A 57,671-nucleotide genomic window follows, 5' to 3' on the forward strand; every position below is an offset into this window, starting at 1 on the left:
ACTTGTGAAGTTGAGATTGTGATACCACGCTCGCGCTCTTCTGGAGCGTTATCGATTGCTGCGAAGTCTTTAGCTACACCACCGTATACTTTTGCAAGTACGTTAGTGATTGCTGCAGTTAGGGTAGTTTTACCGTGGTCAACGTGGCCGATTGTACCAACGTTTACGTGCGGTTTTACGCGTTCAAACTTTTCTTTTGCCATCTTAAAAAATTCCTATAAAGAAATTAAAGGTCGAGCTCGTTATTGAGCCAAACCAAGCTAAAAATTACTTAAGTGCGAGCTGCAATTATTTTATCTGCAACATTTTTAGCGGCTTCAGCGTACTTCAAAAACTCCATGGAGTATGAAGCACGGCCTTGTGTTGCAGATCGCAGATCAGTTGCATAACCAAACATTTCAGAGAGCGGAACTAAAGCGTTAACTTGTTTAAGTCCACCTAGCGCTTCTTCCATGCCTTCGATCATGCCTCGACGACGGTTTAAGTCGCCAACTACATCACCCATGTTTGCTTCAGGAGTGAGTACTTCAACCTTCATCATTGGCTCTAAAAGTACAGGGTTTGCATCAAGTGCACCCTGCTTCATTGCCAAAGAACCTGCTATTTTAAATGCCATTTCATTCGAATCTACATCATGGAATGAACCATCATATAAAGTCGCTTTCACGCCAAGTAACGGGTAGCCTGCCAGCACACCTTGAGCCATTTGCTCTTGGATGCCTTTATCTACCGCAGGGATGTATTCTTTTGGAACTGAGCCACCTACGGTTTCGTTAACAAACTCGTAAATTGGTGCTTCATCATCCGAAATATCCATCGGTTCAAGTTTAAGCCAGACGTGACCATATTGACCACGACCACCTGATTGACGTACGAACTTCCCTTCTACCTTAACGGTATCACGGATAGCTTCACGGTAAGAAACCTGCGGCTTACCAACGTTACATTCAACACTGAATTCACGTTTCATACGGTCGACAATGATATCGAGGTGAAGTTCACCCATGCCAGAAATTATAGTCTGACCTGACTCATCATCAGTTTGTACGCGGAAAGATGGATCTTCAGCCGCTAGTTTACCTAGTGCGATAGCCATCTTGTCCTGGTCAGCGATTGTGCGAGGCTCAACCGCAACAGAGATTACTGGTTCTGGGAATTCCATACGCTCAAGCGTAATTTTAGAATTCGGATCACACAGTGTTTCACCTGTTGTTACGTCTTTAAGACCAATAGCCGCCGCGATATCGCCTGCGTGGACTTCTTTGATCTCTTCACGTGAGTTTGAATGCATCTGAACGATACGACCAAGGCGCTCACGCTTACTTTTTACTGGGTTGTAAACCGCATCACCCTGTTTAACAGTACCAGAGTAAACACGGAAAAAGGTTAAAGTACCAACGAACGGGTCTGTTGCAATCTTAAAAGCAAGTGCAGCAAACGGTGCGTTGTCATCAGCAGGACGCTCTTCCTCAGTGCCATCTTCAAGAATACCTTGAATTTGTTTCACTTGTGTTGGTGCAGGCATATATTCAATAACGCCATCAAGCACAGCTTGAACGCCTTTATTTTTAAATGCGCTACCACACGTCATCGGGACGATTTCGTTAGCTAATGTACGCTGACGCAAAGCTGCTTTAATTTCAGCTTCGCTCAGGTCTTCACCTTCCAAATACTTATCCATTAGTTCTTCAGAAGCTTCTGCAGCACTTTCAACTAAGTGAGAGTGCCATTCTTCAGCGAGCTCTTGAAGTTCTGCCGGTATTGCCTCATAAGAGAAAGTCATGCCCTGGTCTTCAGAATTCCAGTTAATCACTTTCATTTTTATAAGGTCAATTACACCTTTAAAGTCGTCTTCAGCGCCAACTGGCAGCTGAATTGGAACAGGCGTTGCTCCAAGACGAGATTTCACCTGGCTAACAACCGTTAAGAAGTCAGCGCCCGTGCGATCCATTTTGTTTACGAAGATCATTCTCGGAACTTCATATTTGTTCGCTTGACGCCAAACTGTCTCAGTTTGCGGCTGTACACCTGATGAAGCACAAAGAACAACTACCGCACCATCAAGTACACGTAAAGAACGTTCTACTTCGATAGTGAAATCTACGTGTCCTGGAGTATCAATAATATTGATACGATGGTCGTCAAATTGCGCGTCCATCCCTTTCCAGAAACACGTTGTTGCAGCAGAAGTGATTGTGATACCACGCTCTTGTTCCTGCTCCATCCAATCCATAGTTGCGGCGCCATCATGCACTTCACCGATCTTATGTGAAAGACCTGTGTAAAACAGAACACGTTCTGTTGTGGTGGTTTTGCCTGCATCTACGTGAGCAACAATACCGATATTGCGGTAGCGCTCAAGTGGAGTTGTACGTGCCATATGATCCTCTTAAAGGTTAAGGGCAGATTACCAACGGTAATGAGCGAATGCTTTATTCGCTTCAGCCATACGGTGAACGTCTTCACGTTTCTTAACCGCAGTGCCTTTATTATCAGCAGCGTCAACGATTTCTTGAGCTAAACGTAAGCCCATAGATTTTTCGCCACGCTTACGTGCAGCGTCTACTAACCAACGCATACCTAATGCGTTACGACGAACTGGACGTACTTCAACTGGTACTTGATAAGTTGAACCACCAACACGGCGAGATTTAACCTCTACCTGTGGACGGATGTTATCAAGTGCAGACTCAAAGATTTCAAGGTGCGATTTGCCTGATTTCTCAGCAGCCACATCTAGCGCACCGTAAACGATTTTTTCAGCAGTAGATTTCTTGCCGTCTAACATTACGATGTTAACGAATTTTGCAAGAAGTTCCGATCCGAACTTAGGATCTGGAAGAATTTTACGTTGACCTATTACGCGTCTTCTAGGCATTTTGTATCTCCGGTTTATTCAGGTTTGTCCTTTTGGAACAATAACCCAAAACAATAATTAATAATATTTAGTGCTTGGCCTTACTAACGGAATACAATTAGCCCTTAGGGCGTTTTGCACCGTATTTAGAACGAGCTTGACGACGGTCGCTTACGCCTGCACAGTCAAGTGCACCACGTACAGTGTGGAAACGCACACCTGGTAAATCTTTAACACGACCACCACGGATTAGGATTACACTGTGCTCTTGAAGGTTATGACCTTCACCACCGATGTATGAAGTTACTTCGAAACCGTTAGTTAAACGTACACGAGCTACTTTACGTAACGCCGAGTTTGGTTTCTTAGGTGTAGTTGTATATACGCGAGTACATACACCACGCTTTTGCGGACACGCTTTAAGCGCAGCTGAGTTACTTTTAGTAACCTTGCTACGACGTGGCTTACGCACTAGCTGGTTAATAGTTGCCATTTAAATAGCTCCTGAAATTAAAATTACTACTGAAAAAATAAAAAAATCCGCCCTTTTTACAAGCTCGTAACAAACGCGCAGGTAAATGGGTGGCGGAATTTTAATGAGCAAAGTTTAACCTGTCAACATAAACCGTTAGCAAGGCAGAAGATAACTGCCTTGCTAAAATCTAATCTATTGATTAGATTAAGTTTATTGATTTCCAGATAAATCAGCGTTTAAAGCATCTGTTAGTGCTTGAGTCGCCTCTTCTGCACTTACTGTTTGCTCTTCAACAACTAAACTTTGCTTACGACGTGCCATACGATCTTGGTGATACGCAAAACCGGTACCGGCTGGGATCAAACGACCCACGATTACGTTTTCTTTCAGACCGCGAAGTTCATCGCTCTTACCATTTACAGCGGCTTCTGTTAGGACACGAGTTGTCTCCTGGAACGAGGCTGCTGAGATGAAAGATTCTGTGGCTAGTGACGCTTTAGTGATACCCATTAACTGGATTTCAAATTTAGCTGGTAACTTGCCTTGAGCTTCAAGGTCGCGGTTTGCGATATTAACGCGTGCCACTTCAATTTGCTCACCGGCTAAGAATTCACTATGACCGCCGTCAAGGATGGTACATTTACGTAGCATCTGACGAATAATTGTTTCAATGTGCTTATCATTGATCTTAACGCCCTGCAAACGGTAAACCTCTTGCACTTCGTTAACGATGTAGTTAGCAACATGAGTCACACCACGTAGGCGTAAGATGTCGTGTGGTGATTCAGGACCATCGGCGATAACTTCACCTTTAGACACTTGCTCACCTTCAAACACGTTAAGTTGACGCCACTTAGGGATCATTTCTTCGTAATGATCGCCTTCAGGTGGAGTGATAACTAAACGCTTCTTACCTTTAGTCTCTTTACCGAAGCTAATAGTACCTGTGATCTCAGCTAAGATAGCTGGCTCTTTTGGCTTACGCGCTTCAAATAAGTCGGCTACGCGTGGTAGACCACCCGTGATATCACGAGTTTTCGAACCTTCTTGCGGGATACGTGCTAACACGTCACCCGGGTTTGCAGTCGCACCATCTGTAACTTCAATCGTAGTGAATGAAGGAAGACGTGTTTCTTGCAAGCCGCGCTCTTCACTTTCAATGATAAGCTTAGGCTCTTTCGCATTCGCTTTAGCAAGATCTTTAACAACGATACGAGTTAAACCGGTTAATTCATCAGTTTGTGTCTCTGTATTCGAGTCATCGATATCGCTGAACGATACTTTTGATTTATGTTCAAGAACGATTGGGTGACTATGCGGGTCCCAAGTAGCAACAATGTCGTTACCTTGAACTTCTGCATTGTCTTGCACTGTTAATACCGCACCGTAAGGTACTTTATAACGTTCTTTTTCACGACCATAGCTATCAATGATAGTGATCTCAGTAGAACGTGAGGTAATAACAATCTTACCGTCTGTATTTAATACATATTTTGCGTTATGAAGCTTTAATGTACCGTTAGTTTTAACTTGTACATTATTTTCAGCAGACGCTCTTGATGCCGCACCACCGATGTGGAAGGTACGCATCGTAAGCTGAGTACCTGGCTCACCGATTGATTGAGCTGCGATAACACCAACTGATTCACCTGCGTTGATGATATGACCACGAGCAAGGTCACGACCATAACACTTAGCACATACACCAAAGTCGTTATCACAGGTGATAACTGAGCGAACGCGAACTTCATCCACTGAGTGTTCTTCTAAAAGATCACACAGTTTTTCATCAAGCATGATGTTACGCTCAACCAGAACAGTATTAGTGCCTGGGATCACAACATCTTCAGCAACAACACGACCTAAAACACGTTCGCGAAGTGCTTCTACAACGTCACCACCTTCGATAAGCGGTTTCATTGTTAAGCCATCTTCTGTGCCACAATCGTCTTCGTTGATTACCAAATCTTGTGCAACGTCTACTAGACGACGCGTTAGGTAACCCGAGTTCGCTGTTTTCAGTGCTGTATCGGCAAGACCTTTACGCGCACCGTGCGTTGAGATGAAGTACTGAAGTACGTTTAGACCTTCACGGAAGTTAGCCGTGATTGGTGTCTCGATGATTGAACCATCTGGACGTGCCATTAGACCACGCATACCTGCTAGCTGACGGATCTGAGCGGCACTACCACGAGCACCTGAGTCGGCCATCATAAACACTGAGTTAAATGACGGTTGCTCTTCTTCTTCACCTTTAGCATTGATAACCGTGTCTTTTGACAAGTTGGCCATCATTTCACGTGATAAGTTTTCATTTACACGTGACCAGATATCGATAACTTTATTGTACTTTTCACCAGCCGTTACAAGACCTGATTGGAATTGTTGGTTGATTTCAGTCACTTCAGCTTCTGCTGCTTCAATGATTGATGCTTTAACTGGTGGGATAACTAAGTCATCGATACCAATTGAAACACCTGACTTCATTGCGTAGTGGAAACCGGTGTACATAACTTGGTCAGCAAACACAACCGTGTCTTTTAGACCTAAACGACGGTAACACTCGTTTAATAAGCTAGAAATCTGCTTTTTACCTAATGCTTGGTTGATTGACTCAAACGGCATACCTTTAGGTAAAATTAGAGACAAAATTGCACGACCAACAGTGGTATCGATGATAGTGATAGTATCTTCTACTACACCATTTTCGTTCTTCACTGATTGGCTAATACGAACTTTTACGCGAGCGTGAAGTTCAGCATTGCCACTGCGGTATGCTTTTTCTGCTTCTTTTGGATCTTTAAATACAGTGCCTTCGCCTTTCGCATTAATGCGATCACGCGTCATGTAGTAAAGACCTAATACAACGTCCTGTGAAGGAACGATGATTGGCTCACCGTTAGCAGGCGATAAGATGTTGTTTGTTGACATCATTAACGCACGTGCTTCAAGCTGTGCTTCAATCGTTAACGGTACGTGTACCGCCATTTGGTCACCATCGAAGTCGGCGTTGTATGCCGCACATACTAATGGATGCAAGTGGATTGCTTTACCTTCGATAAGCACAGGCTCAAACGCTTGGATACCCAAACGGTGAAGTGTTGGTGCACGGTTAAGTAATACTGGATGTTCACGAATTACTTCGTCTAAAACATCCCATACTTCCGGAACTTCACGCTCTACCATTTTCTTAGCAGCTTTAATTGTCGTAGCCATGCCGCGACGCTCTAATTTGCCATAGATGAATGGTTTGAATAGCTCAAGTGCCATCTTCTTAGGAAGACCACATTGGTGAAGCTTAAGCGTAGGACCAACCGTGATTACAGAACGGCCAGAGTAATCTACACGCTTACCAAGTAAGTTCTGACGGAAACGACCTTGCTTACCCTTGATCATATCAGCAAGAGATTTAAGCGGACGCTTGTTAGAACCTGTAATTGCACGACCACGACGACCGTTATCAAGTAGCGCATCTACCGCTTCTTGTAACATACGTTTTTCGTTGCGTACGATAATGTCTGGTGCTGCTAAATCTAGTAGACGCTTAAGACGGTTATTACGGTTAATAACACGACGGTAAAGGTCATTTAGATCTGAAGTCGCAAAACGGCCACCATCTAGTGGTACTAATGGACGTAAGTCAGGTGGCAATACTGGAAGTACTGTCATGATCATCCACTCAGGGTTATTACCTGATTGGTGGAACGATTCCATTAATTTAAGACGTTTAGTGATCTTCTTACGCTTAGTTTCAGAGTTAATTGTTGGTAACTCTTCACGCATTTCAGCAATTAATTGGCCAAGATCAAGTTCACGAAGCAAGTCTAATACTGCTTCAGCACCCATCTTCGCTTCAAATTCGTCACCGTGCTCTTCAAGTGCATCTAAGTATTCTTCTTCACCTAGTAACTGACTACGCTCAAGCGTTGTCATACCTGGTTCAGTTACAACGAATGACTCGAAGTAAAGAACACGTTCAATATCACGAAGTGTCATATCAAGCATTAAACCGATACGTGACGGTAATGATTTTAAGAACCAAATATGCGCAACTGGGCTTGCCAAGTCGATGTGACCCATTCTGTCACGACGCACTTTAGTTAGTGTTACTTCAACGCCACACTTTTCACAGATCACACCACGGTGTTTAAGGCGTTTATATTTACCACATAAACACTCATAATCTTTCACTGGACCGAAAATACGGGCACAGAATAAGCCATCGCGCTCAGGCTTGAAAGTACGGTAGTTAATAGTCTCAGGTTTCTTTACTTCACCGTATGACCATGAACGAACCATGTCTGGTGAAGCAAGACCAATGCGAATTGCATCGAATTCTTCGGTCTTATTTTGTTGCTTCAGAAACTTAAGTAAGTCTTTCACCTTAGCTCTCCTGTCGGAGTTAATCTTGAGGGCGGATAATCTCGCCCCTACATTCTATTCGGCCGTAACAGGTGCTGTAGCTAGCTACAGCACCTAATTGGCTAATTTTCTTCCAACTCGATGTTGATACCCAGTGAGCGGATTTCTTTCAACAATACGTTGAACGATTCTGGCATACCTGGTTCCATCTTATGGTTACCATCAACGATGTTTTTATACATCTTAGTACGACCGTTCACGTCATCCGATTTCACTGTTAGCATTTCTTGTAGAGTGTAAGCGGCACCGTATGCTTCAAGTGCCCATACTTCCATCTCACCGAAACGCTGGCCACCGAACTGTGCTTTACCACCCAGCGGTTGCTGAGTAACAAGGCTGTAAGAACCCGTTGAACGCGCATGCATCTTATCATCAACTAAGTGATTCAGTTTCAGCATGTACATGTAACCTACAGTTACTTGACGTTCAAACTCGTCACCAGTACGGCCATCATAAAGTGTAACCTGACCACTTCTTGGGTAGCCACCTAACTCAAGCATGTCTTTGATTTCGTCTTCTTTAGCGCCATCAAATGCAGGAGTAGCGATTGGTAAACCACCTTTTAAGTTTACAGCTAAGCGACGAACTTCATCATCAGAGAAGCTAGCAATGTCTACTTTTTGACGGCAATCACCGATCTCGTAGGCTTGCTTGATGAATTCACGTAACTCATGCAGCTCACGTTGTTCTTTCATCATTTCTTCTAGACGTTCACCGATACCACGTGCAGCTAGACCCATATGTGTTTCAAGGATCTGACCGATGTTCATACGTGATGGTACACCTAGTGGATTCAATACGATGTCTACCGTACGACCTTTTTCATCGTATGGCATATCTTCTACTGGTACGATAGTCGAGATAACACCTTTGTTACCGTGACGACCCGCCATTTTATCACCCGGTTGGATGCGACGTTTAACAGCAAGGTATACTTTAACAATCTTAAGTACGCCTGGTGCTAAATCATCACCTTGAGTGATCTTACGACGTTTGTTTTCAAACTTCTTATCGTATTCAGCTTTAAGCTCATCGTACTGTGCAGCTAGTTGCTCAAGCTCAGCTTGCTTATCTTCTTCAGCAAGGCTTTGAGTGAGTAGCTTCTCAGCATTCAGTGTCGCTAATTGTTCTTCGTTTTGACCAGCAGCCACAAGTAACTTGCGAGCACGGTCTAACACGCCTGCTTCAAGAATACGGAATTCTTCGTTAAAGTCTTTTTTCGCATCACGAAGTTGCATTTCTTCAACTTCTAGCGCGCGCTTGTCTTTTTCAACACCATCACGGGTGAAGACTTGCACGTCAATTACAGTACCAGTTACAGAGTTTGGTACACGTAATGAGCTGTCTTTAACGTCAGACGCTTTCTCACCGAAGATAGCACGCAGTAGCTTCTCTTCAGGTGTTAATTGCGTTTCGCCTTTCGGAGTCACTTTACCTACTAGGATATCGCCGCCTTTAACTTCAGCACCGATATAAACAACGCCTGATTCATCAAGCTTGCCTAGTGCAGACTCACCCACATTCGGGATATCTGCTGTGATCTCTTCAGGACCTAACTTAGTATCACGGGCAATACACTGTAGTTCTTGAATGTGGATAGTCGTTAGACGATCTTCTTCAACTACGCGCTCTGATAGTAGGATTGAATCCTCGAAGTTATAACCGTTCCATGGCATGAATGCCACGCGAAGGTTTTGACCAAGGGCTAAGTCACCTAAGTCAGTCGAAGGACCATCTGCTAACACATCGCCACGAGTAACCGGTTCACCAACCATACACGTTGGTTTTTGGTTAATACATGTATTTTGGTTAGAACGTGTGTACTTGGTCAAGTTGTAGATGTCGATACCCGCTTCACCAGGGATGCGTTCTTCTTCATGTACATTAACAACGATGCGACTTGCGTCAGCATACATTACTTCACCGCCACGTTTTGCAACAATTGTTACACCAGAGTCTTTCGCTAGTGTTAACTCAATACCAGTACCTACTAACGGCTTATCCGCTTTCAATGTTGGTACTGCTTGACGTTGCATGTTTGAACCCATCAATGCGCGGTTAGCATCATCGTGTTCTAGGAACGGGATAAGTGCGGCCGCTACAGAGATCACCTGTTGTGGTGATACATCCATATATTGTTGGTCCATGCGACCCATAAAGGTTGATTCACCTTTGTGACGACATGGAATAAGTTCATCTACAAACTCATTGGTTTCAGTTAAGTTTGAGTTCGCCTGTGCGATAACAAACTGACCTTCTTCAATGGCTGATAGGTAATCTACTTCATCAGTTACAACACCATCTACCACTTTGCGGTAAGGTGTTTCTAAGAAACCATAGTCATTTGTACGTGCGTACGTAGACAATGAGTTAATTAGACCGATGTTTGGACCCTCAGGAGTCTCGATTGGACATACGCGACCATAGTGAGTTACGTGAACGTCACGTACTTCAAAGCCAGCGCGTTCACGTGTAAGACCGCCCGGGCCTAATGCAGAAATACGACGCTTGTGCGTTACTTCTGATAGCGGGTTATTTTGGTCCATGAACTGTGATAACTGAGACGAGCCGAAGAACTCTTTAACCGCTGCCGAAATAGGCTTAGCGTTAATAAGATCTTGTGGCATGATCGCATCTAGGTCACCTAAGCTTAAGCGCTCACGTACAGCACGTTCTACACGTACTAAACCTACACGGAATTGGTTCTCAGCCATTTCGCCAACACTACGAATACGACGGTTGCCTAAGTGGTCGATATCATCAACATCGCCTTGACCGTTACGAATAGCAATTAATACTTTCATAACAGACACGATGTCTTCTTTGCTTAATGTGCCAGGGCCTGTGTCAGTGTCATAACCAACACGGCTATTGAACTTCATACGACCTACAGTTGATAAGTCATAGCGTTCTTCTGAGAAGAATAAGTTCTCAAATAAGGCTTCAGCCGCGTCTTTCGTCGGTGGCTCGCCTGGGCGCATCATGCGATAAATTTCTACAAGTGCTTCTAAACGGTTAGTGCTTGAATCGATACGTAAGGTATCTGAAATGTATGCACCGCTGTCAACTTCGTTGATATATAAAGTATCAATCTTAGTGTGACCCGCTTTTACAAGCTCAGCCATTACTTCAAGTGTTAGTTCGTCATTAGCGGTTGCAATGATTTCACCCGTTGACTCGTCAACGTAGTTCTTTGCAATAACACGGCCAATGATGTACTCATGTGGTACTTCTAACTGAGTAATGCCTTTTTTCTCAATGCTCTTGATATGACGCGCAGTAATACGACGGCCACTTTCAACCAGCACATCACCGTCTTCACCTTTAATATCAAAGGCAGCGGTTTCACCACGTAAACGTGAAGGCACAAGTTCCATAAGAACTTTACCGTCAGTTACTTCAAATGCAGTGGTTTCGAAGAACATCTCTAAGATTTCTTCAGTCGTGTACTCAAGTGCACGTAAAATGATAGACGCCGGTAATTTACGACGACGGTCAATACGTACATATAAGTTATCTTTTGCATCAAACTCAAAGTCTAACCACGAACCACGGTAAGGAATTACACGTGCGTTATATAGTACTTTACCCGATGAGTGAGTTTTACCGCGGTCGTTATCAAAGAATACACCAGGGCTACGGTGTAGCTGAGAAACGATAACACGCTCTGTACCATTGATTACAAAGGTACCGGTATCGGTCATGAGCGGAATTTCGCCCATGTAAACTTCTTGCTCTTTAATGTCTTTAACTGTGCCTGGAGCTTCTTTGTCCATTACTACAAGACGCAATTTTACGCGAAGTGGAGCAGAAAAAGTCACACCGCGAATTTGACATTCTTTTACATCGAATACTGGCTCACCAATACGATAACTTACGTATTGAAGCTCAGAATTTCCCGAGTAGCTTTTGATTGGAAACACTGATTGGAAGGCTGCTTCCAAACCGTGATCGCCATCAGCGTCCGGGACTAAGAATTTTTTAAACGATTCTAACTGCGTCGACAGTAAGAAAGGTATATCCAATACTTGTGGACGTTTACCAAAATCCTTACGGATACGTTTCTTTTCAGAATAAGAGTAAGCCATGGGGTTCCTCAGCTTGCTGATCTTTGACCCGACCTGTTCTTGTAAGAACAGACTTAACTGGCATCTATGCCAAGATGTACAACATTTAATTGTTGTTCCGAAAGACTCCCACTTCAACACTAGCAAACTATAAAGCGTTGAAATTAAAGAGAAATCCAGATTTTATTTGAGCTATAGGAATACATAACTCTATAGCGCAAAAAGGCCGGTGATTAAATAATCACCAGCCCTTGCCTGATTTCTCAGGCAGCGAACCTAGCGTGAGCTAGATTACTTAACCTCAACTTCAGCACCAGCTTCAGTAAGGTCTTTAGCAAGCGCTTCAGCTTCTTCTTTAGAGATACCTTCTTTAACTGGAGTTGGAGCAGCTTCAACAAGCGCTTTCGCTTCTTTAAGGCCTAGGCCAGTTGCGCTACGTACAGCTTTGATTGCCGCAACCTTGTTAGCGCCAGCGCCAGTAAGGATTACGTCAAATTCAGTTTTCTCTTCAGCAGCTTCAGCAGCAGGACCTGCTACCATAGCAGCTGCAGCAGTTACGCCGAATTTTTCTTCCATTGCTTCAACAAGAGCAACAACGTCCATTACTGACATTTCAGCAATTGCGTCAAGGATTTGGTCTTTAGTTACAGACATTACAAATTTCCTAATAATTAACGGACTCAAAGGTCCAAAAAAATTTTACACCGAAAGTAAGTTTAAACAGCTTAAAATTAAGCAGCTTGCTCTTCTTTCTGTACACGTACTGCTTCAATTGTTTTACACAATTTGCCAGCAGACGCTTCTTTCATAGCGCTCATTAAGCGTGCAACAGCTTCGTCGTATGTAGGTAGAGTTGCAAGCATGCCTGCATCTACTACATTGCCTTCAAAAGCGGCCGTTTTAAGCTCAAATTTCTCATTCTTTTTCGCGAAATCTGAAAAGATACGCGCAGCAGCACCAGGGTGCTCTGATGAGAAAGCGATTAAGCTTGGACCAACGAATGAATCAGAAAGGCACTCAAAATCTGTTCCTTCAAGAGCACGTTTTGCTAAAGTGTTACGGACAACTTTCATCCAAACACCCGCTTCGCGAGCTTCTTTACGAAGGGCAGTAATTGCACCAACTGTTACACCACGAGAATCTGCAACAACTGCAGATAGAGCACCAGTGGCTGCTTCGTTGACTTCAGCAACAATTGCTTTTTTGCCTTGAAGATTTAAAGCCATGGGTGTTACTCCTGGTTTAATGGGTTACCGTTTATCGGCTTCCCTGTTTTACTCTTCCCCATCAATAAAGATGGAGATGCTTTTTACGGCGAGAGCCAGAAGGATTAGGAAAAATCTATCTGGGGATTCACACCGTCTACGTAGGATATTAAGGCCTAAGCCCCCTACGGTCTTGGACGGAAGCCCAATTTATCGCTTTGCCAAAGGCGCACCGAAATTATGGACTTCAACCCGAATTCTTTACATTGTTGAACAATCAAATTATTCAACAAAATGGCGCGAAATTATAGTACAAATTTCACGCCATGTAAACACTTATTAAGCTACAGTTGTGCTTAATGTGTTTTGGTCAACAGCAACACCTGCGCCCATTGTTGTAGAGATGGTTACTTTCTTAACGTAAACACCTTTAGCTTGTGAAGGTTTAGCCTTCTTAAGCGCAACAATTAGAGCTTCAAGGTTTTGTTGAAGTTGCTCAGCTGTGAAATCAACCTTACCAATAGTAGTGTGGATGATACCATTTTTGTCATTGCGGTAACGCACTTGACCAGCTTTAGCATTTTTAACTGCTTCTGCAACGTTAGGTGTTACAGTACCAGTTTTAGGGTTTGGCATTAGACCACGTGGGCCTAAGATTTGACCTAGTTGACCAACAACACGCATAGCGTCTGGTGATGCAACAACAACGTCAAAGTTCATCTCGCCTTTCTTAACTTGATCAGCAAGATCTTCCATACCTACAAGTTCAGCACCGGCTTCTTTCGCAGCTTCTGCGTTAGCGCCTTGTGTGAATACTGCAACGCGAACGTCACGACCAGTACCGTTAGGTAGTACAGTTGCACCACGAACGTTTTGGTCAGATTTACGAGCATCGATACCAAGGTTAACGGCAACGTCAACACTTTCTACGAATTTAGCTGTCGCTAACTCTTTTAAAAGAGCAACTGCTTCGTTGATTTCGTAATCTTTAGTTACTTCCACTTTCTCGCGGATAGTACGCATACGTTTAGTTAATTTAGCCATTATCTTAGTCCTCTACGTTCAAGCCCATCGCACGCGCAGAACCTGCGATAGTGCGAACCGCAGCGTCCATATCAGCCGCTGTAAGATCAGGTCGTTTAGTCTCAACGATTTCTTCAAGTTGAGCACGAGTTACTGTGCCTACTTTTTCAGTGTTAGGACGGCCTGAGCCTGATTTGATGCCTGCAGCTTTCTTAAGTAAGTAAGCAGCCGGTGGCGTTTTCATGTCGAACGTAAATGAACGGTCGCCGTAAACAGAGATCACTACAGGAACTGGAGCGCCTTTTTCGATAGACTCTGTACGTGCGTTGAACGCTTTACAGAATTCCATGATGTTTACACCGTGTTGACCTAGTGCTGGACCTACTGGAGGACTAGGATTAGCCATACCAGCAGCAACTTGTAGCTTGATTAGAGCTTCAACTTTCTTAGCCATTATAAATACCTCATTAGGTGGGTCTTAGCCTTGTGCGCGCGAGGACGCGTACTCTAGCGGCTTCCCAGTTTAAAAATTGGTTTCGTACTTTTTGTAATCAATTCAAGAAACTCTATCCCTGAATACAAAAAGGCCGCTGATTATAAGTTAATCAGCGGCCTTTTTCAAGTACTATGCAAAGTAATAAATCACTTCGCATAAACTATCTAAACTTTGTTACTTATCTTGTTCAACTTGACCGAATTCAAGATCAACTGGCGTAGAACGACCAAAGATAAGTACAGATACTTTTACGCGGCTCTTTTCGTAGTCAACAGCTTCAACCACACCACTGAAGTCAGCGAATGGACCATCAACAACACGAACCACTTCACCTGGTTCAAACAATGTAGCAGGTTTAGGTGCTTCAGCGTTCTCTTGTAAGCGATTAAGAATACGATCAGCTTCTTTAGAGCTGATTGGCGCTGGGCGGTCAGATGTACCACCGATAAAGCCCATCACACGTGCTGTGCTGTTCACTAAGTGCCAGCTTGCATCGTTCATATCCATTTGGACTAGTACATAACCTGGAAAGAATTTACGCTCAGATTTACGCTTTTGACCAGCGCGCATCTCAACAACTTCTTCTGTAGGTACTAATATTTCACCAAAACTGTCTTCTAAACCTTCAATCTTGATATGCTCAAGAAGAGTTTGTGCAACACGCTTCTCATAACCTGAGAAAGCCTGTACTACGTACCAACGTAGTTTCTTTTCGTTGTTCTCATCCGACATGGGATCAGATCTCCAATCCAGTTAAAAAGCCTACTGCGCGGAATAAAATGCCATCTAATCCCCAAAGGATAAGTGCCATAATCACAGTTGCTACCATTACAATAAATGTCGTATGGGTAGTTTCTTGGCGCGTAGGCCACACTACTTTACGTACTTCAATACGCGCTTCTTTTGCAAAAGCAAGGAAGGTACGTCCTTTTTCTGTTACTGCTGCAATGCCTAAACCAGCAGCAACTGCAATAACAACACCAATAGCACGTAATAACACAGACTGATCTGCGTACATATAATTACCAACTACTGCGCCTGCAAGTAGCGCAATTGCCACAAGCCACTTTACTGAGTCCATCCCACTTGATGGCGTTTCTACATTCGTGCTCATAATATTATTACCTTAACTACAGACACAACAACCCTACACTACGGCAGGGTTAATCCATTAAAATCTAAACTTAAAAACAGACTTATTTAAACCGATTTTTAACCTAAGACTTTACCCACTCACAAGATAAAATTGGCAGGGGCGGAGAGATTCGAACTCCCAACCGTCGGTTTTGGAGACCGCTGTTCTACCAATTGGAACTACGCCCCTGCAAAGTGGATGCCTATTATACTTACGCAATTCATTAACACAAGAGTAAAAGATACCCATTAACTAAAATCTCACCTCATATTAAGTAAAACAATCTTAACTTTAATTAAAAATCAGTTTATGCTTGTTTCAATTAAGGGAATAATGAAAGCGTAAGGGAATCTGTGTTGATAGGTAAAATCATCATTTATACTGTGGTTATAAGCTTTAATATTTTATTTTCAGCCCTATCTAATGCTCGGTCTCTTCATTTAGACACTTACTCTACCGAGCAAGGTTTAACACAAAACTCAATCACCTGCGCTATCAACGACAAACGTGGATTTCATTGGTTTTCTACTCAAGGAGGCCTTAACCGTTTTGACGGCTATGACATAAAGCGCTTTAAATCCTATCCGATGGACCCGTTAAGCCTTTCTGGGAATTGGATCACGGCATGTGGGCATACTGAAAATGGCACCCTGTGGGTTACAACAGCGACAAAGGGGCTGAACCTTTTAGACACAGAAACTGGGCAGTTTAGCCATATTAATCAAACCACTGAGCTCGCAATTAAAGATGACCGCATTTGGTCAGCAACCATGGATAGTAAAAACACTCTGTGGATGGGTCATGAGGATGGCAATTTAACGCAACTTAATATTAAACATAAAACTGCCAAATTTTTTAGCTATACCCATCCCGATGCAAGCAACGTTATTTTTCGAGATGTAATCACTGATAATAATAATATTTGGATTGCGAGTAATGTTGGCTTAATCAAATTTGATAAACAAACAACACAATTTGTCCATTACCCTAAGAGCATGCAATCCCTATGGCGCTTAAAAACCATGCCCAACGAAGCGCTATTAATTGCCAGTAAAAATGGCTTGAGCACATTTAATCCAAAGACTGAAGAGTTTAAAGACCTAGCACAACTCAAGGGTATCTGGGTAACTGACATCATGTTTGATAATGAGCAAAACCTATGGCTCTCAAGCTATGGAAAAGGACTTTTTTATCAACCTTATTCAAATAATGTGGGCAATCACTTTGAGCAATATAGGCATACCGCAAAACAACAAAATGGCTTAGCGAGTGATTATCTACTTACCTTATACCAAGACCCACAAAATATTATTTGGATCGGCACGGATGGTTACGGCATTCAACGCTACGATGCATCTCAAAAACAGTTTAATCACCAACAACACCAAGAATCTGTAAACTCATCTATAAGTCATAACTTTGTGCGTGCTTTATTAAAGGATTCACAAGGTCGTCTATGGGTTGGTACTCGCTCTGGCCTTAATAAGCAAACAAAGCGCGGGTTTATACGCTATACAAAAGATGACAACGAACCTACTAGCTTAACCAACAATAATATTTTTAGTCTTTTTGAGGATGCTAATCAACGCGTGTGGATTGGCACTTATGGCGGTGGATTACTGCGATATGACCCACAAACTGACTCTTTTGCAGCATTTACCAAACAAAGCCATCAATTAAGTAGCAATAACATTTACGCTATTACGGGTGATGCTGAGGGTAATTTGTGGCTAGGTGGCAACCAAGGGCTTACCCGCTTTAACCCAGATACCCTAGCCGTTAAACATTTTCAGCATGACAAATCGGCCAATAGCTTATCCAACAATACGATTTTTACCCTGCTGTATGACAAGTATGCCAACGCAATATGGGCAGGCACCCGCGTTGGCTTAAATAAATTGCAATTAACAAATGAGCAATTTACTCATTATAAAGCCAATAGTAATAATGCTACGAGCCTGAGTCATAACATGGTCACGTCTATGCACCTTGAGAATGAACAAACACTTTGGGTAGGCACCATGGGAGGGCTAAACCGCCTTAATAAGAAGACGGGCGTGTCAAGCAGCATCTCGGAGCAAAATGGCTTGCTCAACGATAATATTTTCGCTGTTAAACAGGACAAGCAAAAACGCCTGTGGTTATCAAGTAATCAAGGATTAACGCGATACGACCCTAAAACAGAACAAATGCAACACTATTTACCAAGAGACGGTATTCAGCATAACTCTTTTATTCTTGGTGCTGCATACCAAAGCGATGATGGCGAGCTACTCTTTGGCGGAATTAACGGCTTTAATCAATTTTATCCTCACGAGTTAGCACACACCAAAGCAACGCCTGAGCCAGTCCTGACAGAGCTACTCATTAATAACCAAGCCTCACACATAAAAAGCTATGCTAGCGAAGATAAAACTAAACTAATTAGCTATGCCAGCAACCTTACTTTTGATAAGGCTGTTGGTGTAATAGGCTTCACATTTTCAGCGCTAAACAGTAATTCCTCCCCCGCTCTTTATCAATACGCGTATAAACTTGTGGGATTAGACAAGCAGTTTTTATTTGCCGACGCAAAGCAGCGATACATCAACTATTCCCAACTCCCTGCTGGCAGTTACCAATTGCAATTAAAAGTAAAAGACCAGCATGGAAAATGGAGTAAACCAAGCGAGTTAATCAACCTCACTATTGTGCCTCCATGGTGGCAAACAACATTTGCTTATATTATTTATATAAGCTTGAGCATTTTAATTATCTGGTTAATCACTTACTCAATGTATCGGGCTAAAATTGCTGAACAAAAAAACAAGCAGGCACAAGAGCTAAATAAATTAAAAAGTGAATTTTTAGACAACATAAGCCACGAATTAAAAACTCCGTTGAGTTTAATTATTGCCCCGTTAGAGTATTTGCAAGCACATTTTAAAGAAGCTGCCGCCCAAGTTCATTTATCGACTATTAAACGCAATAGCCAGTACTTACTTACGTTAATAAATCAATTATTGCAGCTTAGTCAGCGTCCAAGTGCAGCGTTAAACACAGTTTCACCCTACTCAATCTCAACCATCTTTGAGCAGCTGGTTGAAGACTTCAATATGCTCTTTGTTAAAAAGCAGATTTCCTTTTCTATAAAAAAACAAACACCTAATGATTTATACATTAATGTAGAACCACAGCATACCTTATCTATTATTAGCAATTTACTTAGTAACGCACTCAAGTACACACCTTCTCACGGTAGCGTGACGATTACGTTGTCTGAAAATGATAAAATGGCACAAATTAGCGTACAAGACACAGGTATAGGCATTGAAAAACATCAACAAGAGGCAATTTTTGAACGCTTTAACCGCGTTAATTCAGATAATAATGGTTGTGGTATTGGCTTAGCGCTCGTTAAACAACTCACCCAGCAATACAATGGTTCTGTATCGCTAGAGAGCGAAAAAGGAAAAGGAAGTTGTTTTAGGGTGTGTTTACCATTGGTACAAGCCATGTCACCCATTTCACTGCCTACGGAAGAACAGGCAGGTGTTATTAACTCATCACAACATAAAAAGATCCTCATCGTTGAAGATAATGAAGATATGCGGCAACTACTGGTGTCACTGTTTTCACCCAATTACATCTGTATAAGCGCACAAAACGGCGAGCAAGGTGTACTGATGTGTAAAAGCGAGATGCCCGATTTAGTCATTAGCGATGTGATGATGCCTATCATGGATGGCTATGAATTGCTCAATACGCTTAGAACCAATATAGCAACAAGCCATATACCTGTATTGTTGCTTTCAGCCAAAGCAGACACTCAAAGCCGATTAAAGGGCCTTGATTTACTCGCGGATGATTTTCTCAGTAAACCCTTTGAACCAAAACTACTCCTGGGTAGAGTACAAGGGTTATTAAATATTAGAGAAGTGCTAAATCGTCATTTGTCGTTACAACTGTCGAGCCATGAAGTCGCTGGAACGAGTGATTCATCGTTTATACAAAACAAAGACTATTCGTTTACTGAACGATTAAAAAACATTGTTCATAAACATTACCAGCAAGAAAGCTTTACGGTTGAGCAGCTGGCTGAACATATGCACATTAGCTCGCGTGCCTTACAGTTAAAGATGAAAGCTATTTTTAATTTAACCCCCACAGATTACATCCGCAATATTCGTTTGGTTCAGGCTGAAAAACTGCTTTTAGAAACAGATCTTGCCGTTGGATTAATTGCAGATAAAGTCGGTTTTAGTTCGCAAAGCTATTTCGCACGATGCTTTAAAACTAAACACCAGCTAACACCAAAGCAGTTTCGCGATAACAATAAAAAATTAGCAAAAATTTCGCCTATGTGATTAAATCGTTCGCTTATGTACTATTTTTAACTAGCTGATTTAACTAAATTAACCTTAATTAAAACGTGCACACTTCTACGCACTATATTAAGGAAAATAGCATGCTAAAAACCACAAAAACGATACTGTTGAGTTCTTTATTAATAACTGGGCTAGCAGGCTGCCAAAGCACCTCAACTAAAGTAACCTCAGAGCAAAACTCACCAGATATAAACGAGGTATCAAAGCAGCAATACAATGGTCCAAAAGCTCGAATCGCTGTTGCACGCTTTACTGATAAATCAAATGACTCACGATGGTGGCGTAAAGAGTTAGGTGAAGGAATGGCAGATCAACTTACCACCGCACTTGTCAGTACTAACCGTTTTATTGTATTGGAGCGCCAAGCATTAGATGCTGTACTTTCAGAGCAAGATTTAGCAGTCTCTGGCAGAGTGAGCGCACAATCCGGTGCAGCTTATGGGCAGATTGAAGGCGCTGAAATTGTAGTCGTTGCAGCGGTTACCGAGTTCGATGATGACAACTCGGGTGCACGAGTGGGATCAGGCGGTTTTATTGGTGATGTGTTTAGTTCTGTTTCAGCTGGTTTTTCTGGATCGCATATGGCCATTGATCTACGTTTAATTGATACGCGCACTTCACGTATTCTTGCTGCAACCAGCGTTGAAGGTGGCAGTAAAGATTTCGATTTTACCAGCGCAGCAACTAATTTTGGTGGCGCACTAGTTGGTGGCAGCCTTAGTGGTTGGTCAGACACACCGAAAGAAAAAGCGCTGCGAGAAGTAATAATCAAAGCGGTGGAGTTTTTAGAAACTAAAGTCCCAGATACCTACTATCGCTATAACCAAAATAACACGCTTGCAGCAGGTTATACCGCACCACCACCGCCAAAAGCAATCAGCAAAAAAGCACCAGCTGCGGTGGTTGTTGATGTACCGAATCATAGAATGCCACATTATGAAAAAATGGATTTAGCGATGTCTCGCATGAATCTTGTTTGTTTAGGTTATTTGAGAAATCAGCCACATTATGAAGAGTTTGAAACGCAAGATGTTGTATACGACCGTCAAACAGTTATTGCCTTGCGTGAATATCAACAAGAAAAGCAATTAGCAGTGACAGGGCTTGCCGATGAAGCCACTAAAAAGCACCTTGATGATTCAAAGTGCATTGCTAAAACGCAAAAATCAGGACTTGAAAGCTTAGGTAGCATATTTCAAATTGACTAAATTTAAATAAAAAAAGCGGCTATCCCCTAGCCGCTTTTAATCTACTCGTAATAACTCACCGCGGTAAAAATCACACAGTAACCATATTTGTTCAAATTGATGGTTTTTTGGAAAAGCTATTTTTTTGATTGTTGCTTCAAAGTCACTTCTATTCCAGATGGGGCTGGCGTTACGAATTAGCAACCAGGTGCGTTTTGAGTAATAGCGCTTAGTGGCTTTTTGTTTGAGCAATCGTCCTAGTGCTGATTGCAGTCGGTGTTCACTGGGCTGTTGTGCCATATCAGCTAAGTCACATTGCATTTGTATCGACAATGGCCGGCCTAACACGGCCATTGCTTCGGTTTCGCTGGCGTATAAATGCGCTACTTCTATATCGAGCTGCTCATTTGCTTGATAGCAACTTACATCAGGTCTATTCGGTTCATTATGCCAAATGTGGCGCATATGAATACCGGTTTGCTGTTCGTAACAGCGTAAAAATAACTTAGCAGCCCCATGCTCAAGGGCTACTTTTTCGCGTTCACTGTCACGCTTCATTTAGTACGTTATACACTTGGCTTAATAAACTCGAAGCGCCGAATCTGAATGTTTGCGGGTTTAAGTAATCAGCCCCCATAATATCACTCGCTAAGTGTAAATAATCACTGGCCTCACTCACCGTTTTAACGCCGCCAGCGGCCTTAAACCCAACCACTTTATTTGAGGCTTTAATTGCCTCTAGCATTATTTTTGTTGCATCAAGTGTCGCGTTAATAGTCACTTTACCAGTGCTGGTTTTTACAAAGTCAGCCCCGCCGGCAATCGCAATTTCTGTTGCTAACTTAATTAACGTTGGAGTTTTAAGCTCACCTGATTCAATGATAACTTTTAATTGAACATGCTCAGGGCATACCGCTTTGCTAGCTGTTACATACTCAAGCGCTTTCGCATCATCACCCGCTGCTAACGCTTTATAGGGCAGCACCAAGTCAATTTCATCAGCGCCACGCTCAATAGCAACTAAGGTTTCGTTAATCACATCACTTAATGCAGCATCACCAGCTGGAAAGTTGGTTACCGTGGCCACTTTAATGTGGTTTAACTCACGTTGTGCCAGAAACACTTTTGCATCGTCAACAAACTCGCTATACACGCACACTGCCGCTGGCGTCCCCAATAAAGGCTGGATGCTTGCCACTAATTGCTCGATCGTGTCAGTTGTATCGGTTTCATTAAGCGTTGTTAAATCCATAACGGCGACAGTGCGCACTGCATTTTTATGTTTTTCATTCATGAATTAACCACCCTACTCGTATCATAATTAGTGTTCTATATTAGCAAATTATCATAATCTAGCTATATCTCATAACTAATCACAATAAGCAGATTAATCTACTTGAAAGTAGCCGCAATCCCTTGTTAACTAAGCCTTAGGCCAAATTAACACACCCTATATAACTTTTGGTTATATGAACTGGGTTTTAATTATTTTTTACTTCGCTGTGCGCGCTATACTCTGCGTTTCTATTAAGCATATATGCTACGACAGTTGTTAAGAGGTGTTACTACAATGCAATATTTACCTATCTTCACCAAGCTAGATAATAAACCTGTACTGGTTGTGGGTGGTGGAGAAGTTGCATTACGCAAATGCCGTGCATTTTTAAAAGCACGCGCCAGTGTTACCTTAGTTGCACCTTGGTTTTGTGATGAGTTAAAAGAACATGCACAAAATAATGAAGTAACGCTTATTGACGCCTACTTCGAGGAATCACACCTTGAAGGCAAAATGCTGGTTATTGCAGCCACAGATAATGACGCCGTCAACAACACCGTATTTGAACTTGCCAATGCAAAAAATGTATTTGTAAATGTGGTAGATGATCAACCTAAATGCACGTTTATCTTTCCTTCTATTGTTGACCGTGATCCCATTACTATTGCGATTTCAAGCGCTGGCACAGCGCCTGTTTTAGCAAGGCGACTGCGCGAAAAACTCGAAACACTGATCCCACAGCATATTGGCCCGCTTGCAACGTTAGTGGGAAGCTTTAGAGACAAAGTTAAGCAGCGCTTTAAACATTTTGCCGATCGCCGTCAATTTTGGGAAGGCGTGTTTGATTCCTCTGTGGTCAGCAAAGTTCAAAGTGGTGATACACAATCAGCTATGGCGCAATTAGAGCAACTTCTTGATGCCAAGCCAGAGCCTGAAGGCGAAGTGTATGTGATCGGTGCAGGCCCAGGCGACCCAGAATTATTAACCTTAAAAGCACTGCAATTAATGCAACAAGCTGATGTAGTGGTATATGACTACCTCGTCTCAGATGAAATTATGGAACTGGTTCGTCGAGACGCCGATTTAGTGTGTGTTGGTAAGCGTTTAGGCGATCATAGTGTAGCGCAAGAAGATACTAACCAAATGCTGGTCGACTTTGCCAAACAAGGTAAAAAAGTATGCCGTATCAAAGGCGGCGACCCGTTTATTTATGGCCGTGGTGGTGAAGAAGTACAAGTACTGGCAGCGAATAACGTAAGTTACCAGATAGTGCCGGGCATTACCGCTGCCGCAGGCTGTAGTGCCTATGCAGGTATTCCGCTAACGCATCGTGACCATGCACAGGCTATTCAGTTTGTTACCGGCCACTGTAAAAAAGACGGCCAAGAGTTAGATTGGCAATCACTGGCTAAACCAAATCAAACTTTAGCAATTTACATGGGTGTAATTAAATCACCACATATTCAAGCGCAACTACTTAAACATGGCCGTGGTGCAGATACTCCTGTCGCAATTATTGAAAACGGAACACGTAAAAACCAACGCGTTGTAACAGGAAAACTAGGGGAATTAGCCGACTTAATTGAAAGTCATAGCATTATTTCACCTGCATTACTGATTATTGGTGAGGTAGCCTCTTTGCATGAGCAACTTCATTGGTTTGGCGAAAAAGCACAAACCAGTTGCTTTGCGCAGCCACTAACCGACGTGGCATAAGAACAAATTTTTATCACTTTTAATTTTTAACTTTAATCATTTTAGTAGGACGACTAACAATGGCTTTAACTCACCTTCAGCAACTAGAAGCTGAAAGTATCAAAATCATGCGCGAAGTCGCCGCTGAGTTTGAGAACCCAGTTATGCTTTACTCTATCGGTAAAGATTCATCGGTGCTTTTACACTTAGCGCGTAAGGCTTTTTACCCAGGTAAAATTCCATTTCCACTGCTCCACGTTGATACCGACTGGAAGTTTAAAGAAATGATTGAGTTTCGTGACCGCTTGTCAAAAGAGTACGGCTTTGACCTAATCGTTCATAAAAACCCTGAAGGCTTAGCAATGGGTGTGGGTCCATTTACCCATGGTTCTGGTAAACACACGGACATCATGAAAACCCAAGGTTTAAAACAAGCACTTGATAAGTACGGTTTTGACGCAGCCTTTGGTGGCGCACGCCGCGATGAAGAAAAATCACGAGCAAAAGAGCGTGTGTACTCGTTCCGTGACAAACACCATCGCTGGGATCCAAAAAATCAGCGTCCTGAATTGTGGAATACTTACAACAGCCAAGTTAACCCAGGTGAAAGCATTCGTGTATTCCCACTGTCTAACTGGACTGAGCTGGATATTTGGCAATACATTTACCAAGAAAACATCGATATGGTGCCGCTATACCTAGCTAAAGAACGCCCGGTTGTAGAGCGTGATGGTACCTTGATTATGGTTGATGACGAACGTATGCCACTTAATGAAGGCGAAGTACCGCAAATGAAGTCAGTGCGTTTTCGTACTCTTGGCTGTTACCCACTTACGGGTGCAGTAGAGTCAACGGCAAGCACATTAACTGAAATTATCGAAGAAATGCTGTTATCGACTTCATCAGAGCGCGAAGGTCGCGTCATTGATCATGATTCAGCAGGTTCAATGGAGAAGAAAAAACGTGAGGGCTATTTCTAATGTCTACTAACACTAACGACACCATTAACGAAGTAAGAGAAATTGGCATCGACGCCTACCTTGCTCGCCAACAAGATAAAAGCCTATTACGTATGTTGACCTGTGGCAGCGTAGATGACGGTAAATCAACCCTGATTGGCCGCCTATTACACGACAGTCACCAAATTTATGAAGATCAGCTAGCAGCCCTTCATAAAGATAACGAAAAAGTCGGTAACGCCGGCGAAGAACTTGATTTAGCCCTACTGGTTGATGGCCTGCAAGCCGAGCGTGAGCAAGGCATTACCATTGACGTAGCGTATCGTTATTTCTCAACCGCTAAACGTAAGTTTATTATTGCTGACACCCCAGGGCACGAGCAATACACCCGCAACATGGTAACCGGTGCATCAACCAGTGATGTAGCCATTATTCTTGTTGATGCCCGCTACGGCGTGCAAGTTCAAACTAAGCGCCATAGCTTTATTTGTGATTCACTGGGTATTAAACAGTTTGTTGTGGCGATAAACAAAATGGATATCGTTGATTTTGACGAAACCGTCTATGAGCGCATTAAAGCGGATTACCTAAAATTTGCTGAGCAACTTAACGTCTCTGATATTAAGTTTGTACCTATGTCGGCGCTTAAAGGCGATAACGTGGTTACTCGCTCTGCACATACACCGTATTATACTGACAAGCCGTTACTTGAGTTACTTGAAGACTCACCAGCTGCCGAAACCGACACAGGCTTTGAAGCGCGCTTCCCGGTGCAATATGTTGTGCGCCCTAACTTAAACTTCCGTGGTTTCCAAGGTACATTAACATCGGGTAGGTTATCTGTTGGCGATGCAGTAAAAGTATTACCATCGGGTAAAATATCAAGCATTAAAGAACTTGTCACGTTTGACGGTAACCTAGACACAGCACATGCTGGCCAAGCAATCACGATTACGCTTAATAGTGAAATTGATATTAGCCGTGGTGATGTAATTGTTCCTGCTGATTCTACTGTTGCTGTGACGAACCAAGTACAAGCAAAGTTAGTGTGGATGCATGAAGCACCGCTCGTACTAGGTAAAAGCTATAACTTTAAGTTAGGCAGTAAAAACACCTCTGCTATCGTTAAGAAGATTGATCACACTATTGATGTGAACACCCTTGAACACGGCAGCGCAGACAGCCTACAACTTAATGAAATCGCCATTGTAACGCTTGAGCTGACAGAAACAATTTTAGCTGATGAATATCACAACAATCACGAAACTGGCTCGTTTATCTTAATCGACCGTTTATCTAACTTAACCGTTGCAGCGGGCATGGTAGAGCAAGCACTTGCCAGCCAAGAGCAAAGCGGTGACTTTAGTGATTTTGAAGTTGAATTTAACGCTTTAGTACGCAAGCACTTCCCACATTGGCAAGCGCTTGACATTTCTAAGCTTAAATAACTAACTTTGCCTGTTAAGGACATTTAAAGCATGTATCAACAGCTAGTATTAACAGGCATTATGCTTACTTTAGTCGGCTGCCTTTTTGGCACTCGACTAAAGCCAGCATGGCTTTTTGTCGGTGCCATTGGTACCGCCTATTTAGCGGGCCTGATTGAGCTTGAAGACATGTTGGTAAATTACGCCAACCCCTCCCTTATTACTTTGGTTTTATTAGTTTTAGTGTCTATCGCGGTTGAAAAAACCACGCTAGTGCAAAAATTAGCCCAGTCACTTTCGAAGGGTAGCTTATCCAGCTCAGTGACCAAGCTTGGCCTTTCAACAGCCTTTTTATCATCCTTTACTAACAACACCGCCGTAGTGGCATCTTTAATTACCGCAATTAAAGACAGTCCAACTCATTCCCCGTCAAAACTGTTATTACCATTATCGTACACCGCTATTTTAGGTGGCACGATCACTTTAATTGGTACTTCAACAAATTTAATCGTCAATGGTTTTGCCGTTGACGCTGGCATGGCACCGCTGGGCTTTTTCGACTTTACTTTAGTCGGGTTAGGCGCACTGAGTGTTGGCCTTATCACTATTTTAGTAATGCTAAAATACTTACCCGACAACGGTAAGAACGACCAAGAAGTCGTGCCATTTTACCTTGAAGGTAAAGTAGAACCTGGTTCAAAATTAATTGGTAAAAGCGTAGAAGAAAACGGCCTGCGCGACCTTAAAGACTTATTCCTAGCCGAAATATTACGAGGCGACAGACGTATATGCGCAGTAACCCCGCAGCAAGTAATAAAATCTGGCGATGTGTTACTGTTTGTCGGCGACATTAAATCAGTGCCACTACTGACCCGCTTTGATGGCTTAAAAGTCGTGCATGATAAGCACGAAAAAGACGTAGAGCACCTCGTTGAAGTGGTCGTAAGTCAATCATCTAAGTTTATTGGCAAAACAGTCAAAGAAATTCGTTTTCGCGAGCAGTTTCATGCTGCCGTTATTGCTATTCGCCGCGGTCATGACCGCCTTCAAGGTGGCCTTGGTAAAGTGCAGCTACAAGCCGGCGATTCATTAATTCTTGCTCCAGGTAAGGATTTTTATACCTTGCCTAATTTAAAGCGTGAGTTTGTGTATATCTCAGGGCTTGATTTACAAACTCACCTTGCCTCTAAACAATCAAATTTAGTGCTCGCAAGTTTTGCCACCGTATTAGGATTAAGCATTTTTGGTATCGTGCCACTTGTTAAAGGCCTACTGGTCTTGCTAATCGGCTTAATGCTCACAGGCACTATTAAACTTAATGAAGTAAAGCGCCGTTTCCCTATCGAGTTACTAGCAGTAGTGGGCAGTGCCATTGGCCTTGCCAAGCTTATGATAGGCACAGGCCTAGCAGGGCAAATATCTGACGCAATGTTTTATGTCCTCGGTGATTTTGGTCCTTACGGCGCGTTTATTGCCATATTTATTATGACTGTGTTATTCACTGAGCTCATTACAAACAATGCAGCCGCAGCTTTATCATTTCCAGTGGCTTACGCTTTAGCGATTGGTTTTAATGTAGACCCGTTACCATTTATTATGGCGGTTGCATTTGGTGCCTCGGCCAGCTTTATATCACCGTTTGGTTATCAAACTAACCTAATGGTTTATAGCGCGGGTAATTACCGCTTAAAAGATTACGTATTAATGGGTTTACCGCTTTCTGTTATTTATTCAATAACGGTGTTAACCCTAATTCCGCTGGTATTCCCGTTTTAACCAGCGTTACTCAAGATTCAATAAGAGAGTATTAAAATGGATGAGAATATTGTTTGGCACAATTATGCCATTACTAAAGCACAGCGCAGTGAACATAAAAGCCACAAGCCCGCTATTTTATGGTTTACTGGTTTTTCTGGCTCAGGTAAAAGCACCGTTGCAAACGCCCTTGAAAGCGCACTTAATCAGCAAGGTATTCACACCTACTTACTTGATGGCGACAACGTACGCCATGGCTTATGTAAAGACTTAGGCTTTAGCGACGAAGACCGCATTGAAAATATCCGCCGCGTGGGCGAAACTGCCAAACTCATGGTGGATGCTGGCCTATTGGTACTCACTGCCTTTATTTCACCGTTTCGCGCCGAGCGCGACATGGTCAGGGAATTAGTGGGTAATGGTGAGTTTATTGAGGTGTTTTTAGATACACCATTGGATGTCTGTGAAAGTCGCGACCCTAAAGGCTTGTATAAAAAAGCCCGCGCGGGTGAAATTAAGCACTTCACGGGGATTGATTCAGACTACCAAATACCTCATTCACCTGAAATAATATTAGATACCAGTAAAAACACCCTAGACCGATCGGTGCAAGAGCTGATAGCGTATCTAAAACAACAGCAAATTATTAAAGGTTAAGTCATGAACCAAACGGAACTGCTAGAAGAAGTATTGATCCTCGCCCGCCAAGCCGGTAATGCCATTATGGGGATTTACGAAAAAGACTTTAATGTTGAGTACAAGGCGGATGAAAGCCCAGTAACCGACGCCGATCTAGCAGCTCATAAAGTGATTGCCAATGGTTTGAAACATTTAACCCCTGACGTGCCAGTACTTAGTGAAGAAAGTGCTGATATCAGCTGGGATGTCCGCCAAACTTGGACTCGCTACTGGTTAGTTGACCCAATAGACGGCACTAAAGAGTTTATTAAAAAGAACGGTGAGTTCACAGTAAACATCGCACTAATCGAAAACGGTAAACCCACGCTAGCCGTGGTTGATGCCCCTGCTCTTGGCGTTTCTTACCTCGCCGCAGAGGCCATCGGTGCATTTAAAGATAAAGGCGATGAACGCATAGAGCTTAAAGTGACGACTAAACCTAACAAAGGGTTAATTCGCGTAGTTGGTAGCCGCTCTCACCCTTCTCCTGATTTAGCTGAGTTTGTAAAACGCTTTGACGACGTTGAAATGGTATCAAAAGGCAGTTCACTAAAATTGTGCTTAGTTGCCGAAGGCAGCGCTGATATATACCCACGCCTAGGCCCAACCTGCGAATGGGACACAGGTGCAGGCCACGCAATCGCCGAAATAGCTGGCGCAAAAGTCACTAAACTTGACGGCAGCCCGCTTCTTTACAATACAAAAGATGAATACCTAAACCCCTATTTCATTGTGAGCGCGATAGAAGAGTAAAAGCTATCATCTGTAAGGTAGGCTGGGTAGAGCGAAGCGAAACCCAGCGTTCTAGAGCTTAGTGCTGCAGAAAGGTTTAACGTATTCTTTTGTAGGTCGGGATTTATCCCGTCACACTTTTCAGGCTAAAGCCTGACCTACAAGACATAAAAGCGTAAGTACAAATCCTCTTAGGAGATGGCTTGAGCCACGAAATCTGCCTGCATTCTATTTGAAAAAACCAATTTCACCACAGAGCACACCGAGGCGCTGCGCGCTACACAGAGGAAGTAACAGACACAGCTTCGAATTTCTGTAAAGGTTCATCGAACATCATCTATTCTAAATTGTTTCAAAATGCTTTTATAATCTCTAAAGCTGGTTCCATTTATTTTATGACCCATCGAAATTGCGTTTGATTGTTGCGTCAATAAAAACTTAGTTCCGCTTGAACAAGGAAGAGTAGAGCTATAGTAACTATCTAACCTTTTCCCTTCACTTAATTCCAATTTTTGAGCTATACCTTTAATGACACTATAAACTTTATTACCAAAATCTATAGCTTCAGCTTCTGAAGGTATATACCCTTTATGAATCACCCTGTTTCTAAAACCAACAGCATTACTATCAAGTGTTTGGGCCTTCTCATTATATTTTGCTAAAAATAAAAAAGTGAAAGCACCTAGTTGTCTTTCTGATTGATTAGAAACTTCCTTCCATGTATTGAGTAAAATACTTTCATCAATTCCTAATGAATGAATATGATATTTAATAAAGAATTCATAGAAGCGCTCGAGTGATGCTGCAAATGAAGCAACGGCTTCTCTCATATATCCATCACCAATTGCATTAACAGCTATATCAAAAAGCATTTCAAACTTTTGAGCTCTTAATTCAACTGTATACTTATGTCCTTTATCGCAAACAACTTTATGAATACCATCATCAATTAACTGCTGTGGCTGCATTATAAAAGCGGTATGAATGCCAGCTTCACTTATACACTGCGGGCAAGTAGTTTGTATCCTCATAAATCCCCCATATCAACCGGCTAAAAATCTCTCCCGGAGAGCTGTTTGGTTTCTAGGTTTAAATGGCTTACATTCTTAAACTCTGTCAGGTTGCTAGTATCAATAGTTGGCAGTTTATCTAATGGCCTGATTAAAATTTTATCCAATGTTTGACTTCCAAATTTAATTTTATTTAACTTTTATAGAATTTCATCATTTGTAAGCTCGTCATACATTGACACCCTATGTGATAACAACAATAAATAAAACAAACAATAGGCCGACTTGTTAGAAGGGTTAGCCAAAAACCTAACTGCTTCCTGTATTGAACTAGGGCTAAAGACGTATGTTTCCCTGAAGTAACTCCTAGAAAAGTTAAAAAGTCATATAAAAAATCTACTCGCTTCGAGCTTTCATTATTAGCACCTAATAACCCTTTATCCAAAAGGCTACTAAATAAATATTGTAAATTATGTATTGTTAAACTTTCTGCCAGCAATCCTTTAAGTACCTCTTCTACATCATAATTAACTTCATAATCAGCCAAAGGAGGCCGTTTCATAATACTTTTACCAATACTTTCTATAGCGCTAAACTTATCATCGACTACACCAAAGAACCTTTCAAAATTTATAACTTCTTTATCGCTAAAGCCAAGATAACGGTTTATAAATAAAAGTATGCCTTTTGTATCATTTAGCTTTAATTCATAAAGTTCAATTACATTTGCAATGGCATTTTGATCTGATACCTGCTCTTGCGGTATGCGCTCAGCTAAAACTCTTACTAAATAATCCGTGTAACCATTATTAAATCCAACACCCTGATTTTTGAAACTTCCATCTTGCTGCCACTTAGCATCTGGGTTATCTAGTACATGATTTTTCGCTGGATTAAGAACTCTATCAGCTGTTATATCAAGCATTTCGATAAAAAAACGAGTTAGATTGTCATCTTCTTTTCCTACACTTGAACACTCTAAAATAAATGGCTTTAGATCATACTCATGATGTGATCTCAGAGCTTTAATATTGTAAGGTTCTAACTTTGTGTATAACTCAAATGATTTGAGATTAACTTCTCGTAAAGTAATAACCATCAATAAGATAATAAAATTAATTTCTCCCATTAACCTATCTTTTTGCCAAATCTGATTAACTCTGCGAAGAATCTTTTTAAGTTGTCGAATTGAATAGATTTGGTTTTCCACTTCAATTAATTTTTGCTCTAAAAAGTGCCAATCACGTCCCCCACGCAAAATGCGCATTAATTTATCAGCGGTTAAAATTTCCCTCTCATAAATAACAAAGTAGCCTTCCTCTATCGCATGATTAATGCTTAATTCAGTGAACTTTCGTAATACCGCTACAACATTTTGCTTATGAATATCCTCTCAAAAATCCGTTGCTTTTGATATCACTTCTGCAGCAATATCATTCTCATTGCCCATTGCGACGATAAAGTTAATATGAGTTAGTTTTCTATCTTTCAATCTATCTAAAAGCGCTGCGATATCATTTAGGCGTTTTTCATTTTCATCGCCTGTGCCGCGATCGACATCTTGTAAGGTGATCAGTAATTTGTGGTTGGTTGCTTCAAGAACATCATTAAGCTTTTGAAAGCTTTGCTCGATATCAACGGGGCCTGCCAATAGTGTGGATGCAAATTGAAAAAAGCTGCCGCCTGATTTTAGGGCTTCAGTATAATGTTTAGGTAGCGCACGAAAGGCGCACATATCTAAGTGCTGGCTGATATCATCGATAATATGGCTAAGTACAACATGAGCCACACTGCCACTTGCTGCGCCCCATGTTGATATGTCGCTGTGTATCCAATTAATCTTGTTTTGTCGTTCTACCTTTAGCTTTTCTTCATCTGACAATTCAGCTTCAACCTTTTTAGATTTTTTAAGCTCATTTGCTATTGCAGCGACAATGCTACTTTTACCACATCCAAATGGACCACACAGGGCAATATGCTGCGCCATATATTCTTCATATTTATCACCACCATTGCGCAGTCTCTCTGTAATGCGCTTTGCGTAAACCTGCAAATCAGGCTCTAATTTCTCTGTTTGTTTAATAATGGAGTCGTCTTTAAACCATTGCTGCAAATAGTCTAAACTCTCAAGCTTAAACTCTTCTTTTTGTTTTGATTCGGCTATCAATTCTTTGTTGGATGCTCTTAACTGGTCACATAACAAAAATACCGACATAGCTAAATAGGAAGCAGCAATACAAAAAATACCCAAAATGCATGTGCTATCTCAACTAAGTTTATGGCTGAAAATATATAAAATGCTGATATCGCGCACAGTACAGCTGAAGACACTGGCTTTTCCGCATACAACTTTGTTTGATAAATAATAGTCGCTGCAATAGCTAAAAAACTCAGTGACAGAAACTTAAAACTTACAAAGGTATAAGCAGTCAGCTGCTCTACTATTTCATTTGAATACGTGACGTACACATAACCCACAATGGAAAGTAAGCCAAACAACACACTTATCGTCACCGGTGGATATCGCCAACTAAACCCAATACTGCGTTTGGCGTGGGAGATATAAAACTTATCCAGCATTAGCTTGATGCCAATGCCTGCCAGAAAAGCAAAACTATAATGCAGCACGGGGCTTGCGAATAAAATACTGCCCCAGCTTGCATAGGCCTGTTTTACAAAGCTCACGTTACTTAAGAATACTGTAATCGCAGCCGCGGTAATTGCACACAATAAAAGTGATAGCCAACGTTGGGCTGGAATAGGAAGAGGCTGCGACAATGTAATATCCTTATAAACCATATACCAAGACAGTGTATACCCTGTTGAATAAAAATAGAAATTTAAGAGTTCTACTTCTTGGTTACAATTTTCAGGTACAACATTTAGATTGCTTTTGCTAGGCTTCATATTCATGGAATTAAATAACAAGGAGTAAATTATGAAATGCCCTGACATAAATGATTTAGAGTTTTCCGAGCGTGGTAAGTTAGCTATAAAGGAAATAAGACGGATAAAAGAAATTAATCAGTGGCTCAGTGCAACGATTACGGTCGGCACTTTTGCTAATATTTTTGCTGGCAACGGTCTAATAAAAAGTCACTATAATCTCACTCAAACTGATTTTGACTCTTTTGCTAATGCACTGAAAAGTTCGCCTAGCATTGCAAGAAAAACTATAGAAACAATATCTGGCCTACAAGCAATTAAAGCAAAAACATCAAAAGAAAGGCTATTTTGGAAGGCTGTATATAACGGTTGTGAGGCTGCAAAATGAATAACTATATTATTTTATTTTTTGCTGTATTTACTTCTATTTTCTCTTATGCAGAAACATCAGAACAAACTCTGACAAATTACTTAACTATTGAATATCATAATTCAATAAAAGCATATGACACTAAGCTTGAAAAATGCCAACAAACTAAAGCAACCATCACACCAGATGATGTTAAGCATATTTCGAATGATTGGAATATAATAAGTAGCGCTCTTTCTTATCATTATGCTAAAACTCAAGATTTATGCACTCGTAATGAATTAGAACGATACTCTTTATTTTCAGCTAAATTACAGGCATTAGCAGATAGTGATAAAACCATGCTGGATAAATATAATCAATTAATTATGGCTATACCTTTAGCTTACGAACGGACTAAGGCTGATTACTTTATTTTCCCTGAAGATATACGTGAACAATTTTCTGGTTTAGAAAAATTAAATAAGCCATTTAATTTGATGAAAACAATGGATAACTTCAATTGAGCAGGTTTTAATAAAATTTTTTCGTGCATGATTTATTGTTGTACCTTAAAATGATATCACAACTAATTATAAGGAATAATAATGACGACTGTTGAACAGGCTATTGAATCGGCGTATCAAGCGCAAATCACTCACTTATATAATGCACTTAGCCATGCTGTATTAGCTGCTAATGGTGAACCAAGTGAAATCAATGCTGCTGAGGCAAGCTTTAAAAAAGGCTTAACTTTTGCCGCTGATATTAGAGCCCGCGCACTCGTTGCGGCGCAATAAGCGGCACTGTCAATGAGCACTCATTTTGATGTTCATTGCTTTTAGATTTGCTTTATAGAACTCAAGAAGATAAAGATATACCCAAACTACCTCAAGATGCGAGTTTCAGTTGGAATTAAAAGCGATTTAGGCAAGGCATTGATTGCAAGTAATAGTGGTTCTATTGTTAAAATCAATAACGCAGTATAAATCGCTTTTAAACCAACCCTTTGGGCATTCCACAGAGACTTACTCTCATCGTTGTTACTTCTTAAAAGGGACTGCCATTCTTGCAAAGTAACGCCTTGATATTAAGCCCCTGTGAAACGCTGAATTCTGCATCTTGAGGTGGTTTGGGTATATAAAAGAAACACTCCCCTTATCTCACTTGCCCGTGATTTATCTCAAATTGTTTGTTTATCGCAGTCATTCAGGCATGTTATAAATTAACTAGCCTAAAATTAAAACAATTATGCACCTTACTAAACAACTCATGCTTTGCGTAATCTTGCTGGCCACACTTGTATTAAGCCCTTTAGCTAAGGGGAATGACGTGCCGACTATTTTATCAATGAAAGAACGTGCTGCGTTTATCGATAACATTACCGAGCTCAGGGTTAACACGTTAATGCCCAGCCTAATGAAGCAACACAACATTGATATGTGGCTGCTTATTAGCCGTGAATACAACGAAGACCCGATACTAAAAACCATGCTGCCTGCAACGTGGTTATCGGCAAGGCGCACTACTATTTTGCTGTTTGCCCGAAATAAGCAAGGCGGTGTTGATGCCTACGCTATCGCTCCTTATAAAATAGGTAATGTATTTACAAAGGGCTGGGATAAAAAAACGCAGCCAAACCAATGGCAAGCACTTAATGACATCATTGAACACTACAAGCCAAGTAACATCGCACTAAATACCTCTACCGATTGGGGCCATGCGGATGGTTTAGTGCTTGGTGATTACAATACCTTAATGGCCAACTTACCAAGTGCTTATAAAAATAAAATAATATCAGCTGAGCCGCTGGCTGTTGCTTGGTTAGAGCAGCGTATTCCTCAAGAAGTAGAAATGTACAAACACATAGTCGCGATTGCGCATGCGATTATTGCTGAAGGCTTTTCCAACAAAGTTATTACGGTAGGCAAAACAACCAGCGACGATTTAGTCTGGTGGTTTAGAGAACGCGTAAAAGACCTTAAACTACAAACATGGTTTCACCCCAGTATTGCAATACAACGCGCCGACAGTAAATCATTCGATCACGAAGACAGCTTTACCAATGGCTATGCCGATAATGTGATTCAAGCAGGTGATTTACTGCATGTCGATTTTGGTATTACGTATTTGCGTTTAAACACCGACACACAACAACATGCCTATGTGTTAAAACCTAACGAAACACAAGCCCCCGACTACCTTGTCGATGCATTAAAAAAAGGCAATAAACTACAAGATATTTTTACCGCTGAATTTAACGAAGGGAGAACAGGTAACCAGGTATTAAAAGCCGCTCGCGAAAAAGCCATTGCGCAGGGCTTAAAACCTACTATTTATACCCATCCGCTTGGCTATCATGGCCACGCAGCTGGCACTACATTAGGTATGTGGGATTCACAACAAGGCGTGCCGGGGGATGGTGATTATCCACTGCATTTAAACACCGCTTATTCAATTGAACTTAACAATGCGGTGTTTATCAAACCGTGGCATAAAGAAATTAGAATTATGCTAGAAGAAGACGCTATTTTCGATAAAACCGGCGTGTGGTATTTAAATGGTCGACAAACCGAATTACTGCTTGTCGATTAAGAACGCTTTTAGCCGTTGATGGTTAGGTCTTTTTAAAGCAAAAGCTACAAAAAAGACCTGACATTCCTTTCACTTTATTTAGTTAAGGGAGAGAGAAAACGTACGTTATGCGTTAAACGTGTACTCACGTTTTATTTCTACCACTTGCACACTGTATGACTCATACCACTTAGAACGGCCAACGCCTTGGGCAAGCGCGTGCGCTGGATCACGTTTCCAATTTTTGATTGCTTCTTCACTTTCCCAGTACGAAATTGCAATTTCTTGATCGCCCTCTGTCACAGCAACAAAATCCAAACAGCCGTACTTTTCAAATGCAAGCTCTCTCATTTTTGTTACCGTTTTACCATATTCATCATCCTGAATACCTGGTTTTGCCCTAAATATGACTGCGAACATGGATACTCCTTAGTTGTATTCACTGTGACTGATGCTTACCCTAGCGGGTAAAACTAAATAAAAAAGCCAGTGCGCAAATTTTCACGTACTGGCTTTATTTATCACTGATTAGTTAAAGGGTCTCATCTAACCACTTAAAGAATTCACGTTGCCATACAATCCCGTTTTGCGGTGTCAGCACCCAGTGGTTTTCTTCAGGGAAGTATAAAAAGCGGCTCTGCAAACCACGTAATTTTGCAGCCTGAAAAGCGGCAATGCCTTGCTCTAGCGGTACGCGGTAATCTTTACCACCGTGAATCACAAACATCGGGGCATCCCACTTATCTACATAGCTTATTGGGTTAAACTGACCGTATGATTTTTTAGTTGCGGCATTTTCTTCCCAGTAAGCGCCACCTAATTCGTTATTTACAAAAAATAACTCTTCAGTTGTGCCGTACATGCTACGTAAATCAAAAATTCCACAGTGGGCAATAAAGGTTTTAAAGCGGCCATCGTGATTACCTGCTAAATAAAATGCAGAGTAACCGCCATAACTTGCGCCAATTGCACCAATACGTGATGTATCAACATAGGATTCTTTTGCTACATCATCAATAGCATCAAGGTAATCTTGCATTACCTTACCACCCCAATCTTGGCTTATATCTTTATTCCATTGAACACCATGACCTGGCATACCACGGCGGTTAGGTGCCACCACAATATAGCCTTGCGAGGCCATTACTTGGAAGTTCCAACGAAAAGAGTAAAACTGCGACAGTGCAGACTGAGGACCGCCTTGTAAATACAATAAGGTTGGGTATTTTTTGCTTTTATCGAAATTAGGCGGGTAAATAACCCACGTCAGCATGTCTTGGCCGTCTTTGGTTTTTACCATGCGTTTTTCAACATTCGGCAAATCAAGGTTGGCATAAAACGCGTTGTTCTCTTTGGTCAATGCAACCAGTTTTTTGCTCTTTAAATCAAGTCGGTAAATTTCTCTTGCGGCATTCATGCTGTTACGCGTAACCACTAATTGATTATCTAACACCGCAACAATGCTGTTTACATCAAACTGGCCATTGGTCAGCTGTTTTATTTTAGGTTTGGCTTTGGTTTTCGTATTTACAGAGACTTGAAATAGCTGAATTGTGCCATCAGTTGGCGCCACAAAATAAATATGCTTACCGTCATTGCTCCATTTAAAGCTGTTTACTGTGCCATCCCAGTGCGCTGTTAAGTTAAATTCACGGTTTTTAACTTTAACAATGATATCGTTCTTATCCGCTTCATTGCCTGGCTCATCCATTTGCAACCACGCTAAATGACCCTTTGGCGAGAACGCGGGATATTTATCATAGCCTAAATTACTTTGTGTGATGTTAGTGGTCTTTTTGCTCGCAAGGTTATAACGATAAATATCGGTATTGGTGCTTTTTACATACTCAGTGCCTGTGAACTTTTTGCTCACATAATAAATATTTTCACCTTTTGGGCCCCAGGTATAATCAGCAGCCCCACCAAATGGTGACGTTGGACTGTCGAACGCCATACCCTTCATGATGTCGACTTTTTCTTCGCTTTTTAAATCTTGATAAAATACATGCTTAAAGCTGCCGTCTTTCCATGTATCCCAGTGGCGATAGTTTAAGTCATCAAACACATACGCATTTGCCTGACCAAGTTCTTTATATCTATCGGATGCTAATACGTTTTCTAGTTTCACTTTTTCATGAAACAGTTTTTTACTGCCATCAGGGGATATACTGCGATCAATCAAAAGGCCTTGGTAGGCTTCTAATAACTGAGATTCACCGCCTTTAAGTGGCACTTGGTAGACTTTGCTATTGAAGTCGTTGTTTTCAACACTTGGCGTGGTCACCTTATAAATCACATGGGTTTTGTCGTGATTTAAACCCAACGCACTGACGCGCTTTACTTGCCAAAGCTTTTCTGGGGTCATTACATCGCTGGCATATGCGCCCATACTGACCGCTAATCCCAAGCTTACAGATAACACTGTTCGCAACATGGCGAAACTCCTTTAAAAATTAGACTCGATTATGCTACATAAAATAGGCACAAGTTAAAAGAAAGTAGCGATTAACTGACTCCCTCTTTTTATAACCCCCAAACTTGGGATGCTGACAGCGCTATAGACAAAACCAGTCCTATAAAAGCCAAGAAATTAAAAAGCTTCCAATGTCCTTTGTGTTTTTTCAAAACTTGATAGAAAGTAAAAATCAAACCTGCAATAGAAGCCAATACCAGCAATAACGAGTTTTGCATTAACGGTGACCATATAACATTTCCAGCACCGATATGGTGGTTAAAAAAAGCGGCAAACCACAATAACAGTAGAGCGATAAATATAAGATAGTACTCTTTCAGCCCAAACCGGCTTTGAGAAGCGCCACAAAACGGGCAAAAATAAGCGGCAGATTTACCTGAACCGACTAATTTAGGTACGATTTTGCTTTTACACTTTTTACATGTAGTCATAATGCACACTATTTTTTGGCGGTATTTGCTAAACTAAGCAAAAACTAACCGTTGCCTCGTTAATCTGCGCAACAGGCAAGCCAACTGTTAGTTTTTTATTTTTGCTCCAGAAAATAGGCGCCATCTACCTTTAATTAGTTACATGCTAATTTTGCTTGTTGTTTACAAGCCTGTTCAGCCTGCTCAATAGATTCACCACCCATACAAAAATCTAACCTTAAGATTCTCTTTTCTGGAGCCGTCACTGTTGCTGCAGGTACCCACTCCCATTTTTTCAACATTTTGCGAGAATATTTACCTATGTGCTTATTAGGCAATGTATTAATAACCTCAACATTCTCAGTTTTTCCCGAATCAGTGATATCAAAGGCCAAAACAGCGCAGCCTCTTATTCCAGAGCGAGCAAGCTCAACTGGATATTTAGGCGTATTTTGATTTTCCCGTTGCCAAATAAAGTCACTGGTAGGGTCTACATTTGTAACCTGTATGTCTGCATAAGTAGTTTTATTTTTAGCTACTGCACCTGTACTGGCAAAGGCTAAGAAAACAGGGATTAATAAAGAAACTTTCATATACACTCCATTGTTGGAATATCCACATAACAACCTGCCCTATCTCATTTTGATAACTGATAACAACACCTTGTGTCAGTTAATAGCGCCATCAGACAACAGCACTGTTTCTAGCACCAAAGACTGTGCCGCAGGTAGTTTTAACCTTAAATTCATCACTAAGAGACAATAATATATAGCAACGCCAAGCCAATGAGGGCCCTCTACGTGCTTTACTTAAAAAAGATCGTCTGAGTGAAATACACAGGAATGTTTTGGGTATTGGATTCAGCAGGAATAAAATCTTGTTTTGACATCGCTTCAACCCCGGCATTATCCCATAGACCTTCAGGTACTGATTCGATGATTTCAGGGTCAAATGTGTTGCCATTGGAGTCTATGAGAAAACGTAAAGTAACATGCCCTTCTTCAAGTTTTTTTGGTGCTCGTCTTAGAGGTAAATTAACACTAAATTCTTTATTTTTTAGTACCCAGTATTTACCAACATTGTCATTGGTTACCTCTACTGGCTTTTGGTTTAAAGCCACTTCAGGGGTTGAAGTACAACCTAAAACCAAGATTGAAAAGAAAATAAGTAAGAGTGTTTTCATAAAATATCCCTATATGTTTAATTTAAATGAGTACATAAATTTTTCGTCTGCGACATATACAGTTCTATCAACCGATAAATATCTATATATGACAACATATTAACATTATCCATTAAATGCATTTTTGTAAACAATTAGTTAATTATGATTCAGCGTTATAGGTTCTAACACTCGTAACTGAGGGATGGTAACTATCATATTTAATAAAACCAAATGAGCCAAACTGACAGCCTAAATTACAATAATAAGTAACGGTGCTATTATCGCTCATATAGCGGGGTAAGATTAACTCAAACTTGTAAAGCTATATGAGCAGATATTATTACGGCACGCTGTGCCCTGTAGAGCCCTGCCAAATTCGGTACCACTGCTCGCGGGTTAGTTTTAACTGCTTGGCGGCTACTGCCGATTCAATACGTTTAATGTTGCCTGTACCGAGCACTACCGATGGCGCGCTTGGGTGCATTAGTAACCATGCGTAAACCACTTGATCAATCGAACTTGCGCCAATTTCGCTCGCAACTTGCTCAAGCACATGGCGTAAACGTATTGCTTTTTCATCGCTGTCTGAAAACAAACGCCCGCCAGCAAGTGGTGACCAAAACATGGGGTTGATATCCAGGAGCTGACATTGATCAAGCGTACCATCATCAAGGGCTTTCATTTCATAGGGTGAGCATTCAATCTGGTTAGTCACTAAGTCAAAATCAAGCCGTGACTGCAATAAGCTCAATTGTGAAGGGGTAAAGTTAGACACGCCAAATTCCAACACATCACCATTTTGCTTTAAGGTATTAAAGGCGTGTGCCATTTCATCTGCATGCATTAAATAATCAGGACGATGGATTAGCAATACATCTAATCGGTCTGTATTAAAATGCTTAAGTGATTGCTGCGCAGAGGCAATAATGTGTTGTGCACTTGAGTCATAGTGATTGACTTTCCCCTCAAGACCTAAACCAGGAAAAGCAGGTTTAATACCACACTTAGTAATTATTTTGATGTCATCACGAATACTTGGCTTTAATGCCAAGGCTTTACCAAACTCTGCCTCGCAACCATATTGCCCGTAAATATCGGCGTGATCAGTCTCTGTTATACCTGCTTCAATCGCTTGCTCAAGAAAAGTTAAGCATTGCTGCGGTGAGATTTGCCAATCAAGTAATCGCCAAAACCCCAGAACTAATTCATCTATCTTTCGCTCAGTACTGATCATTATTTCTGTCTCATTCCATTTATTATTCAAATAATACGCACACGTTAATAGGTTGTTACACTATTGTCATGTACAGATACTGATTATACTTTATTCTACCTACATAATAAGGTATTAATAGCCTTAAGATTTGTACCTAAATGCCCAAACCACCTCAAGATGCAGAATTCAGTGTTTCACAGGGACTTGGGTATAAAACACTTAATAAAGGAATAATAATAATGAAATCAACCAATGCCCTGTCTGCATGTGTCGATATTTTTATCACACCGACTAAAGCCTTCAATGGCATAAAAGAAGCCAAAGGCTGGTCCTGGCTTGCGTTTGCGCTGATTATAACGGCACTTGTTGCCAGTAGTTATTTGTTTTACAGCAAAGCTGATCCGCAATTTTTATTAGAACAACAGGTCGCCGCGGCCACGGTTGATGCCACCATTGGCGAAAAGAAGATGATTCGTCAAAGTATGGAGCAAGGTATTGATCAGCAAGTTTGGTTTGCTATTGGTGGAGGTATCTTTGGTCTTATTATTATCAACGCACTTATTTCCGGGTATTACTTATTAGTGTCAAAACAAGACCCTGAAGCAAATTACGGCTATGGTGCATGGTATGGCTTTGGTTTTTGGGCCATGATGCCCATGATTATTTCAAGCTTAGGTGTCATCGCATTAGTGTTGACGGCAAGCACCAATGAACTTTCAATCAATTTATTTAATTACGCTTCTGTAAATCAATTACTGCTTGGCTTAGAGCTAGGTCACCCGTTTTATACCATGACTGAAAGTTTAAATATTTTTAGTATTTGGGGTATTGCCTTAGCGGCTATTGGCTTAACGTGCTGGACTAATTTTAGCTTCAACAAAGCACTCCTGTTTGCAGCCCTGCCAAGCATTGTAATCTATGGAATATGGACTGTGATAGCCCTCGTTTAAAAGTGCATGGGTAATTAACGTTACCCACAAAACACACGGAAATAACAATGAAAAAAGCCATTATCATCATCCTTGCGATTGCTGCGTTTGTTGCCTTAATTGTGTCAAAGCAAATAACTGGCAGTAAAGACGCGCTAGAAGTTAATATCGCACAGGTTGAACAAGGCAGTATTGCCGACTCTATTTTAGCCTCCGGTAACTTAGTGTTTAATACGCAAGTACAACTGCGTTCTGAAGTAACTGGCCGCGTAGACAAAGTGTTTGTAGAAGAAGGCCAGAGTGTGAAGCAAGGCGATATTTTAATGCGCCTTGATACCACCGCATTTGAATCTGAAGTCAATCGTAATAAAGCCGTTTTACGTGCCAGTGAAATAGAAATTAAACACAGTCAAACAAGGCTCCAAAATATTGAGCGCCAGTTAAAACGTCAAAAAGAACTCTACGACGTTGGCCTTGCTGGACAAGAAGTGTATGAAAACCTGCAAAATGCTCGTGACCTTGCCAAAATTGATATAGAAGCACGCGGTGAAGCCTATAACCAAGCTAAAGCGTCACTGTCGATTGCAGAAGATAGACTCAGCAAAAGCGTTTTTCGTGCCCCAATGAGTGGCTTATTGGCCTCGGTTAACATTAAAGAAGGCGAAACGGTGATTGCAGGCACCACCAATATTATTGGCTCTGATTTAATGCTGGTTGCCGATCCGAGCGCTATTTTGGCAGAGCTCAGGGTTGATGAAACCGATATTGCCGGTATTAAACTTGATCAACACACCGATATTTATGCCGCTGCCTACCCGAACCAACCTTTCACAGGCAAAGTGATTAACATCGGCACTTCGGCTAAAAATCAGCCTGGCTCTCAGGGCTTATCATTTAGAGTAAAAGTGCTACTTGATAATACCGACAGACAACTTTACGCCGGCATGAGCTGTCGTGCGGAAATTGCGACGAGTATTGCTGTTGATGGTTTAAAACTCCCCATAGAAGCAGTACAAAAAGAAGATGATAAATTTTTTGTATGGCGTTTAAACGACGATAACACAGTAAGCAAAGCGTATGTCGAAGTGGGAATTTCATCCGACATAGAGCAAGCCATAACCAAAGGTTTAACAAAAGGTGAGCGCGTTGTTATTGGCCCTGCTCGTCCAGTCAGTAAGCTAAAAGAAAACGATACCGTAAAAGTAAAACAGCCTATTGCTGAGGATGCGTAAAAATGTCGGCGGTTATTAGGCTTGAACATATCAACAAACAATACAAAATGGGTGAGCAAATATTTAAAGCACTCGATGATGTAAACGTTGTTATTGATGAAAATGAATATGTGGCGATCATTGGTCCGTCCGGCTCAGGTAAATCTACTTTAATGAATTTACTCGGCTGTTTAGACACGCCAACCAGTGGCGATTACTTTTTAAAAGATAAACTTGTAAAAAGCATGACTGAGACGGAGCTAGCGCATCAGCGTAATGAAAGCGTGGGGTTTATATTTCAGAGCTTTAATTTATTGCCTCGCGCCTCTGCGCTTGAAAATGTGATGCAACCGCTGGTGTATCGCTTTATACCCGCTAAACAACGTAAACAAAAAGCGCTTGAAGCTCTCAAACGTGTAGGACTCGGTGATAAAGTTGATCATCTATCCAGCCAGTTGTCGGGAGGTCAACGCCAGCGAGTTGCCATTGCACGAGCGCTAGTGACTAAACCGCACATTTTATTAGGTGATGAACCAACTGGTAATCTCGACAGTAAAACCACCACTGAGATCATGGCGTTGTTTGATGAGCTGCATAACGAAGGCCACACCATTATTTTAGTAACTCACGAACAAGACATTGCCGATCATTGCCAACGGGTGATTCGTTTAGTGGACGGAAAAGTTGTCAGTGATGTGCGCAAAGGCGAAGGAGATAAACAGCATGTTTAAATCTGCTATAGCCATTATGGAAGGCACCAAAGCGGCGCTTATGGCTATAAAAGCCAACGCCATGCGAAGTGCGCTCACCTGCTTAGGCATCATTATTGGTGTGGCGGCAGTGATCACTGTGGTTGCCGTTATGCAAGGTTTTACCAAGCAAATCAACGACCAGTTAGCTGACATGGCACCGGATGTTACTTCTATAAAACCATTTACCAGTATTGAAAAAGAAATGGTTGGTCAAAACGCAAAGCTCACCTACAGCGATTTTTTAACCTTAAAAGCCCGAGTAAAAGAAGCCGAAACATTGACCGCCTTAATGTTTACATGGCGTTTTTCTGGTGGCGCTGAGTATGGGAATAAAAGCCATTCATCACGCGTGATGGGCACTGAACAAGATTACCAAAAAGCATATCGCACATTCCCTGAACTCGGTCGTTTTATTCGCGCTGAAGATGATGAAAAACGCCGCCGCGTTGCGTTTATCGGCCCTTCAATTATAGAAAAATTAAACCTTCCTAAAAACCCTGTGGGTGAATATATAAAGCTTGGCGGTGAATGGTTTCGAATTATTGGCGTTGCTGAAAAACAAGGCAGTTTGCTGGGGTTTGATCAAGACGATTATATTAATATTCCTATCAGTACCATGAGCGCACTTGAAGGGGCTAGCAGTAACAGCAACGTGCAAATTATGTTTAGGTTAAAAGAAAACAGTGACGAAGAGTTAGTGCTTGCCAAAATTACCCGTATTTTGCGTCAACTGCATAAACTAGAAGACGGTGAAGAAAACGATTTTGAGTTTGAAACCGCTGAGAAAGCCCGCGCTAACGTGGATAAATTTACCGGCAGCGCCACCGCTATTACCGCGGGTATTGTCGGTATAAGTCTAGTAGTAGGCGGCATCGGTGTTATGAACATTATGCTGGTCTCGGTGACCGAACGCACCCGTGTGATAGGCACGCTGAAAGCACTGGGGGCTACTCCTGGTTTTATCATGCTACAGTTTTTAGTTGAAGCCGTGGTGTTATCACTCTTTGGCGGGTTAATTGGTCTTGCTATTGGCTATGGTGCCGCTGCGCTTATTTCACTCTCTGTGCCGAGCATGCCTGATGCGTATATACCTGGTTGGGCGATTATGCTGTCGTTTGGGTTTACATCGTTAATTGGGATAGTATTTGGATTAGCCCCCGCTATAAAAGCAGCAAGGCTAAATCCTATTGATGCACTGCGTTACGAGTAATTATTGCACCTTGTAAGGTACCTTGGCGCAGTCGACTTCGACAGTTTTAGGGTACCAAACAGGGCCGACTTCATTAACGGCCATTTCAGCTAAACCATTCACAAATGATTTATACGTGTGAACACTCTGCCACTGACCATCCGCACACGTTTGCGATAAATTAATCGCATCGGAACCTTCGTATAACCCGAGTCCAAAATTGTGATGCCACTGTTTTGTTTTATTTGCTGTCTCTGACGCTGTGTATTCGCCATTGTCAAAATGAATATTGGTACACCCAGTCGCACTGAGTATCACTAAACTTGCTGCTAATACCGTTAATTTTTTCATAATACCTCCCCTGCCACTCGTTGCTCATCACACCATACTTTTACTGTGTGAGGCGCATAAATTCCTAATGTGACCAACCCTAAAGCCCCATCTATCACTGTTTGTTGCGACTGCATTTGCACAACAGTTTGATCGCCGCATACTTTTTTCACATTCACGCGCTCTTCGCCAACGAGCCCCCACATAAAAAAGGGGCGGCTATCTTGGTATGTTGGTTTATCGCTTAATTTAGCAATTTTTTGTGGTTGAATCGTCACCGAAGAACATGCACTCAGCATAACGACTATTGAACATGTGATTAACGCCTTCATCAGGTTTGTCCTTTTTATGTATTTAAGAGTTGTAATTGTATACATTGGTTTTCTATTAAATAGTAAGAAACTGTTATAGCTTTGTAGGCAAATCGTAGAGCCGACAACACTTTTTAACAGTGAGCTTTATCAGGCAATGATTCTCTTAAAGTGGACGCTACGTTAACTAAACTAAGACTACTCAATGTTCAAAAATATGCATTACTCACATCGGCTTAGCATTTCACCACTCGTGTTATTTAGCCAATTTAGTCACGCAAGCGAAATCGATAAAGAGGTTAAGCACCTTCATCAAGTTTATTGCACAAAGCATTACTTTATTTATTCGAAATGGTGATAAGCACACAAGCAATGAAGCCTCAGAACACTTATTCATGAAGTAGAAAAGGGTAAGCGTTATAACAAAACAGCGGGTGACTTTATAGGAAATTTAGCAAGTAAGCGTATACCGTTACTTTCAAAGATGGAACGAAGTTAACTGCAAATGCATGGTTATAATAGAACTTAATAAAATCAGAGCCACAGAAAAGCCGCAATAAATGCGGCTGGGTTTCACATGTAGGAGAGTGAATTCGATTCTGTGGAATCATAGTGCAAGGTTCACTATATTTAAGTAAAAATGAACATTGAGTGAACATATAAATAGCACCAATCAGAGCAGATAACGCTTGCACCTGATACTGTGACTAGGTATAAAAATAATACCCACTTTTAATAAGAAGCGAAAAGCCATGCAGCAACATGATAATCAACCCCTTACTGACTTTAATGAGTACCCTGAAGAAGTTATGCTTGAACGCGCAAAGGAATTTTTAGCAACCAGCCAGCGCCGCCACAGCATTCGCAGCTTTAGCGACCGCCCCGTACCAAAAGAGATTATTGAAACCTGCTTAAAAGCTGCGGGCACCGCTCCAAGTGGCGCGAATCATCAGCCGTGGCATTTTGTAGCGATTCATTCAGGTGACGTGAAAAAGCAAATTAGAGAAGCCGCAGAAAAATTAGAACGCTCTTTTTATGAAGGTCGCGCTGGCGAAGAGTGGCTTGATGCGTTAAAACCGCTAGGCACTGATGCCAGCAAGCCTTACCTAGAACATGCCCCTTGGTTAATTGCTGTTTTCAGTCAAAAGAAAGGCGGTTTAAGCACCGATGACAAAAACACCAATTATTATGTGCATGAGTCAGTCGGGCTCGCTACAGGCTTTTTAATTCAGGCGCTACACCGCGCAGGCCTTGCGACACTCACTCACACACCAAAACCAATGAGCTTTTTAACCGATATATGTGGCCGTGATAAAGACAACGAGCGCCCTTATATGCTTTTAGTGGCCGGTTACCCCAGTGATGAGGCAACCGTACCTAATCATGCCTTAGTGAAAAAATCACTTGATGAAATAGCCACGTTTATTTAACCGTTGTTGGCTTATAGTCAATTGCCAGCTTGTCGCCAGGGTTAAGCCCTGCGACAACGTGTACGTTTGAACCCTGCACCTCGCCTAAGCGTACAAACCGACGCTCTATAGCATTATTGTTTAGTACATAAACCATATTTAATTGTCCAAATTCATGTATCCAATCAGTTGAAACAACCACCCCTTGCTGTGCATGTAGCGGTAATTTTAACTGCGCGTATAAACCCGGCATTAACCCATTGTGTGACTTCATATCTAAACGAATTAATAAACTACGCGCCGCGCTGTCTGCCACAGGCACAATTTCAGTCACTATGGCCTCAGTGCTTATATTTAATGTGGGTAAATGCACTTGCAGTGTTTGCCCTAATCGCAGCTTAATTGCTTGGCGTTCACGAACATTAAATTCAAGTTGCAGCTGCTGAGGGTTATACAAGGCAAGCAAGGGTTTTCCCGGAGTGGCTGTATCGCCCGGCTCGACTAACCGCTCAACAACAACACCTGAAATTGGCGCTTTGATACGAGTAAACTCAAGGGCAACTTGGGCTTGCGTTTGTTGCTGCTGCGCAATCGCTAAGTTGGCTGTTGCATTATCAAACTTAGCCTTTGCATCATCAAGATCACTGACCGAGACTAAGCCTTGTGAATATAAATCACTGATGCGTTTAAGCTGTTTCTCAGTTTGTGTTAGCTGAGCTTGAATCGCCTTTATTTGCGCATCACTTTGTGCCAATTGCGCTTTGAAGTCATTTTGTTCCAAACTGATCAGTACATCACCTCGGGTTACACTATCACCTGCTCGAACATTTAAGCGCTCTATCTGCGCCATAACTCGTGACGAAATTTGTGTATTTTGTTTTGCAATCACACTGCCTGGCACCAACTCATTTCGTGCAATGGCTGTAGTGTTAACCGTAATAACTTGGCCTGTGTAATCAGGTGCGGGGAGTGCTTTGTTTCCAGCAGCCTGCTTATCTGAAAAGCTCCCAGCCATATAAAGTACTGAACCAATAATCACCACCAACGCGATGATTGAGCCAAACAGTTTTGATTTACCTTGCATGAGCATCATCCTCAGTTGCTTGTGTGTTTGAGAAAACTAAAAAATAAACTAACGGTACCACGAAGAGTGAAAAGACGGTCGATGCCACAATACCAAAGATTATCGCAATCGCTAGACCACTAAAAACAGGGTCAAGGGTGATCACTAAGTTGCCAAGTAAAGTGGTGCCTGCCGTCAACAGCACTGGGCGCATACGTGTTGTTCCGGCGACAATTAAAGCGTCTTTAATTACCATGCCTTGTGTTCTGGATTGATTGATAAACTCTACAAGAATAAGCGAGTTACGTATTACAATACCCGCTAATGCGATCATGCCTATCATGGCTGTTGCGGTAAATAATACTGGCTCTGGTGCGCCAGCAATACTGCGCTCACCAAACTGATTGAGCAGCCAGAAACCAGGCATAATACCAATCACCGTCAAAGGGATCGCCGACATGATGATTAACGACAAGCTTGCTGATTGTGTTTGAATGCGCAAAATAATAAAGATCGCGGTTAAAGCAAATGCAAACGCGATTCCCATATCACGAAATACATCAATCGTGATTCGCCACTCCCCTTCGCCACTAAACGTCACATGCGTGCCATCTGGTAGTTGCCAAGCTGCGGTGCCACCGTTATTGAAAAAGTGCCTACTTAGCCAGTCTGTTTGAGTAAATTCTTCGCTACCTGTATTCAAATCAGCGCTTACATCGGCAATAATTTCTGCGGGTGTGCGGCCATTAAGTTCAGCCATTACATAAACGACATCGCGTTGGTCTTTGCGCATAATGGGCTTAGCCACATTTAATGATGAGAATTCACCGAGCTCTGACAAGGACACCAGCGGACGAGGTGCACTCGACAGCCCATATTCATCCATGGTTTTTGCCAATTCACGATCACCACGCAATTGCATGGCGAGCAGCGTTGCTAACTGGTTTCGCTGCTGATATGGCAGCTGCATTTTAATATCAACTGGTTGCGTTTCACCACTGACATACATCACTCCGACATGCTTACCCACAGAGGCTATAGACAATGTATTGGCAATGTCGTCGGTTGACACGCCTGATAACGCCGCTTTTGTTTTATCGCTAATAAAGCGCTGCAAAGGAGCTGGCGCAGCAAGACTGGTATCCACTTCCACCACGTGTGGCTCTTGCCTTAAACGTTCTGCAACATTGTGTGCCGCTCGATGAAAAGTCGCGGTATCAACAAATGCGTCACGGTATACTTCAGCGACAAGGGTGCTTAAAACCGGCGGCCCTGGTGGCACTTCTACGACCTTAATTACAATGCCATTAACAGCGAGAGGTGCAAGTTGTTTACGCAAACGCATTACTACGCCATGAGATTGTTGCTCTCGCTCTACTTTATCTAATAACAGCACTCTTAGCTCGGCCAGGTGTGGAGCTTCACGGCGATAATACCCGCGCACCATACCATTAAAGTCCATGCTTGATGGCTGACCAACATATGCAGCTATTTCGCTTACTTCGTTTAGCTGCCACGTTACAGCCTGTACTTTTCGGGTAATAAGGGCTGTATGTTCTAAGCTTGTTCCCTCAGGCATATCAATCAGCACTTGCACTTCATTTTTATTATCAAAGGGTAATAATTTCAGCGGGACTGCGCGCATTACTGGCAATAAAGCACTAATGATAAAAAGGGTTAAGGTTATCCACAAAACCAACTTGGCCCTGCTTTTTGATGCTAAAAGAGGTGTTAATATCCGCTCATAAATACCGACCTTTTGTGTAACGACTGCGTGAGGTTCAGTCCCCGTTTCTTTTAATAGCTTCATGGCAAGCCATGGGGTAACAAAAAACGCGACAATAGTCGAAACCGCCACACTCAACGGAACATTGAATGCCATTGGCGCCATATAAGGCCCCATCATGCCAGTGATATACGCCAGAGGTATAAACGCCACCATAATGGTTAAGGTAGACATTAACAATGCACCGCGTATTTCGCTCATTGCGGCTACGATTTGCTGCTTTTTGTTACCTTTTTTTTGTAAAAAACGACTGATGTTGTCGATGCCCGTTATAGGGTCATCCACCAGCAGACCAAGGGATAAAATCAATGCAAAAAGCGTCACCCTATTAATGGTGTAGCCAAAAGCAAAATCTAAACTCAGGGTAATGCCATAACAAATCGGTACGGCAAGGCCCACCACTATCGCGGGGCGCCAACCCAAAAACACCCCAACAAAAATAACCACTGTAAAAACAGCGAACACCAGACTTGACGTTAAGTTATTCACTTTTTCGTCTGCCGTTTGGCCGTAATCCCGCAGCGTGGTGTAGTCTATTTCAGGAGGTAAAAAGCCTGCTTTAAGCTCAGCCATCATTTGATGCACGTCGTTGGCAACCGCAACAGCGTTAGTGCCTGCTTTTTTAGCAATACTGAGGGTCACTAATGGCTGGTCTTGTTTGCCATTAGATTGTGCTAACCACTGATAGTTATCAGGCTCACTGGGTCCATCAAGGACATGAGCCACATCGTTTAAATAAACCGTTTTGCCATTAATGACATTGACCACTAACTGCTCTATTGCGGCTTTTGAACGAAGTACATCACCGGCCTGTAGCGTTATTTGCTGCGCTGCATCGACAACACTACCAACGTGCGTGAGCTGGTTTGATACGCTTAAGGCATAATACACATCTGCTAGCGTTGTTTGATGCGCCGCTAATGCGCTAGCATCTAAATTAACCGTTAAGGTGCGTGTGCGCCCTGCAATAACTTTTACTTCACTGGTGTTTTCAATACGCTGAAGGCTGTTTGCAATTTCATACGCAAAGCGGGTTAATTCAAAATCACTGTATAGTTTTGGATCTTTACTGAATAGGCCAAGCATCACAATTGGCACATCATTCACTTCAATCGGTCTAACTTGCCATGCACTAATAACTGATGCCATAGTGTGTTGATAGCTATAAAGTTTTGCGTAAGTATCTAAAATAGCTTGCTCGCGGTCATGCCCCACTTCAAAGCGTAGCGTAACAACCGTGCTATTCGTGTGTGTGGTTGAGTAAATATGTTCGACACCACGCAGTTGTGCTAATAATTTTTCTAGAGGCTGGGTGACTAACCGTGCCACTTCCGGCGCCTCAACGTTCGGAGCCGAGACATATATATCAAGCATGGGAACCACAATTTGTGGTTCTTCCTCTCGTGGGGTCTGTTGTAACGCCATAATGCCAAGCAAGACAGCCATCACAAAAATAATCACAGGAACACGGCCATTGAGGCTATTTTTTACTGCGCTATCAAGCGTAGACATCATCTTATTCCTTACAAAATAAGCCATATAATGTGGCCAACATCGCTTGCGCATGCTGATCCACTACACGGTAATAAATTGTTTGCCCCTCTCGACGCGTATCAACTATGTTGGCTTTACGCAGAGCTGCTAAATGCTGCGATAAGGCTGATTGTGCTAAAGGGACAGCTTCATTAAGTGCAGATACACTCATCTCTGTATCTTGTAATGAGCATAAAATCATTAAACGGTTTTTATTGGCTAATATCTTTAATAGCCCTTCAGCACGCTCTACGTTGTTAGCCATAGCAGCAAAATCGATAGTCATAAGTTCACTCTTATATTCAAAGTACCAAAATAGTATAGGTTGTTATATTAGAAAAGTCTAATATTAGAATTTACTAATGTATGCTTTTCTAATATATTTATTCTATATTCACTTTGTGTTGAGGTTAAAATGAAACTAAACGACGTACTCCGCCTTATCGCTGGCATCATGGTTGGCATTTCATTGTTGTTACAACAGTTTCACGATCCGCTATGGATTTGGTTTACTGTATTTATTGCCCTAAACTTAATTCAATCGGCATTTAGCAAATGGTGCCCAATGATCACTATCTTAAAAAAACTTGGTTTCGAGGAATAACATGCTTACATCTATCCCTGATTTAATGAAAATAATTACACCAAACCAACGTCGTATCGAAGCAGAACAAGCAAAGCAAGAGCTTGAGCAAAACCACGGCTTATTAATTGATGTTCGCGAGCCTGCTGAACATGCTACAAAGGCAGCAACGGGTGCAATCAACATCCCACGTGGCTTACTGGAAATGAAGTTAATGGAGATAGAAAAAGACCCCGCACGCCCTATTTATTTGCATTGTGCCAGTGGCGCACGTGCAACACTAAGCGCAGAAGCGCTCACGCGTGTCGGCTACGAAAACGTGACTGTCATTACCTGTAAAGCAGATACTATCTGCCAGGTATTTTAATATCTGTTTCATATAATAGTCATACTGGTCGGATAAGCTCATTGTTTTACTTTTAACGGTACAGAGCAATGACGTTTACACGGAGAAGTTTTTTAAAAGCATCGGCAGCGGGTTTTGGCGCTGCCGTTTTATCATTAGGCATCACAGGGTGTACATTTGATGAAAACGATGATGAAACCATTGAAATCAGCTTTGATCACGGAGTAGCCAGTGGCGACCCGCTTAGTGATAGCCTAATTTTATGGACCCGTGTAACCCCACTCGACACAGCAGCCAGTAGCATTAAAGTACAGTGGCAAGCCGCAACAGATCCTAACTTCAATAACATTAGCCATGATGGCGAAGCGCTTGTAACAACCGCCAGTGACTTTACTTTAAAAGTAGACCTTCAAGGCTTAGATGCTAATACCACTTACTACTACCGATTTATCTCTAATGGAAAAGCATCACCTGTTGGTTCAGGTAAAACACTGCCTACAGGCAGTATTGATCAAGTGAAGTTCGCCGTTATTTCATGTGCCAACTACCCTGCGGGCTTTTTTCATGTGTATGGTGAAATAGCAAAACAAACTGATTTAGACGCCGTATTACACTTAGGCGATTATATTTATGAATACGGAAATGGTGGTTATGCTTCGCAAGATGCGGCGCTGTTAGGACGTTTACTACCCCAAGACAATAGCGAAGAAATACTCAATTTAACTGATTACCGTAAACGCTATGCGCACTATCGTACAGACCGAAATTTGCAAGCTGCGCATAGTCATTGTGCATTTATAACCGTGTGGGACGACCACGAAGTAACCAATGATACATGGCGTGAAGGTGCACAAAACCATAACGATGGCGAAGGGGAATTTAGCGAACGAAAGCTCCATGCCCTACAAGCCTATTTTGAATGGATGCCAATTCGTAATGTCACTGATAAAGAGCGTATTTACCGCCGTTTTGAGTTTGGCGACTTAGTGTCGCTGTATATGCTAGATACTCGAGTTTTAGCCCGTGATGAGCAGCTAAACTACGGTGATTTTGACTTAACTAGTGCACAAGGGCAAAGCGATTTTGTAAGTGCCATTAGCTCGCCTAGTCGTGCATTACTTGGTAATGAGCAGCTCACGTGGCTGACAGATGGCATGACAACATCAAGTGCTCAATGGCAAGTTCTTGGTCAACAAGTGTTGATGACCAAAATGTACTTACCATTCGAAATATTACATTTATTAGTGACTCTACAGGTAACACAAGCTGGCGGAGGAGATATTGCGCCACTATTAGCTCAAGCCAATACAATGTTTGCAGAATTAGCCCAAATTAAAGGCCGTATTTTGGTTGGCGACCCAACAGTAACTGACGCAGAGCGAGCCCGTGTTGATACCACTGCACCTTATAATTTAGACGCCTGGGACGGCTATGCTTACGAACGCGAAGTGCTACTTGGTACTGCAATCGCTTTGCAAAAGAATTTAGTTGTGTTGGCTGGTGATACGCATAACGCATGGGCAGGTCAGCTAACCACAGATGCAACCAACCCAATTGCAGCTTCGCAACATGCAGGGGTTGAATTTGCGACCTCATCGGTGTCTTCACCCGGCCTTGAAGAGTACTTAGCATTGAATACCCAAGGGCCAGAAGTTACTGCTCAAATGGAGCAAGTTATCCCATTGCTAGTAAACGACTTGGTATATAACAACCTTGTTGATCGTGGGTATTTAACGATTACGTTTACCCCTGAACAGGCAACCGCAAAATGGCAATACGTAAGTAGCATTAAAACTGCCTCGTACACTATGCAAACCGAACGCAGTAACGAGCTTCATGTAATAGCTGGGCAGCCACAGATTCAAGGCTAATAGTATTATGATAAATATACTCAGCTTAAGCGAGTCACTTAAGCTGAGTAATCATTATAAGCTGCTACCAAACAGGTTAAGCGTATGCTGATTAAAATTACTTAAGTTTGGAAATATATCAACCAGCTCAGAATCTGGTACACCAAACCATTTGGCTAAAGTGGCAAAGTATTGCTCATTGGCAACACTTGGAATTAAGCGACCTGAGCCGACATCCTGCGGGCCATCTAAATGCTGAGTAAGTAGCTCTCCATATATATTCCCCCCTTGTACAGCTCCTCCCATCACTATTTGATTGCCTGCCCAGCCATGATCGGTACCATCCCCATTTGACGTTAAAGTTCGGCCAAAGTCAGACATAGTAAATGTTGTTACATTGTCAGCCATATTCAGCTCTTTCATTGCACTGTCAAATTCAGCCAACCCTTGAGCAAGTGTGTTGAGTAATAGTGGATGGGTGTCTAACTGATCATCATGCGTATCAAAGCCACCCATAGAAACAAAAAACACTTGCCTTTGTGTGCTTAACCTAGATTGAACACTAATTGCTTTAGCAACTGCTGCTAGCTGCTCTGATAAAGATGTTTCACTGAACACCGTTGCAAACTCAACGCCCGATTCCAGCGCAGCATTCATTGCTTGGGTGTTATTGATCGCCGAATTAAAGCTGCTCGCGTAGGCTGTTGTCAGCGGATGCTGAGTGTTATTCATCAAGCGATTCATAATACTTGTTACATGTTCTGCACGAGGTTGATAACCACTAAATGCATTAATCTTACTAATGCCACTTTTGTTTAGTGCAAATGCTTTTGTTTGATCGCCCGTTTGCCAAAGATTAGTTCCATCCAATGAGATATTGGCTGCAAACTGGTCTTGCTGCCCTAAACGCTCCAACAAGCGTGCTCCCCATCCGCTATTTAATGACTGTTTCTCGCGCCCATACATCCATGATGCTTGTTGATCGTTGTGTGAGAATAGATGCTTAGGGAGTGCGGTAGTTTTATTTTTGTAGTCATTGTAGGTGGTTGGTGTAAGCAAAGTACCAACACCGCCAACAAACGCTAAATTGGCAGAATCAAATACGCTCTTTATTGCACTCAAAGAAGGGTGTAACCCCACCCCACCAGCAAAATTTGTTGGGGTATTTAATGCCACAGGTGAAGCTACCGCAAGATTTTGCCGACTCTGTTCGTACAGTATGCGTTGTTCACCGTCTAGCGGAACAAGCATATTGAGTGAATCATTCCCGCCATATAAAAACACACATACCAAGGCTTTGTAGTCAGTTAATTGTGTTGTATTTACTGAGCCGGTGAGTGCTTGTAACTGCAAGCTTGTCAACGCAGCTGCCGAAACTCCACCTTTTAAACATAATGATAAAAATTGTCTTCTATTTAAACTCATTATATTTCTCCTAATACTGCAGATTAAATTCAGGTGAAATGGCAATCATATACAACAGGTACGACACTCTTTCTGGGTACTGGTCATCATCAAAATAAGCGTCTAAATCACGTAAAGCTTGGCGAGTATGGTCACTCATAGAGCCAGCGTAATACACAACATTGTATTGCTCTAGTAATGCCTCAATACCATTGCTCTGTAAAATGCTCATATCGTTTTGAAGATAAACGTAGATACTACTCGACTTTAACTGCGTTTGTTTTTCGGCCACACCCCACACTAGCTCAGAGTAATGCTCATTCATTGTGCCTATTAACGTTGCATCCCCTGCAATTTGCAATTCAGGTGCTAACAAACCATCAGCACGTAATTGCGCGGGTTGATAGTCAGGTCGAAAAAAGTTAAATACCGAAGGTGAGCGCATTGGACCCTGTCCTAACCTGTCAAAAGTGTTCCAGGTTCTGTACTCATCATCCAAAGATTTTGCATCAAGGTTGCGCCAAAACTGCACTACTTTAAGTAACGGCTCTTTAATCTTTCCTTGATAGCTTAAAACAGAACCAAAATGGCGTGCTTCATCGTCTAAGTAAATAGCCTTGATCACGGCAGCTAAATCACCTCTTACCCCCTGACCATTATCATTAAATACGCTAGCAACCCGCTCAACGTATCGTGATGTTGGGTTAGAAGTTATCAAACGCTGAATAAGTTGCTTGGTAATGAATGGGGCAACATTAGGATGATTAAATAGGTTGTCGAGCGCTATGTTGAGTGATTCCTGCGGTCCATACCCCTGTGGGATGATTTGACCGTTCAACAACACCTTTTGCTTATTTGAATGATACTCTGCAAAGGCCTTCATGGGTTTAATATAATTGCGGTTTTTGCGCTTGAATGTCTCATTATCAGCATATGTCCACCCGGTAAATACCCGAGCAAAACCTTCAATTTCTTCTTGGCCATAAGTGGCAATGCTATTGCCTTGTGCATCGTGTTTTAACGTACCATTGAGATTTAGCTCGTCTAAACCGATAGTGAATAACTGCATGACTTCGCGGGCATAGTTTTCGTCTGGGCGAATGTTTAGTGCTTCATCCGCTTTTTCATTGCCTAAA

The 57,671-nt window shown here is 42.0% G+C and carries 52 protein-coding genes and 1 tRNA gene (1 of these 53 running past the window's edge); 21 read left to right on the top strand and 32 right to left on the bottom strand.

Features of this window, described 5'->3' with window-relative positions:
* The 13 genes from C7Y70_RS16285 to C7Y70_RS16345 form a co-directional block, all read right to left on the bottom strand.
* Window positions 1-203, bottom strand: a 203-nt coding sequence (locus tag C7Y70_RS16285) for a GTP-binding protein (RefSeq protein WP_245321574.1), incomplete at its 3' end; no start/stop codon positions are given.
* 68 nt (window positions 204-271) lie between these two features.
* On the bottom strand, window positions 272-2,380 hold the full coding sequence (fusA, locus tag C7Y70_RS16290) for an elongation factor G (RefSeq protein WP_099295629.1): 2,109 nt from the start codon (window positions 2,378-2,380) through the stop codon (window positions 272-274).
* 27 nt (window positions 2,381-2,407) lie between these two features.
* Entirely contained in the window at window positions 2,408-2,878 is a 471-nt protein-coding gene (gene rpsG, locus C7Y70_RS16295; protein ID WP_004588211.1) for a 30S ribosomal protein S7, read from the bottom strand.
* 97 nt (window positions 2,879-2,975) lie between these two features.
* On the bottom strand, window positions 2,976-3,350 hold the full coding sequence (gene rpsL, locus C7Y70_RS16300) for a 30S ribosomal protein S12 (protein ID WP_002958885.1): 375 nt from the start codon (window positions 3,348-3,350) through the stop codon (window positions 2,976-2,978).
* 192 nt (window positions 3,351-3,542) lie between these two features.
* On the bottom strand, window positions 3,543-7,715 hold the full coding sequence (rpoC, locus tag C7Y70_RS16305) for a DNA-directed RNA polymerase subunit beta' (RefSeq protein ID WP_099295628.1): 4,173 nt from the start codon (window positions 7,713-7,715) through the stop codon (window positions 3,543-3,545).
* 101 nt (window positions 7,716-7,816) lie between these two features.
* Window positions 7,817-11,842, bottom strand: a complete 4,026-nt coding sequence (rpoB, locus tag C7Y70_RS16310; RefSeq protein WP_099295627.1) for a DNA-directed RNA polymerase subunit beta — start codon at window positions 11,840-11,842, stop codon at window positions 7,817-7,819.
* Window positions 11,843-12,112: 270 nt separating this feature from the next.
* Complete coding sequence (gene rplL / locus C7Y70_RS16315; protein WP_099295626.1) at window positions 12,113-12,475, bottom strand: 50S ribosomal protein L7/L12; 363 nt, start codon at window positions 12,473-12,475, stop codon at window positions 12,113-12,115.
* 77 nt (window positions 12,476-12,552) lie between these two features.
* Window positions 12,553-13,047 (bottom strand): 50S ribosomal protein L10, encoded by a 495-nt coding sequence (rplJ, locus tag C7Y70_RS16320; RefSeq protein ID WP_099295625.1) that lies wholly within the window; start codon window positions 13,045-13,047, stop codon window positions 12,553-12,555.
* A 318-nt stretch (window positions 13,048-13,365) separates the two neighbouring features.
* Window positions 13,366-14,070 (bottom strand): 50S ribosomal protein L1, encoded by a 705-nt coding sequence (gene rplA, locus C7Y70_RS16325; protein WP_099295624.1) that lies wholly within the window; start codon window positions 14,068-14,070, stop codon window positions 13,366-13,368.
* Between the two features lie 4 nt (window positions 14,071-14,074).
* Entirely contained in the window at window positions 14,075-14,503 is a 429-nt protein-coding gene (rplK, locus tag C7Y70_RS16330; protein ID WP_058561347.1) for a 50S ribosomal protein L11, read from the bottom strand.
* Window positions 14,504-14,719: 216 nt separating this feature from the next.
* The gene (nusG, locus tag C7Y70_RS16335) at window positions 14,720-15,277 is read right to left on the bottom strand and encodes a transcription termination/antitermination protein NusG (RefSeq protein WP_087532504.1); all 558 of its coding nucleotides are present in this window, start codon (window positions 15,275-15,277) and stop codon (window positions 14,720-14,722) included.
* A 4-nt stretch (window positions 15,278-15,281) separates the two neighbouring features.
* Window positions 15,282-15,659 carry a preprotein translocase subunit SecE gene (gene secE / locus C7Y70_RS16340; RefSeq protein WP_099295623.1) on the bottom strand — a complete coding sequence of 126 codons (378 nt, stop codon included), beginning with the start codon at window positions 15,657-15,659 and terminating at the stop codon, window positions 15,282-15,284.
* Between the two features lie 133 nt (window positions 15,660-15,792).
* Window positions 15,793-15,869: transfer RNA gene (locus C7Y70_RS16345), tRNA-Trp, on the bottom strand.
* 164 nt (window positions 15,870-16,033) lie between these two features.
* On the opposite strand from C7Y70_RS16345, the gene C7Y70_RS16350 reads away from it, so the two are divergent.
* Window positions 16,034-20,026 carry a two-component regulator propeller domain-containing protein gene (locus tag C7Y70_RS16350; RefSeq protein WP_210114675.1) on the top strand — a complete coding sequence of 1,331 codons (3,993 nt, stop codon included), beginning with the start codon at window positions 16,034-16,036 and terminating at the stop codon, window positions 20,024-20,026.
* A gap of 101 nt (window positions 20,027-20,127) precedes the next feature.
* Window positions 20,128-21,255 carry a CsgG/HfaB family protein gene (locus tag C7Y70_RS16355; RefSeq protein ID WP_135475876.1) on the top strand — a complete coding sequence of 376 codons (1,128 nt, stop codon included), beginning with the start codon at window positions 20,128-20,130 and terminating at the stop codon, window positions 21,253-21,255.
* Window positions 21,256-21,291: 36 nt separating this feature from the next.
* Here C7Y70_RS16355 and C7Y70_RS16360 read toward each other — a convergent pair whose 3' ends face one another.
* Together C7Y70_RS16360 and deoC are read right to left on the bottom strand one after the other, a co-directional pair.
* Window positions 21,292-21,792 carry a hypothetical protein gene (locus C7Y70_RS16360; protein ID WP_135475878.1) on the bottom strand — a complete coding sequence of 167 codons (501 nt, stop codon included), beginning with the start codon at window positions 21,790-21,792 and terminating at the stop codon, window positions 21,292-21,294.
* Window positions 21,782-22,528, bottom strand: a complete 747-nt coding sequence (deoC, locus tag C7Y70_RS16365) for a deoxyribose-phosphate aldolase (RefSeq protein ID WP_135475880.1) — start codon at window positions 22,526-22,528, stop codon at window positions 21,782-21,784. Before deoC ends, C7Y70_RS16360 begins: the two co-directional genes overlap by 11 nt.
* Window positions 22,529-22,804: 276 nt before the next feature.
* Between deoC and cysG the strand changes: the two genes are divergently transcribed.
* Genes cysG through cysQ form a run of 6 tightly spaced genes read left to right on the top strand, consistent with a single transcriptional unit; the run spans window position 22,805 to window position 29,777 of the window.
* Entirely contained in the window at window positions 22,805-24,226 is a 1,422-nt protein-coding gene (cysG, locus tag C7Y70_RS16370; protein WP_135475882.1) for a siroheme synthase CysG, read from the top strand.
* Window positions 24,227-24,285: 59 nt separating this feature from the next.
* Entirely contained in the window at window positions 24,286-25,185 is a 900-nt protein-coding gene (gene cysD / locus C7Y70_RS16375) for a sulfate adenylyltransferase subunit CysD (protein WP_099295618.1), read from the top strand.
* Complete coding sequence (gene cysN / locus C7Y70_RS16380) at window positions 25,185-26,612, top strand: sulfate adenylyltransferase subunit CysN (protein WP_135475884.1); 1,428 nt, start codon at window positions 25,185-25,187, stop codon at window positions 26,610-26,612. Before cysD ends, cysN begins: the two co-directional genes overlap by 1 nt.
* Before the next feature lie 30 nt (window positions 26,613-26,642).
* On the top strand, window positions 26,643-28,367 hold the full coding sequence (locus C7Y70_RS16385; protein WP_099295616.1) for an SLC13 family permease: 1,725 nt from the start codon (window positions 26,643-26,645) through the stop codon (window positions 28,365-28,367).
* Between the two features lie 36 nt (window positions 28,368-28,403).
* Window positions 28,404-29,003, top strand: a complete 600-nt coding sequence (cysC, locus tag C7Y70_RS16390; protein ID WP_135475886.1) for an adenylyl-sulfate kinase — start codon at window positions 28,404-28,406, stop codon at window positions 29,001-29,003.
* Window positions 29,004-29,006: 3 nt separating this feature from the next.
* Window positions 29,007-29,777 (top strand): 3'(2'),5'-bisphosphate nucleotidase CysQ, encoded by a 771-nt coding sequence (gene cysQ, locus C7Y70_RS16395; protein WP_135475888.1) that lies wholly within the window; start codon window positions 29,007-29,009, stop codon window positions 29,775-29,777.
* Between the two features lie 302 nt (window positions 29,778-30,079).
* Here cysQ and C7Y70_RS16400 read toward each other — a convergent pair whose 3' ends face one another.
* The 4 genes from C7Y70_RS16400 to C7Y70_RS16415 form a co-directional block, all read right to left on the bottom strand.
* Window positions 30,080-30,787: a hypothetical protein gene (locus C7Y70_RS16400; RefSeq protein WP_135475890.1), complete on the bottom strand. Its 708-nt coding sequence runs from the start codon at window positions 30,785-30,787 to the stop codon at window positions 30,080-30,082.
* Window positions 30,788-30,959: 172 nt separating this feature from the next.
* On the bottom strand, window positions 30,960-32,033 hold the full coding sequence (locus tag C7Y70_RS16405; RefSeq protein ID WP_135475892.1) for a hypothetical protein: 1,074 nt from the start codon (window positions 32,031-32,033) through the stop codon (window positions 30,960-30,962).
* 126 nt (window positions 32,034-32,159) lie between these two features.
* Entirely contained in the window at window positions 32,160-32,933 is a 774-nt protein-coding gene (locus C7Y70_RS16410; RefSeq protein WP_167850839.1) for an ATP-binding protein, read from the bottom strand.
* A gap of 50 nt (window positions 32,934-32,983) precedes the next feature.
* Window positions 32,984-33,544: a hypothetical protein gene (locus tag C7Y70_RS16415; protein ID WP_135475896.1), complete on the bottom strand. Its 561-nt coding sequence runs from the start codon at window positions 33,542-33,544 to the stop codon at window positions 32,984-32,986.
* Window positions 33,545-33,704: 160 nt separating this feature from the next.
* Here C7Y70_RS16415 and C7Y70_RS16420 point away from each other — a divergent pair, with 160 nt between their 5' ends.
* The 4 genes from C7Y70_RS16420 (at window position 33,705) to C7Y70_RS16440 (ending at window position 36,596) form a co-directional block, all read left to right on the top strand.
* On the top strand, window positions 33,705-34,040 hold the full coding sequence (locus tag C7Y70_RS16420; protein WP_135475898.1) for a hypothetical protein: 336 nt from the start codon (window positions 33,705-33,707) through the stop codon (window positions 34,038-34,040).
* A complete protein-coding gene (locus C7Y70_RS16425) occupies window positions 34,037-34,528 on the top strand; it encodes a hypothetical protein (RefSeq protein ID WP_245321576.1) in 492 nt (163 codons plus the stop codon). The genes C7Y70_RS16420 and C7Y70_RS16425 overlap by 4 nt, the downstream gene beginning before the upstream one ends.
* A gap of 81 nt (window positions 34,529-34,609) precedes the next feature.
* A complete protein-coding gene (locus tag C7Y70_RS16430) occupies window positions 34,610-34,801 on the top strand; it encodes a hypothetical protein (RefSeq protein WP_135475900.1) in 192 nt (63 codons plus the stop codon).
* 451 nt (window positions 34,802-35,252) lie between these two features.
* The gene (locus tag C7Y70_RS16440; protein ID WP_135475904.1) at window positions 35,253-36,596 is read left to right on the top strand and encodes a M24 family metallopeptidase; all 1,344 of its coding nucleotides are present in this window, start codon (window positions 35,253-35,255) and stop codon (window positions 36,594-36,596) included.
* 105 nt (window positions 36,597-36,701) lie between these two features.
* Here the strand turns inward: C7Y70_RS16440 and C7Y70_RS16445 are convergent, their stop codons facing one another.
* The 6 genes from C7Y70_RS16445 to C7Y70_RS16470 form a co-directional block, all read right to left on the bottom strand.
* A complete protein-coding gene (locus tag C7Y70_RS16445; RefSeq protein WP_135475905.1) occupies window positions 36,702-36,995 on the bottom strand; it encodes an antibiotic biosynthesis monooxygenase in 294 nt (97 codons plus the stop codon).
* Window positions 36,996-37,107: 112 nt separating this feature from the next.
* Complete coding sequence (locus tag C7Y70_RS16450; protein ID WP_135475907.1) at window positions 37,108-39,009, bottom strand: S9 family peptidase; 1,902 nt, start codon at window positions 39,007-39,009, stop codon at window positions 37,108-37,110.
* Between the two features lie 89 nt (window positions 39,010-39,098).
* A complete protein-coding gene (locus tag C7Y70_RS16455; RefSeq protein ID WP_135475909.1) occupies window positions 39,099-39,479 on the bottom strand; it encodes a hypothetical protein in 381 nt (126 codons plus the stop codon).
* Between the two features lie 134 nt (window positions 39,480-39,613).
* Window positions 39,614-40,051: an energy transducer TonB gene (locus C7Y70_RS16460; RefSeq protein ID WP_135475910.1), complete on the bottom strand. Its 438-nt coding sequence runs from the start codon at window positions 40,049-40,051 to the stop codon at window positions 39,614-39,616.
* Window positions 40,052-40,263: 212 nt separating this feature from the next.
* Window positions 40,264-40,641, bottom strand: a complete 378-nt coding sequence (locus tag C7Y70_RS16465) for an energy transducer TonB (RefSeq protein ID WP_135475912.1) — start codon at window positions 40,639-40,641, stop codon at window positions 40,264-40,266.
* 322 nt (window positions 40,642-40,963) lie between these two features.
* Window positions 40,964-41,857, bottom strand: coding sequence for an aldo/keto reductase (locus tag C7Y70_RS16470; protein WP_135475952.1), 894 nt, complete (start codon window positions 41,855-41,857; stop codon window positions 40,964-40,966).
* 221 nt (window positions 41,858-42,078) lie between these two features.
* Between C7Y70_RS16470 and C7Y70_RS16475 the strand changes: the two genes are divergently transcribed.
* The 4 genes from C7Y70_RS16475 to C7Y70_RS16490 are packed head-to-tail and all read left to right on the top strand — an operon-like array spanning window position 42,079 to window position 45,941.
* A complete protein-coding gene (locus C7Y70_RS16475; protein WP_135475914.1) occupies window positions 42,079-42,789 on the top strand; it encodes a YIP1 family protein in 711 nt (236 codons plus the stop codon).
* 47 nt (window positions 42,790-42,836) lie between these two features.
* Window positions 42,837-44,000: an efflux RND transporter periplasmic adaptor subunit gene (locus C7Y70_RS16480; protein ID WP_135475916.1), complete on the top strand. Its 1,164-nt coding sequence runs from the start codon at window positions 42,837-42,839 to the stop codon at window positions 43,998-44,000.
* A 2-nt stretch (window positions 44,001-44,002) separates the two neighbouring features.
* Window positions 44,003-44,710, top strand: coding sequence for an ABC transporter ATP-binding protein (locus C7Y70_RS16485; RefSeq protein WP_058561371.1), 708 nt, complete (start codon window positions 44,003-44,005; stop codon window positions 44,708-44,710).
* Window positions 44,703-45,941 (top strand): ABC transporter permease, encoded by a 1,239-nt coding sequence (locus C7Y70_RS16490; RefSeq protein ID WP_135475918.1) that lies wholly within the window; start codon window positions 44,703-44,705, stop codon window positions 45,939-45,941. The genes C7Y70_RS16485 and C7Y70_RS16490 overlap by 8 nt, the downstream gene beginning before the upstream one ends.
* Here the strand turns inward: C7Y70_RS16490 and C7Y70_RS16495 are convergent, their stop codons facing one another.
* Together C7Y70_RS16495 and C7Y70_RS16500 are read right to left on the bottom strand one after the other, a co-directional pair.
* Window positions 45,942-46,271 carry a hypothetical protein gene (locus tag C7Y70_RS16495; RefSeq protein ID WP_099295602.1) on the bottom strand — a complete coding sequence of 110 codons (330 nt, stop codon included), beginning with the start codon at window positions 46,269-46,271 and terminating at the stop codon, window positions 45,942-45,944.
* Window positions 46,268-46,582 carry a Bor family protein gene (locus C7Y70_RS16500; protein ID WP_099295601.1) on the bottom strand — a complete coding sequence of 105 codons (315 nt, stop codon included), beginning with the start codon at window positions 46,580-46,582 and terminating at the stop codon, window positions 46,268-46,270. Before C7Y70_RS16500 ends, C7Y70_RS16495 begins: the two co-directional genes overlap by 4 nt.
* 323 nt (window positions 46,583-46,905) lie before the next feature.
* On the opposite strand from C7Y70_RS16500, the gene C7Y70_RS20720 reads away from it, so the two are divergent.
* Complete coding sequence (locus C7Y70_RS20720) at window positions 46,906-46,965, top strand: hypothetical protein (protein WP_245321578.1); 60 nt, start codon at window positions 46,906-46,908, stop codon at window positions 46,963-46,965.
* A gap of 348 nt (window positions 46,966-47,313) precedes the next feature.
* Window positions 47,314-47,991: a nitroreductase family protein gene (locus C7Y70_RS16510; RefSeq protein ID WP_135475920.1), complete on the top strand. Its 678-nt coding sequence runs from the start codon at window positions 47,314-47,316 to the stop codon at window positions 47,989-47,991.
* Here the strand turns inward: C7Y70_RS16510 and C7Y70_RS16515 are convergent.
* From C7Y70_RS16515 to C7Y70_RS16525, 3 genes are read right to left on the bottom strand one after another with little or no spacing between them, the layout of a single operon-like run.
* Window positions 47,984-49,054, bottom strand: a complete 1,071-nt coding sequence (locus tag C7Y70_RS16515; RefSeq protein ID WP_135475922.1) for an efflux RND transporter periplasmic adaptor subunit — start codon at window positions 49,052-49,054, stop codon at window positions 47,984-47,986. The two genes, C7Y70_RS16510 and C7Y70_RS16515, sit on opposite strands and share 8 nt — an antisense overlap.
* Window positions 49,044-52,331, bottom strand: a complete 3,288-nt coding sequence (locus tag C7Y70_RS16520; protein ID WP_135475954.1) for an efflux RND transporter permease subunit — start codon at window positions 52,329-52,331, stop codon at window positions 49,044-49,046. Before C7Y70_RS16520 ends, C7Y70_RS16515 begins: the two co-directional genes overlap by 11 nt.
* A 4-nt stretch (window positions 52,332-52,335) precedes the next feature.
* Entirely contained in the window at window positions 52,336-52,638 is a 303-nt protein-coding gene (locus C7Y70_RS16525; RefSeq protein WP_099295598.1) for a metalloregulator ArsR/SmtB family transcription factor, read from the bottom strand.
* Between the two features lie 129 nt (window positions 52,639-52,767).
* Between C7Y70_RS16525 and C7Y70_RS16530 the strand changes: the two genes are divergently transcribed.
* From C7Y70_RS16530 to C7Y70_RS16540, 3 genes are all read left to right on the top strand, one after another.
* Window positions 52,768-52,956 (top strand): DUF2892 domain-containing protein, encoded by a 189-nt coding sequence (locus C7Y70_RS16530; RefSeq protein ID WP_058561380.1) that lies wholly within the window; start codon window positions 52,768-52,770, stop codon window positions 52,954-52,956.
* 1 nt (window position 52,957) lies between these two features.
* A complete protein-coding gene (locus C7Y70_RS16535) occupies window positions 52,958-53,302 on the top strand; it encodes a rhodanese-like domain-containing protein (protein ID WP_099295597.1) in 345 nt (114 codons plus the stop codon).
* Between the two features lie 68 nt (window positions 53,303-53,370).
* A complete protein-coding gene (locus C7Y70_RS16540; RefSeq protein ID WP_135475924.1) occupies window positions 53,371-55,152 on the top strand; it encodes an alkaline phosphatase D family protein in 1,782 nt (593 codons plus the stop codon).
* Between the two features lie 54 nt (window positions 55,153-55,206).
* Here C7Y70_RS16540 and C7Y70_RS16545 read toward each other — a convergent pair whose 3' ends face one another.
* Window positions 55,207-56,556 (bottom strand): DUF1501 domain-containing protein, encoded by a 1,350-nt coding sequence (locus tag C7Y70_RS16545; protein ID WP_135475925.1) that lies wholly within the window; start codon window positions 56,554-56,556, stop codon window positions 55,207-55,209.
* 10 nt (window positions 56,557-56,566) lie between these two features.
* A protein-coding gene (locus C7Y70_RS16550) for a DUF1800 domain-containing protein (protein WP_135475927.1) crosses the window boundary here: on the bottom strand, window positions 56,567-57,671 show its 3' portion. The gene runs 815 nt beyond the window's last position; the window shows 1,105 of its 1,920 coding nt (coding positions 816-1,920); its start codon lies beyond the right edge, outside the window — the gene reads right to left on this strand; its stop codon occupies window positions 56,567-56,569.

Source organism: Pseudoalteromonas sp. KS88 (assembly GCF_004766475.1).
In the GTDB taxonomy this organism is placed as follows: domain Bacteria; phylum Pseudomonadota; class Gammaproteobacteria; order Enterobacterales; family Alteromonadaceae; genus Pseudoalteromonas.

Bases quoted from the DNA above. Each gene is read 5' to 3' on its own strand.
- fusA (WP_099295629.1), bottom strand. From the start codon at position 2,380: ATGGCACGTACAACTCCACTTGAGCGCTACCGCAATATCGGTATTGTT.
- rpsG (WP_004588211.1), bottom strand. From the start codon at position 2,878: ATGCCTAGAAGACGCGTAATAGGTCAACGTAAAATTCTTCCAGATCCT.
- rpsL (WP_002958885.1), bottom strand. From the start codon at position 3,350: ATGGCAACTATTAACCAGCTAGTGCGTAAGCCACGTCGTAGCAAGGTT.
- rpoB (WP_099295627.1), bottom strand. From the start codon at position 11,842: ATGGCTTACTCTTATTCTGAAAAGAAACGTATCCGTAAGGATTTTGGT.
- rplL (WP_099295626.1), bottom strand. From the start codon at position 12,475: ATGTCTGTAACTAAAGACCAAATCCTTGACGCAATTGCTGAAATGTCA.
- rplJ (WP_099295625.1), bottom strand. From the start codon at position 13,047: ATGGCTTTAAATCTTCAAGGCAAAAAAGCAATTGTTGCTGAAGTCAAC.
- rplA (WP_099295624.1), bottom strand. From the start codon at position 14,070: ATGGCTAAATTAACTAAACGTATGCGTACTATCCGCGAGAAAGTGGAA.
- rplK (WP_058561347.1), bottom strand. From the start codon at position 14,503: ATGGCTAAGAAAGTTGAAGCTCTAATCAAGCTACAAGTTGCTGCTGGT.
- nusG (WP_087532504.1), bottom strand. From the start codon at position 15,277: ATGTCGGATGAGAACAACGAAAAGAAACTACGTTGGTACGTAGTACAG.
- secE (WP_099295623.1), bottom strand. From the start codon at position 15,659: ATGAGCACGAATGTAGAAACGCCATCAAGTGGGATGGACTCAGTAAAG.
- C7Y70_RS16355 (WP_135475876.1), top strand. From the start codon at position 20,128: ATGCTAAAAACCACAAAAACGATACTGTTGAGTTCTTTATTAATAACT.
- C7Y70_RS16360 (WP_135475878.1), bottom strand. From the start codon at position 21,792: ATGAAGCGTGACAGTGAACGCGAAAAAGTAGCCCTTGAGCATGGGGCT.
- deoC (WP_135475880.1), bottom strand. From the start codon at position 22,528: ATGAATGAAAAACATAAAAATGCAGTGCGCACTGTCGCCGTTATGGAT.
- cysG (WP_135475882.1), top strand. From the start codon at position 22,805: ATGCAATATTTACCTATCTTCACCAAGCTAGATAATAAACCTGTACTG.
- cysD (WP_099295618.1), top strand. From the start codon at position 24,286: ATGGCTTTAACTCACCTTCAGCAACTAGAAGCTGAAAGTATCAAAATC.
- cysN (WP_135475884.1), top strand. From the start codon at position 25,185: ATGTCTACTAACACTAACGACACCATTAACGAAGTAAGAGAAATTGGC.
- C7Y70_RS16385 (WP_099295616.1), top strand. From the start codon at position 26,643: ATGTATCAACAGCTAGTATTAACAGGCATTATGCTTACTTTAGTCGGC.
- cysC (WP_135475886.1), top strand. From the start codon at position 28,404: ATGGATGAGAATATTGTTTGGCACAATTATGCCATTACTAAAGCACAG.
- cysQ (WP_135475888.1), top strand. From the start codon at position 29,007: ATGAACCAAACGGAACTGCTAGAAGAAGTATTGATCCTCGCCCGCCAA.
- C7Y70_RS16400 (WP_135475890.1), bottom strand. From the start codon at position 30,787: ATGAGGATACAAACTACTTGCCCGCAGTGTATAAGTGAAGCTGGCATT.
- C7Y70_RS16405 (WP_135475892.1), bottom strand. From the start codon at position 32,033: ATGCGCATTTTGCGTGGGGGACGTGATTGGCACTTTTTAGAGCAAAAA.
- C7Y70_RS16420 (WP_135475898.1), top strand. From the start codon at position 33,705: ATGAAATGCCCTGACATAAATGATTTAGAGTTTTCCGAGCGTGGTAAG.
- C7Y70_RS16425 (WP_245321576.1), top strand. From the start codon at position 34,037: ATGAATAACTATATTATTTTATTTTTTGCTGTATTTACTTCTATTTTC.
- C7Y70_RS16430 (WP_135475900.1), top strand. From the start codon at position 34,610: ATGACGACTGTTGAACAGGCTATTGAATCGGCGTATCAAGCGCAAATC.
- C7Y70_RS16440 (WP_135475904.1), top strand. From the start codon at position 35,253: ATGCACCTTACTAAACAACTCATGCTTTGCGTAATCTTGCTGGCCACA.
- C7Y70_RS16445 (WP_135475905.1), bottom strand. From the start codon at position 36,995: ATGTTCGCAGTCATATTTAGGGCAAAACCAGGTATTCAGGATGATGAA.
- C7Y70_RS16450 (WP_135475907.1), bottom strand. From the start codon at position 39,009: ATGTTGCGAACAGTGTTATCTGTAAGCTTGGGATTAGCGGTCAGTATG.
- C7Y70_RS16455 (WP_135475909.1), bottom strand. From the start codon at position 39,479: ATGACTACATGTAAAAAGTGTAAAAGCAAAATCGTACCTAAATTAGTC.
- C7Y70_RS16460 (WP_135475910.1), bottom strand. From the start codon at position 40,051: ATGAAAGTTTCTTTATTAATCCCTGTTTTCTTAGCCTTTGCCAGTACA.
- C7Y70_RS16465 (WP_135475912.1), bottom strand. From the start codon at position 40,641: ATGAAAACACTCTTACTTATTTTCTTTTCAATCTTGGTTTTAGGTTGT.
- C7Y70_RS16470 (WP_135475952.1), bottom strand. From the start codon at position 41,857: ATGATCAGTACTGAGCGAAAGATAGATGAATTAGTTCTGGGGTTTTGG.
- C7Y70_RS16475 (WP_135475914.1), top strand. From the start codon at position 42,079: ATGAAATCAACCAATGCCCTGTCTGCATGTGTCGATATTTTTATCACA.
- C7Y70_RS16480 (WP_135475916.1), top strand. From the start codon at position 42,837: ATGAAAAAAGCCATTATCATCATCCTTGCGATTGCTGCGTTTGTTGCC.
- C7Y70_RS16485 (WP_058561371.1), top strand. From the start codon at position 44,003: ATGTCGGCGGTTATTAGGCTTGAACATATCAACAAACAATACAAAATG.
- C7Y70_RS16490 (WP_135475918.1), top strand. From the start codon at position 44,703: ATGTTTAAATCTGCTATAGCCATTATGGAAGGCACCAAAGCGGCGCTT.
- C7Y70_RS16495 (WP_099295602.1), bottom strand. From the start codon at position 46,271: ATGAAAAAATTAACGGTATTAGCAGCAAGTTTAGTGATACTCAGTGCG.
- C7Y70_RS16500 (WP_099295601.1), bottom strand. From the start codon at position 46,582: ATGAAGGCGTTAATCACATGTTCAATAGTCGTTATGCTGAGTGCATGT.
- C7Y70_RS16510 (WP_135475920.1), top strand. From the start codon at position 47,314: ATGCAGCAACATGATAATCAACCCCTTACTGACTTTAATGAGTACCCT.
- C7Y70_RS16515 (WP_135475922.1), bottom strand. From the start codon at position 49,054: ATGCAAGGTAAATCAAAACTGTTTGGCTCAATCATCGCGTTGGTGGTG.
- C7Y70_RS16520 (WP_135475954.1), bottom strand. From the start codon at position 52,331: ATGTCTACGCTTGATAGCGCAGTAAAAAATAGCCTCAATGGCCGTGTT.
- C7Y70_RS16525 (WP_099295598.1), bottom strand. From the start codon at position 52,638: ATGACTATCGATTTTGCTGCTATGGCTAACAACGTAGAGCGTGCTGAA.
- C7Y70_RS16530 (WP_058561380.1), top strand. From the start codon at position 52,768: ATGAAACTAAACGACGTACTCCGCCTTATCGCTGGCATCATGGTTGGC.
- C7Y70_RS16535 (WP_099295597.1), top strand. From the start codon at position 52,958: ATGCTTACATCTATCCCTGATTTAATGAAAATAATTACACCAAACCAA.
- C7Y70_RS16540 (WP_135475924.1), top strand. From the start codon at position 53,371: ATGACGTTTACACGGAGAAGTTTTTTAAAAGCATCGGCAGCGGGTTTT.
- C7Y70_RS16545 (WP_135475925.1), bottom strand. From the start codon at position 56,556: ATGAGTTTAAATAGAAGACAATTTTTATCATTATGTTTAAAAGGTGGA.